Origin of the sequence: Paenibacillus sp. 1-18 (assembly GCF_000520755.1) — a bacterium.
GTDB lineage: Bacteria > Bacillota > Bacilli > Paenibacillales > Paenibacillaceae > Paenibacillus > Paenibacillus brasilensis.
In genome coordinates this window covers 1-47,370 of sequence record NZ_ASSB01000348.1, presented here as the reverse complement: position 1 = coordinate 47,370, position 47,370 = coordinate 1, and the positions used below count along the sequence as shown (strand labels likewise).

Here is a 47,370-nt window from a genome sequence, read left to right as displayed (position 1 = left end):
GGGGGGAGCCGATACCGAACATATGACGCACCGGCTGTGGCCACAGCAGTGTTGCAATATCGGATGCAGGCAGCAAGAAAATGCCGCTGTCATTCTTTTTAGCCCATATATCTGTTGCGGTTTTGGCTAGCATTTTATTGGAGCTGATGCCGATGCGAATCCATACCCCTGTTTGTGCTAATACTTTTTGCTGAATTTCATTTGCAATACTCATCGGATCTCCGAACAGGGAGAGACTTCCGCTCATATCCAGAAACTGTTCATCAATACTGAAAACCTCAACTAAATCCGTATATTCATTATAGATTTCTGTTATTTTTAATGAAACGTCGATATAATGCTGCATACGCGGGCGTACAATAATAAGGTCAGGACATTTTCTCACCGCTTCTCCCAGACGTTCTGCAGTAGATATACCGTATTTTTTGGCCAGCGGACACGCAGCTAAAATAATACCTGAGGGACGTGAGGGATCACCTGCAACAACGAGCGGTTTGTTTTGATATTTAGGATCATCCGCCTTTTCAATACTCGTATAAAAACTTTGACAGTCCGCTAAAAATATAGTTCTTTTGCTACGCTCTTTCAATAATTACAACCTCCCTCCAGATGTGGACCCTTTATTTTTCCAAAATATTCTTGAATGTAAACTCATATAGTAGTATTATATACAGAACAGGTGTTCCTAATACAAATGTATTTTTTGGAACGTTATAGTTTACGTGAAACCTAACATGGCGTATCATATTATGTTGAACGAAAATAAGTGGAAATGAATATTGAGGGGAGAAAACCATTTTTATGAACCCAAAACGTCGACCATCATCTCAAAAACGCAGTAGGTGGCGTATTTTCGGCAAAGTTTTGCTGATTAATATCAAGTGGTTCTCGCTTGCTGGCTTGTTGGGAGTGCTGTTTGCCGGAGGACTTATATCGGGCTATGTGGCAGCGCTGGTTCATGATGAACCTGTACGATCACGTCAGTTGATATATGAGAAGGTGAATGAGAACGCTCTGACCAGTTTTGTATATTTTAATGATCAGGTCACTCCGGTTGGACGAATGCGCATGGAGGAGGATCGGCAGCTCGTTGATCTGAAGGATGTTCCTCAGTCTATTATAGATGCCCTCATTTCAACGGAAGACAGTCAGTTTTATGAGCATCACGGCGTTGATTTAAAGGGAACGGCTCGGGCTGTTAAACAGAAGCTTCTACACGAGAACCGCCAAACAGGCGGTAGCACACTCACACAGCAGGTAGCACGGCGTGTTTTCCTCAGCCTTGATAAGACGGACAGCCGTAAAGTGAAGGAAATGCTGCTTGCACTGCGTATGGAGCGTTTCATGAGTAAGGATAAAATATTAACGGCCTACTTAAACAAAATGCCTTTTGGCAACGGCTCAGCAGGCTATAATTTGTATGGAATCAAGTCCGCTTCATTAGGAATTTTTAATGTAAGTGATCTACATAAGCTTCATATTGCTCAAGCAGCTTATTTGGCCGGCCTGCCGCAATTGCCGTCTGTTTATTCTGCTTTTGATGGAAAAGGGAAGTTCGATGAAAAAGGCTTCGACAAAGCAATGGAGCGCCAACGTGTTGTGCTGGCAAGAATGCTGGCAACAGGTAAACTCACGCTGTCCGAATATAATGAAGCGCTCCAATTTGATGTGAAAGCGACTCTTGCACCACATCGTGAAAAAAGCTATAATACATTCCCTTATTTGATGCTGGAAACAGAGCGGGAGGCGGCTCAGTTGTTAGCACTCCAGCAAAATCCGAATCTCACGGCAGCCGAGATTTCCAAGCCTGAGCATGCTGAACTTCTTCAAAATACGCGAGAAGAGCTGCAACGGTCCGGGTATCGAATTTATACAACGATAAATAAGAAAATTTATAGCAATATGCGGCAGATTGCAGCCAATCCACAGAACTTTTCTCCATACAGTAAGAAGAAGGGACTAGAGCAGATTGCAGCAATTATGATTGATCATAGGACAGGTGCTATACTCGGGATGATCGAGGGTAGGGATTTTAATATAGAGCAAATGAACTATGCAACTCAAATGACACGTCAGCCCGGTTCTGCCATGAAGCCTATTGCTGCCTATTTGCCTGCTTTGGAAAAGGGCTATACTCAGCCTGCTGGTCTTATTGATGATTCGCAAATTATATTGAAAGACGGACGTAAAGGCTATCATATTCCTAAAAATTATAATAGAAGATACGAAGGGCTTATGACAGCCCGTGAAGCGCTCAATCGGTCCATCAACATTCCTGCCCTGAGACTGTTCTTATATGAAGTTAAAATTCATAACGCTTGGAACTTTGTTCGTTCTCTTGGTATTACGACAATACAGCCGCAGGATGAATATGCTCAGACAGGTGTACTGGGTGGACTTAGTAAAGGCGTATCCGTTGAGGAACTGACTGCAGCCTATGGAACGATTCCCAATATGGGTGTATACAATGCACCTCATCTGATCAGCAAAATTACGGATGCCAATGGCAAGATCGTATATGAATATAAACCGCAGTCGAAGCGGGTATATTCGCAGCAAACCGCATTTTTGATGACGGATATGCTCAGAACCGTTATATCAGACCCGAGAGGAACTGGAAAACGTCTGCAAAAAGCTTTTAAAAGCTACGGCACCATAGATATTGCCGGTAAAACCGGTACCACACAAAACTTTGGTGATGTGTGGTTCATGGGCTACACCCCTGACGTTACTCTTGGCGTCTGGGCTGGTTACCGCCAACAGGTGAATACACTCTCACAAGAGGGTCATTCCAGGGCACAGTCGGTGTGGGCACTAATCATGAATGAGGCGATCAAGGACCAACCCAAGCTTTTCAAGAATAAGCATTTTATACAGCCGGAAGGTGTTGTGAGAGTTACGGTCTCCAGCATTACAGGTAAACTTCCGGGGCGTTATTCCCGTCAATCTGGTCAGCTTGTGACCGACTGGTTTAATCAAAAATATGTGCCGACCGAGATCGGGAGAGAACAGCTTCAGCGTTCTTCTAAACCATCGGTGTCGACCAAACCAGATATAAAGGAAACAGAGATCCCAGAGAAAGAAGCACCTGCAACAGACGAAGGGAAAACTCCATCAGAGGAGATAACTCCTTCTGTTCCTGACACAGACACAGAGATAGGTATACCTGATGAGAATAATGATTTGCCATCCGTAGATATTTCGCAGCCTGCTGTTGAAAATGAGCAGGAGACTCATTCTGAAACAGAGATCCAGGATGAAGCTCCAAAAACTGAAACTCCAAAAACAAAGCCTGACGAGGTTGTTTATCCTGAAGCGACGTCTGATCAATCCCATAACTAACCATGTGGATGAATTAGTTTAAAATGCCGTTCCCGACAATGTCGACAGTGACTTGCGTATGAAAACGGACATCAGGGTACTCTTTATTCCAATTTACACTTTTCCATATGGCTGGATAGCGGGCAATCAACTGTCTGCCTATGCCAAAGGCATCACATCCGCTTTCTTGAAGTGTACGAATAATTTCTTCTGCATCCTGGGTCATGATCTCGGAAAGCTGATCATTCAGACGCTGTACATTAGCTTTATCTTGGAGATTGTCTCGTGCATATTCAACAATATTGACAGGCAGTTTCAAGTTGAGATTCACATCAATTTGACCATCTCGCTGAATCTTCACTGCAAGGTGCCGTTTGATGTTCTGAGTAATGGCCTGATACGTGATAAAGTTTTGCATATCATCGGCAGGCCCTGGATGTACCCTTTTTACAAAGCTAGCTGTATTTTTCCACTTTCCAGTCATCAGGACGAATAAAGGTCCTTGCTCGGCTCTTAGGTTTCCAGTGAACTTTTGTCCGTGAAATAAGGCAATTCCACGCGCTATAATATCTTCTCCTTCTTTGGAAAGATAGGGAAGTGCGAAATCCTGACCCGGATCAAGCATCGGGGGGAGCAGTGTCTCCAACGTCATTTCAGGGAAAACACACATGTTCTCAAGGCTTCTGATTTTTTTAGTTATAAATTCACCAATCAAAAGGCTACCTATGCTTTTTTGGTTTATGATATCTCCAGCTAGCCCATCTACAATAGCTATCTTGACATGGGAAGTTGGATGGTCAGGCTCCCGGTATAGCACATCAAGATAGGGGTATAAATCCTTTCGAGCCACGCTTTCACCATATAAAACAATTCCATATTTGAAAAATCGGATATCCCCGGTTACTTTGGCCCTCATTTTGTCTGTGCTCTGCCGAACGGAATTTCCGGTGCCTGAATGAATTTCATTGGTGCTTTTACCTTGATTGCTTTGAGAGTCATCTACAATTTCTAGCGTTTGCTGCAGTACGCCTTCAGGAGTGAGATCATAGGCCGATGCATTTGCCAATCTGGCATCATGCAAGCTGTCCTGATTCCCAGCAGCCCGTTGTAATAATGAGTAGAGCCAGCATTCCAAGCGCTCTGCTCTTTTTTTTCATGTTTTGGGTTCCTCCTTTTTTTTGAAAATATAAGATAGGATCAACAGTAGAAAAGGGAACACAATCAGGAAAAAATAAGCGGAATTATTCGCTATGGAACCAATGAGCTCGAAATCTTCTCTTCGCTGAGGCCAATAGGCAATAATACATGAGGCGAGCACAACAAAGGGAACCGCTTTTTTGTGACTTTTTTGCTTGAGCAGGTAGCTTATTCCGTAAGACGCCGCATAATAATAGCCGCTTATAGTGCCAAAGATCGAAATGAGCCAAATCGGGAGGAAAATAAAATCGACCCGATCCATCGTTCCCAGCGGAATTGACCTGAGTAAATAAATGACCGGCTCCGGCATTAAATCAAGCTGCTGCGGGCTAAATGCGGTTGCACAGGTGAACACGGTAAAACAATATAACAAGACGACGACTGCATTGGCTGCCAAAATTAACTTGAGCTTGCCTATACTTTTACCCTCTACCATAGGGAAGACGACGAGAATAAACTCAAAACCAAACATCGCCATCAGTGTTTCTTTTGAACCGACAATAATACGGGGCCATCCCGCCTCAGTTAGTGGCAACAGATAAAGTGGGTTGGACTGCTTTATGCCATAGCTGATCAATAGCATCATTGGCAAGATCAGAAATGAGATTAAAACAAGCACCCGTGTAATTGTCCTCAAATTTTCCCGAACCAGGTAGATGCTGCTGAACAAAAATAGTGCCAGTATAGCCCAACGGGGAGTTAACTGTAGCATCCAGCGGTTAATAACGTCATAAGCGTTCACGAGCACAGAGGTGCCCATAAGCAGATAGTAGGCAATGTAAGCCGCCGCTAGTATTTTTCCAATCCAAGAGCCAGTAAGCTGAGTTAATATTTGATATATAGAGGAGGAGGGAAAACGCCTTAGCAGGAGCCAGCATATCAAGATGATGAGTTGGATCAGAAAACCGCCAATAAGGACAGATATCAAGCCCCCTCCTTTGGATGAAAGGTGCATTTGATAGGGAAGCGATAAAATGTCTACGCCAATCTCAAACTTGATGATCAAAAAAAACAGTTGATCCCGTGTAATCGTACTTTCTTTATTCACGTCGTTTCCAGCTCCTAGAGTCGTTCTGTTGCTTCAATTTTTGGGCTTGGGAGCCATATGGCCGCTGATGGAGTGTCCATATGGGAAAGCGGATAATGACATCCTTCATATCGCCAAGCCGGAAAGGTGCCAAAGGAGCGAAGTAGGGTGTACCAAACGTCTCCAGCTTGCAAAGGTGAATAGTAAGAATAAGCAGGCCAAAAGCAATGCCGATATATCCGAACAAGGCCGCACCAATCATCATCGGAAAACGGAGAATACGGACAGCTGAGCTCATTTCATGAGAGGGTACCAAAAAAGAAGAAATGGCTGTTAATGAGACGACGATAATCATCGTATATGACACGAGACCTGCGCGAACGATAGCATCCCCGATGACCAAGCCACCAACGATACCAATAGTTTGACCGACCCGACTGGGTAGACGAATCCCCGCTTCTCGCAGCACCTCAAAGATCAATTCAAGCAACATGGCCTCGATAATAGCCGGAAAAGGAACGTTTTCCAATGATTTTTTGATGGTGTGCGCCAGTTCTAACGGCAAAATAGCTGAATGAAAAGTTATCGTTGCTATGTAAACGGCAGGCAACGTAAAAGCGATCAGAAAACTCACCATTCGAATCATTCTTAGAAATGAACTAATAATCCAACGGCCATGATAATCATCAGGGCTTTGGTAAAATGCAAAAAAGGAAACAGGAACAATTAAAGCGGTAGGGCTACCTTCAGCCAAAATCGCTATCCGACCTTCCATTAAATTAGCAGTTACCCGATCCGGCCGTTCCGTGCTGAGCTGCTGAGGAAACAGGGAAAAAGGATTGTCCTCCGTAAACTCTTGAATAAAACCGGGTGGGAGCACCATATCCGATGACTTATCCACGTCTCGTATCTATTGCACGAGGAACTGAGACGAGATTACAAGAGGACATCATCTTGTGTCAGATCAATTCCCAGATAATGTCCCAGTTCCCGTCTGACCTCACTGCGGGCAAAGGACGAGAGCATGAAAAACCGCTTTTGATAACCGCGGCACATATACAGAACCTCTACTCCTTCATAATTTCGGATTTCACTATATATTTTGATCCCCTGTCTTTTCATTTGGGCCTTTGTTTCTGCTAATTGAACAGCAACGCGCTGCTGTACTTCAGTCAGGCTACGAACGTACAGATCGGGCATTTTTAAAGGAGAGGTACTCAGAATACGAATGTCTCGCTCCAATACATCCAACACCAAGGTCAAAAGTACACAAATCTTGATCAACGCCGCATCTTTTTCGGAAGGCTGAGGGGCTTTACTCTTGTTGTTCAGCAGCTTTTTGTTTGTCATAAAAATCTCCTTTACTCGGAGTAAGAATACAATATATAATAAGTATAGGGAACAAATGTTCTCTTTATACCTCATCATAGGAATTTTCCCGTTGCCTAAGCAATCATCAATTATTGGAAAAGCAGCAGGAAAGCAGATCGACGATGACAGTGAAACAGGGTTTATGTTAAGCTAATGGTTAAAAATACCTTACACAGAAAGAGAGAGCGCTACTGATTGTGGTGAGTCACTCTTATTTAACATAAGAAGGTAGAGAAAGAAGGTATACATATTGTCACGTTCGTTGTATGCGGCGTTATTACTACTGAGTCTTATTTGGGGTGGTTCGTTTCTGTTTATTAAGGTGTTGCTGCTGCATCAAGTAGGACCATGGACCATTGTATTTCTCCGTTCCAGCTTTGGACTTATTTTTATTGTCTTGTTGATGCTGTTTATGCGCTTGCCATTTAAAATTAAACGCATTCCGTGGAAATCCGTTATTCTGGTAGCCTTGGTCAATATGGTTTTACCATGGACTTTGATCGGCTTTAGTGAGACCAGAATAGCAAGCAGCATGGCTTCGGTATTGAATGCTACAACGCCTATTTGGACGATGCTGGTGGGGCTTGTCTTTTTCGGAGCTATATTTCGTCGGCTGCAGTGGTTAGGAATGTGTCTCGCCTTTGTGGGGATTATTATTTTGCTGGGTATTAATCCTGCATCCATTATTTCTGTTGATCCTGTAGGTTTTGGTTGTATGCTGCTTGCGACTCTCTGCTATGGATTTGGAACGCAGCTTTCCAAGCGTTTTCTCTCCAATCTGTCTATGTATCAGGCTACCTTTGCGACACTGTTCGGTGCGGCAGTTGGGGGTGGCATCATGATGACAATTGTAGAGAGACCTGATCTGTCGATTGTTTTTGTTCCCAGTGTGTTTGGTTCCCTCGTAGGACTAGGAGTCCTGGGATCAGGAGTAGCATATATTTTGTTCAACTATATGATTTTGCGAGGAAGTGCGGAATTTGCTTCTTCGGTCACTTATTTTGTACCAGTGAGCGCTATTGTATGGGGATTTTTGCTGCTGAATGAGCATATCGGGTGGAATGTTCTGACCGGGCTAGTCCTTATCCTGGGAGGTGTATTTATGGCCAACCAGCGTAGAACAGTCAAATTAGCTGGATAATACCGCTGTAAACGGCTAAAAACACCCGGAAGTATATATTATATATGCATTCGCCAAACTTTCGGTATAATGCGGTAATTCGCACATACAATAAATCATGCTCGCACATACAATGAAAAATATGGTGCAGCCATAAAAAGCAAGCTGTTTAGCAGGTGGTAAGGTGTGGTATAATGATTAATAGAATTACATGTACCACAGAAATGTCGGAGTTTATTCCACAAAAGAAAGGATCAGGATACCATGTGTCCCCGAAGGATACTTCCCCAAAGGACGATTTGGAAACGATTTGATCTGTCTTATACTTAGCTTTTCCGCGGAGTAGCGTCAAGTTGCGAAAGCCAACTCTGCGGAAGAGGGGATTGTACATGCGAAGGACCAAGTCCTCAAGGCACATTTTACCCGGTTGCTTCCGTAAGAGTGGGCTCATCCACATTAAACTTACGAGAAACCGAGGGAGCCTGTATGAGGAAAACTTACGAATCTATCGTGAACAATGGAGCACTAAGGCAGATTGTTGTCATGCTGCTCGGAACATGCATTTTAGCTTTTACGTACTATCACATTAATGCTCAAAATCATTTGTCAGAAGGCGGGTTTGCAGGCTTGGCCCTGCTGGGACATTACGCCTTTGGCATATCCCCGGCGTGGAGTATGCTATTGCTGGATATCCCCGTCATTATGCTGGCATGGGTGTTGAAGGGCAGAAGATTCATGCTGCTGGCACTGATTGGAGCGGTCGGCTTTTCCCTGTTTTATGCAGGATTCGAGAAATATTCGACGCTGGTTATAGATCTGCACGGCAACTTGCTAATAGCAGCTTTGCTTTGTGGAGTCCTTACTGGCTTGGGAGCCGGAATCGTACTGCGCTTCGGTGGAGCAACTGGGGGCGATGACATTTTGTCCCTGCTGATCAGTGAGTGGCGCGGATGGAAAATTGGCAATGTGTTTATCGTCAGCGACATCATCGTATTGGGATTATCACTATTGTATCTACCTGTGAAGGAAACAATGTTTACAATACTGGCTGTGTGGCTCGCTGGAAAAATAATTACATGGACGACAACGTTCCAACTGCACCGACCTGTAAAAAGGGTACTGCCTGCGGCTGTTCCAGCCAAAAAGGTAGTTGCAAAAACAGTGCCGGTCGTCCACAGCCTTCGTCAATAAGGAAAGGGTGTTACGTCAGGAGAGGAATCTTCTTACGTACCACCCTTTCGCTGTATCTAAGCACTGTCAGGAAGGCTTCTGAGCAGATGGATACGTCTGTTCCGGGCGTGAATAATTGCTGAAATAGCTCCCTTAGAATCGTAAGAAGCGGCTGGCTTCAATAAACAAAATCAAAGAAATGAAGACATTGTAAAATGTATTTTGAGAAAAAGCGTATAATGGTGTGTAGAATACCAGAAAAGGAGTGGAGCTGTTGCTTGCCTGGGGTTTTGTTTTTCTACTTACCATCATCATACATACTACGGATAGCTTGTCTTATGCCTTACGGCTTGGAGGCTTGCGAGCACGCCGAATCGGACTGGCGTTAACCGTAGCGGGGATGCTGCTCTTGATTTCACGTACCTCCAATATGGCGCAGGGACCTTTGCTGGGAGGAATGGTCGATCAGGCTAAAGCCGCGGCACGAATGGGCGGAGCAGGTATCAGACTGGAGCTGCATATGCACGGGGTGTTATTGGCAGCAACGGTTGGAACAGTGCTCGCTATATTGTTGTATCCAACGGTTGTACGTATGTCAGCCAGATGGATTGTACATTTGGAGCATACTGGATCTATTCCGGCTTTGTTGCGTCATTTCATGCTGCGAAATCGCTGGAAGCATGCGGGCTACTATATAAAACGTCCTACCTGGTCTATGCTTACCTCACTGTTGAGCGGAGTAATACCCAAGCGTCTTATTGTTCTGAATATGACGGTTACCGCAATTTATACGACCGGGGTGGTATCAGCCTTATACGCATCATTCCTCTGGCCGGCTCAAGGTACGGCAATGTCCATGTCGTCAGGTCTAATCAACGGCGTGGCAACAGTACTATTGACCCTGTTAATTGATCCTCGATTGGCCGTTTTGTCTGAAAAAACGTTGCGTGGCGAACTGTCTTTAAATCGGATGAACAGCATGTACGGCTGGATGATCATCTCGCGTTTGGCAGGTACCTTGCTTGCACAATTGTTACTGGTACCATTAGCCATTTGGCTTGGATGGGTTATGGGCTAAGGTGTCATGATGTCTGTATATCAAAAAAAGCTGACCCGAGGTCATCTGTTAAAGATGCCTTGGGCCAGCCTAAGATGCTAAAGTAGCTTATGTGGATCACTTACTTTTCAAACAATGACTTATAGGCTCCATACCCTTCACTCTCCAAGTCCTCTAGAGAAACAAAGCGGAGTGCGGCAGAATTGATGCAATAGCGGAGACCCTCAGGACCAGGCCCATCATCGAATACATGTCCTAAATGGGAATCTGCTTCACGACTACGAACCTCCGTACGGATCATAAAATGGCTAAGATCGCTTTTTTCTTTAATGCTGTAGCTGCGCAAGGGGCGGGTAAAGCTGGGCCAACCGCAGCCTGCATCATATTTGTCCAGCGAACTGAATAAGGGTTCTCCTGATACGATATCCACGTAAATACCTTCACCCTCATGATCCCAAAACTCATTTTGAAAAGGACGTTCGGTCGCATTTTTTTGTGTTACTTCGTATTGAATAGGGGTCAGCCGATCTTTAAGAGCAGATTTATCAATCTTGTTGGACCAATTCTGCTCGATAAAATCTTCGCGGCCTGAGCCCTTGCGGTAGCGCTTGTAATGAGCGGGATTTTTCTTATGGTAGTCCTGATGATATTCTTCTGCTTCATAAAAAGCTGCCGCAGGCAGGATGGGTGTAGCAATAGGCTTGTTAAAGCGGCCACTTTGAGCCAGGGCTTCTTTGGAGGCTTCTGCTTTGATTCGTTGCTCTTCATTATGATAGAAAATAGCCGTTTGGTAGGACGAGCTTCTATCGTGGAATTGTCCTCCTTCATCTGTCGGGTCAATTTGCTGCCAAAAGAGCTCCAACAGTTTTTCATACGCGAAAACTTGTGGATCAAATGTAATCTGTACTGCTTCCACATGTCCCGTGGTTTCAGAGCATACCTCTTCATAGGTGGGATTTTCTGTATGTCCTCCTGTATAGCCAGATCTAACCTTTAAAATGCCGGGCAGCTCCTCGAAAGGGGAAACCATGCACCAGAAGCAGCCGCCTGCAAAAGTTGCCTTTTCCATTGTATTTGGATTGTTGGTGCTCATATTTGTCACTCCAATCTGAGTATGTTTAAATAGTTGTTATTTAAATAGCTTACAATTAAATTATATATGACATTTTCGCAAAATCCAACGAACTATCAAAGAACGGATCGGTTTGGCAACGATCCTTGTCTTCGAATGCCATACTTTACAATCTGACGGATTTGGAGGCCAACCCGCAAGGCTATGTTTTGCTGGCACGTTGAAGTCTTTTTCGGTACAGTACAAAACAGCCGCCCAGCAGCACAGTATACAACAGCAAAATGACCAAGCCGGTGATCGGATGTTCCGCAATGGCGCTGCCTGCATAAGCGTATACGGCAATTGCGGGCAACTTGCCAATAGCTGTCCCTAACAGAAAGCTCCAAAACGGAAATCCCGCTACTCCGGCGTATACATTTACAGCCGCCTGCGGGATGACCGGAATCAGGCGAGCCAGCAGGACAGCGGTAAAAGGCTTCCGTTCCATGGCCTGGTTCAAGCGTTCCAACGCGGGAACCCGCTCCAGATACTCCCGCCCTTTGTCACGGAACAGGGTACGTACCGCACCGTAAACGACCAGTGCAGCCAAGGTAGTGCCAAGCCAGCAGATCAGAGCGCCTTGCCAGGCACCAACTGCGTAAGCAATGGAAGCGATAATTAGCTTGTAAGGCACGAAAGGAATTAACGCGAATAAAAATGAAATTAGCAGCAAAGCCGGGAAGGAGGTTTGCTTGTCTGCCCAAGCAAGCCAATCATATCTGTAGATAAACGCGATGCAGAGCAGCGAAACATAGGCCGCAGCGAATAGCCATTTTTTCATTTACATACCTCTTTCATTATCTCTGTTTGGCTTATCGCTCATACCAAAAAATAGGGTTCACATTCCCAACAATGTGTGCTATACTGCCACTAACAGAATAGTTCCCAAAGGGGAGTAGCTCAACGAGTAAAGTCGTCATTACGGGATTGTAAATCCCCGGCTTTATTGGCAACGTTATGTTGTAAGCGAGACCTTTGCCAGGATTTTCGGAATCCGGGTAAATGGTCTTTTTTTGATGCTAAATTTGGGTCAAGCGCCATTTCCGGTTTTCCGTGAAGCGGCGCTTTTTTAGTATAAAGCGCTGAACTATTTAAAGTATAACAAATAAATAAAGAAGGTGGGAGAAACGTATGGATTTTTTGTCAATCGAGTTTTTAACCGCATTATTGTCCATTATTATTATTGATCTAGTGCTTGCTGGTGATAATGCGATCGTAATTGGCTTGGCAGCTCGCAATGTTGACAAGGCCAACCAAAAGAAGGTCATTATTTGGGGGACGATCGGCGCAGTCATCATTCGTGTGATTGCTACAGTATTGGTCACGTATTTACTGCAAATTTATGGCTTGCGATTAATCGGGGGACTTGCGCTCATCTATATCGCCTACAAACTGCTGGTTGAAGAAAAGAAGCACGAAATTTCAGCAACCAATCAAATGTGGGCAGCGATCCGCACTATTATTATTGCGGATACGATGATGGGACTGGACAATGTACTTGCTGTAGCGGGAGCGGCTCATGGAGATATGCTGCTCGTTATTCTCGGTCTGGCGATCTCCGTCCCAATCATGGTATGGGGAAGTACGATTATCTTGAAACTGACAGAACGTTACCCGGTCGTCATTACAATTGGTGCTGCTGTTTTGGCTTACACCGCTGCCAAAATGGTGGTGGCCGAGCCGTTAATTGCACATTGGTTCGCAAATGGGGTCGTTAAATACGGCTTTGAAGCTCTGATTGTTGTGCTGGTTGTTGCCATTGGGATGCGTGTTAAAAAGATAAAATCGGAGAAAACAAAACAACAAGCGCTTCACGCTTAAGCATTCTTGCATCGAGGCTGTTCCGTTAAGTCCAACTGGACTGGAGCAGTCTCTTTTTCTTTGCTTGTCAGCAGACTTCCATGTAAACTAGACAACAGATGAAATGAGTAATAAGAGGTGACAACGGTATGAACAAGCAGACGAAAACAAGAGTGGCCATTGCAGGGCTGGGAGGTATTGCACGCAAGGTATATTTGCCCTTGCTGACTGCGCACGAAGGTGTAGACATTATAGGTGTCATGAACCGTTCGCAAGAGCCGGTTAATTCTATTATGGAGCAATACAGGCTGCCGAGAGGGACAACAGATGTAAAGGAGCTGCTGGCGTGGGAGCCGGAAGCTGTATTTGTACATGCTGCGACGGAAGCTCATTTTGATCTGGTTATGGCGTGTATTGAAAAAGGAATTGCGGTGTATGTAGATAAACCGTTGTCCTATGATGTTCGTCAAAGTGTGGAGATGACCGCGTTTGCAGAGGCACAAGCCGTGCTGTTGGCAGTAGGCTTTAACCGACGCTTTGCTCCGCAATATGTAGCTGCTAAAGCGTGGCTGGAGGAAGTGGGTGGTTTCAGTCAATGTGCGGCTATTAAACACCGAACGGGATATGATCGAAGACCTGCGGAACAGACGGTTTATGATAATTTGATTCATATGCTTGATTTGCTATTATGGCTGGGCGGCGATGATTATGAGCTGCTGCACAGTAAACTGGATACGACGAACGAAGGATACATGGACACTTCGTTCGGTTCCGTACGTTTGGGAAATGCCTTCGGCAGCTATAGTATGAACAGACAGGCAGGGGCTGACATAGAGAGACTGGAGCTGCATGGGGCAGGTCGATCTGTTGAAGTAACCAATATGGAACAGGCTGTTTTTATGGAAAAAAGCAAGCTGCCACTAACGCAAGTCTTCGGAAGCTGGGACACAATTTTGGAAAGACGGGGATTCACCGGAGTTGTGAACCATTTTCTGGAGCATATTCATCGTCCGGAGGAGTGCGCTATCAGTGCTGGAAAGGTGCTGGAAAGCCATATGCTGGCAGACGAACTGATTAGTCATCTGAATGACTAATGCCAAACTGACTGAACGAAAAGCAACGATCATAACGATCCAGACATCAAGAAACAGGCTGAAGGAGAAATGAATGGAAATGGTAGAGGATAACCGTGGTAAGCAGCTAGAGGAAGCCATCATCGAAAATTATAAGCAGGAAGAGGACATGATGATTCTGGTGTTTGCGCAATGGTGCATCAATCATGGGCTGGAGCCGAAGGAATTATATCGTGTAGCGTATCCGCAGCAGGATAGCAACGAGCGTCTGCTACGAGTACGCAAGCTGACTGTATCGCGTGAAGAAGCGGGCGATATTCCGCTCGATACGGTATTGGGGGTACTATCTATGTTCGGAAACGAGGACTTGGCCATGGTTGTATCTGAGGCGGCTGCCAAGCTTCCTCAGGAACGAAAATAAGGGCAGCTGGAATAAGGGAAGTACTATAATAACAGTAATACGGAATCAACTGCTTGATTTAGGACCTTGTTGATAGGAGGGTAAACTGACGATGGAAGATGTAACGGTGCCAAGCACCTGTAAGGGCTGTGAAAGAGACATCACGATATCGGAGGAACAAATTACCAGGATTCTAAATAACATGAGACCCAAAGTGGAATGTGTGAACGATGAGGTGTATGAGGCCAGACTGTTGGCCTGCTCACAATGTAAAGATTTAATGGCTGGGCATACATGCGGCATTAGCGGAAGCATTGTCCGTGTACGTGCCCTAGCAGCCACGCAAAGCTGTCCCAGTTACAGTGGTTCACGCTGGCAAGGAACAGCCTAATCGAATAAAAGCAATCACATCCCAGTCTGCCTTAATGGCAGGCTTTTTGGTTTGATTGAACCTTTTGCTTAAGATTGACAAATAGTAGACAATAAAATATATTAAACGTGTAAAATAACTTTGTTTAATTATTAATATTTATATTAATCAAATGTTTGTTGGACTTGATGAAAATTCAAAGGTTAAGTTGGTAAAGAGATCAGCAGAAGGAGTTACTTTTTTTTGAAAGCGTAATCATTCATGCGAATGATGCGGGAATTTTTAATATTTTGGGGGAGGGCTTGTTGTGAAGGGTTCTATTATTGTCAATACCGATGGGGAACAAGGCGTTATTAACAAGAATATCTACGGGCAATTTGCCGAGCATCTTGGAAGGTGTATTTATGAAGGCTTATGGGTTGGGCAGGAATCTCCGATCCCGAATACGAACGGAATTCGTAATGATGTGGTAGAAGCGCTTAAAAAGCTAAATATCCCTGTGTTGCGTTGGCCAGGGGGCTGCTTTGCTGATGAATATCATTGGAAAGACGGTATCGGACCGAAAGAAAACCGCAAGAGAATGGTAAATACACACTGGGGCGGTGTGGTTGAAAATAATCATTTTGGTACACATGAGTTTTTTCAGTTGTGCGAGCTGTTAAATGCAGAGCCATATATATGCGGAAATGTAGGCAGTGGTACCGTGCAGGAAATGTTGGAGTGGGCAACGAAAACTGGGGCTGTGGCGGTAACATGCGTCCAGAATATTATGCCGATCTGTATCGGTGCTATCAGACATATGTTCGTAACTATGGCGAGAACCGCATTTATCGGATTGCAGGCGGGGCAAATGTGGATGATTATCGCTGGACCGAGGTACTGATGAGAGAAGCTGGTCATCTTATGGATGGCTTGAGTTTGCATAACTACACGGTCCCGGGTACTTGAAGCGAAACGGCAAGCACTCGGTTTTGATGAAGCGGAATGGTTTGAGACGATGAAAAAATCATTGCGTATGGAGGAATTGATTACCCGCCATTCTGCTATTATGGACCAATATGATCCTGACAAACGGGTCGGGCTGATCGTCGATGAATGGGGAACCTGGTTCCTGACCGAGCCGGGTACCAATCCGGGCTTCCTTTATCAGCAAAATACGATGCGGGACGCGCTTGTAGCTGGATTGCATCTTCATATTTTCCAAAATCACCATGACCGTGTACAGATGACGAATGTTGCTCAAATGGTCAATGTTTTGCAAGCGATGGTTCTCACCGAAGGTCCTGCTATGCTGTTGACGCCGACGTATCATGTATTTGAAATGTTCAAGGTGCATCAGGATGCACAAGCACTTGCTACTCATACTAGGCTAGGCAATTATGAATACGACGGGGATTCCATCCCACAAGTAAGCGTGTCCGCTTCCAAGGCACAGAATAGCTATATTCATGTAAGCTTATGCAATGTCCATCCGGGCGAGTCGGCAAATTTAAATCTGGAGCTGAGAGGACTGGAAGAGGTCAAGGGAATCAGTGGTGTTGTCCTTGCCAGTGATGAAATGCAGGCACATAATACGTTTGACCAGCCAGAGCGTGTAAAAAAGGAAACTTTTACGTCCTTTCAGCAGCAAGATCAGCATTTGGATGTTACACTACCACCGATGTCAGTAGTGATGCTGACGATTGCTCCGTAACAATAGCTTTGGTATATAAGCAGGTCCTGCTTTATAGTTGAGTTTTTGACAAAAGAGAGCGTTCAAGCGAACGCTCTCTTTTACCTATAATTGCTCGCGATGGATTACTCTGAATTCCTTGGGCGACATACCAAAACGTGAACGGAATACACGATGAAAATAGGTGTAGTTTGCAAATCCGGACGATTCTGCGGCTTGTTCCAGTGACATAGGGCTGAAAATGATTCGCTCTCTCGCCATGTTGAGTCTAATGTCCAGCGTGTACTGCATAATACTTGTATCGAATGTTTCCTTGAACAGATGTACGGCTCGGGATACACTGATGCCGACGTGTGAGGACACGTCATCCAGTTTGAAGTTGGATGATGCATTTTCCTCAATATAATTTTTAATCTGATAGGCGAGATAGTTATGATGTGTAGCAATAGGATGCTCAGACAGCATGCGGTCGAACTCCAAACATAAAATGCGTATGTAATAGCTTGATATTTCCGGGTAAGGATTGGACATACGTCGCTGCTCTATTACAAGTTGGCGAAATAGGCCAAGTAAGGCTTCTGAGAGCTGGACCTTAATTCGGTTCGGCCGTTTGTGATGATTCCACCACTCATCTACCCAGGAGCCACCGAAAAAAATGTGATAATCTCCGCTTTCGACGATCTGTTCACCCATGGAATTCAACTCACTGTGAATATCCAGTTCATAAGGCTCGGTAGGACTGAACAACAACAGGTCCCCTGCCTCAATTCGTGTCATTTTCCCATTAATGCGGGCCTGGCAGCGCCCGTCTGTCTGCAGACGAAACAAATAATTTTTAATCCCATCAGGCTGGTTTGAATAAAAGGGTTTACGATGGAAGGAATAGCCTGCGGTAAGAACCTGACAAGACTCAACGATAGACATGAAGACGACTCCTTTAGGCATTTGGCTGCTTCAAATATTGACCAGATTGTTCATGTTTTAATCATATTATTCATTTTAAACGAAACCCAAATAGAATACTATGTGAACTGTAAAGCTTACATGCTGGATCAAAAAGCATATGCTGGAGGCCAAGGAGTGTGAAGAATTCGAACGAATGAAGGCCGGGATTAACGGTTGTGATAATATTAGCTCCGTATATCTTGAAAATCTCCAAAACAGCCCGCTTATTGAAGTGGTAGTTGTCGCTGACTTGCTGGAAGAAAGGGCCGAAGAATTCAACGTTGAAAACGTATACAAAGTTGTGCCCATGCCCAGCTGGCCTACTGTTGTGTTGGGAAGCCATGCATGCTTTTCAACGTTCCTCATTTGGAAGGAAAGCTTTTTACGCTGGAGAGCATGTTCGAGCCAGACCGAGGATTTATATTTTGGAGCAGATATAACGGTAAATCCATCTTAATAAAGAGGTGAAGGGCAATGGCTAAAGTAGGATTGCAATTGTACACAGTAAGGGAAGATCTTGAACAGGATTTTGAAGGTACGTTGCGTAAGGCAGCTGAGCTTGGCTATAAAGGGGTAGAATTTCATACCTTTTTCGGACGCAGTGCCAAGGATGTCAGAGCGCTTTTGGATGAACTGAATATGGAAGTTATCGGAACTCATATCCAATATAACCGGTTGCTGGAGCATTTGGATGAGGAGATTGCTTATCACAAGGAATTGGGCAATAAGTACCTGATCGTTCCTTATTTAACTGACGAGCAGCGCCAGTGGGATGAACTTTTTGCTAATCTGAATCGTATTGGTGAAAAAGTAAAGGAACAGGGTCTGATTCTGGCTTATCATAATCATGATTTTGAATTGACGGAGAAAATCAGTGATCGTCCGGTATTTGATGCTTTATATGATGCAGTACCCGCTGATATGTTACAGGTCGAAATGGATACTTGTTGGGTATACTATGGAGGCTATGATCCTGTGGAATACATCGGACGTTATCGTGGGCGCTTGCCTATCATTCACTTAAAGGATATGGCACGTGACGAACAGCAAAAAGCAGTTACCGTAGAGCTTGGCAGAGGAGAAGTACAGCTTCAGGCTATTACAGACGCCGCTATTCAGGCAGGTGTGGATTGGATCGTCGTGGAACAGGATTTCAGTTCAAATCCTCCAATCGAAAGCATTGAAACTAGCTTTAACTGGCTCCAACAATACGCAGCTCAGGGAGGAAATATTCATGTCTAAAACACTCAAAATCGGGATTATTGGTTGTGGGGGCATTGCGAACGGCAAGCATTTGCCGAGTCTTGCCAAGCAAAAGCGTGCAGAGATCATCGCTTTCTGTGATATCATTCCGGAACGTGCTGAGGAGGCCGCAGAGAAGTTTGGTGCTGAAGGCTCTCAGATTTATAGTGATTACCGTAAGCTGCTTGAAAATAAGGACATTGAAGTCGTTCATGTATGTACGCCCAACGATTCGCACTCGGAAATTACGGTCGCCGCACTTGAGGCAGGTAAGCATGTGCTGTGTGAAAAGCCGATGGCCAAAACTGCCGAGCAGGCACGGGAAATGCTTGCTGCGGCCAACCGTACAGGTAAAAAGCTGTCCATTGCGTATCAAAACCGTTATCGCGATGACAGTTTGTATCTGAAGCAATTGGTTGAGCAGGGAGAGCTTGGTGAAATTTATCTGGGCAAAGCTATCGCTCTGCGTCGACGCGCGGTTCCGACATGGGGAGTATTCTTGGATGAAGAGAAGCAAGGCGGTGGCCCGCTCATTGATATTGGTACGCATGCACTCGATCTGACACTCTGGCTGATGGATAATTACAAGCCTAAAAGTGTAATGGGCTCAACCTTCCACAAGCTGGGGGATCGTAAAAATGCGGCAAATGCCTTTGGACCTTGGAATCCTGAGGAATTTAAGGTGGAGGACTCTGCTTTTGGTTTTATAACCATGCAAAATGGAGCTACGATCGTACTGGAATCCAGTTGGGCATTAAACGTTGTGGAATTTGGCGAAGCCAAGACATTGCTATGCGGTACGGAAGGCGGAGCCGATATGCAGGATGGGCTGCGCATTAACGGAGAAAAGAATAGCCGCTTGTTTGACACTAAAATAGATCTGGACGCAGGAGGTGTGGCTTTTTACTCCGGGGAAACCGAAAATGAAGCAGACCGCGAAGCTCGTCTGTGGATCGAATCCATTCTGGACGACAAAGAGCCGCTTGTGAAGCCGGAACAGGCACTGGTTGTTACTGAAATTTTGGAAGCCATTTATGAATCGGCACGTACGGGAAAAGCAGTTTATTTTGATTAAACCCGCTTTACTCACATATGATACAGGGAGGGAATTCTTTTGAAACTTGGAGTATTTATGGTGTTGTTTGGCGGACGCTCGCTGGAGGAAGCGCTGGATTATGTAGCTTCCCAAGAACTAGATGCTGTAGAAATAGGTACAGGCGGCAATCCGGGAGATAAACACTGCAAGCCAGATGAGCTGCTGGATAATGAAACGGCGCTCAAAAACTTTAAAAAAGCAGTAGAGTCCCGCGGACTTACAATTAGTGCGCTTAGCTGTCATGGTAACCCTCTTCATCCGCAAAAACATTTGGCCCAGGCAGATCATGAAGCGTTTCTTAAAACCGTTCGTTTGGCAGAGAAGCTGGAAGTTCCTGTTGTAAATACTTTTTCCGGCTGTCCAGGTGATCATGAAGATGCGAAGTATCCGAACTGGCCGGTGGCTCCGTGGCCCAATGATTTTCAGGAAATACTAAAATGGCAATGGGAGAACAAAATTATTCCTTATTGGAGTGAAGCGGGGAAATTTGCCGCAGATCATCATGTAAAAATTGGACTGGAACTACACGGGGGCTTTTCTGTTCATACGCCAGCAACCTTGCTTCGTCTGCGTGAAGCGGTCGGGGAGGTCATTGGTGCCAATCTGGATCCGAGTCACATGTGGTGGCAGGGCATTGATCCGGTGCAAGCGGTTCAAATTTTAGGTAGAGCAGGAGCCATTCACCATTTTCATGCCAAGGATACAACGATTGATCCGATCAATGTGAATAAATATGGTCTTACCGATATGCAGGAATATACAAATATGCTGGATCGCGCATGGCAGTTCCGTACTGTGGGCTATGGGCATGATATTAAAACTTGGGCGGATATTATCAGTGCTCTCCGTCTAGTGGGTTACGATTATGTAGTAAGTATTGAGCATGAAGATGGTCTGATGTCTGTAGAGGAAGGCTTTACTAAGGCCGTTCACAACCTTCGTCAGGTTCTAATTGAAGAACCGCTGAGCGAGATGTGGTGGGTCTAACCTAATAGGGGGAAATGTTGATGATTAACGTCACCATTTGGAATGAATTTCTGAACGAGAAGCTGAATGATGAAGCAAAACAGGTGTATCCGGACGGGATACACAAGGCATTGGCAGACGGCCTGGCTGGTAACAGATTTGTTATCCGAACGGCTACTTTACATGATGACGCTGAGCACGGCTTGGGAGAGGAAGTCCTGAATTCCACAGATGTGCTGCTGTGGTGGGGGCATAAAGCTCACGAACAGGTGAGTGATGAAGTTACAGCTCGTATTGTAAAACGAGTACATGAAGGTATGGGCTTGATCGTGCTGCACTCGGGCCACTTCTCCAAGCCCTTCAAAGCTCTAATGGGAACCAGTTGTAATCTGAAATGGAGAGTTGCAGGCGAACAGGAGATTATCTGGTCCGTAAATCCGTCACACCCTATTGCAGAAGGAGTAAATACCAAAATTTTGTTGGAGCATGAAGAGATGTATGGGGAGTTCTTTGATATTCCTACGCCGGATGAACTGGTATTTATTAGTAACTTTGAAGGCGGTGAGGTATTCAGAACAGGCTGTACTTTCCGTCGAGGTAGCGGTAAAATATTTTATTTCCGCCCTGGTCATGAAACATATCCAACCTATTACCAGCCAGATATTTTGAAGGTCATTGCCAATAGCATACGTTGGGCCTGCTCGACAGGTATTATCAATCCAATATATGGTAGAAGCGAAGCGGTGAGATCTCTCGGTGGAGTATTGGTATAATGACATTCATCATGTCACGATAAGCTCTATAATGAAATAGACCGACAGGCGGAATACCAAGAGATTCCGCCTGTTTTTTTATTTAACGATTTAGACATATACCTGTCGCTTTTGTTGTTGTATAATCAGCTTTGGTCACGGCAACTTTATCGGAGCAGGTATTTAATTTAAGAAGAAAGTGTTTTCTTTCGGGATAAAGTATGCTAAAATGATATATACTAACAAAAGGAAAGTTTTATCAAACCGAAATGCAAAAGAAGGTGAAAAATTTGGAGGGTCAACCGCAATTTACAAAAATGTGTCCGCGTTTTGAAACCGCCTTTTCATGTTTGGGAAAGCGCTGGAACGGATTGATTATACAATCCATGATGAGCGGCCCCAAGCGGTTTAAGGATATTTCCAATCTGATTCCCACAATGAGTGATAAAATGTTATCAGAGCGGATGAAAGATCTGGAAAATGAAGGGATTCTTACTCGTCATGTATACCCGGAAACTCCTGTCCGTATTGAATACGAGCTTACTACCAAAGGTCGTGCACTGCAACCGGTAATGGAGCAGATTCAATTTTGGGCTGAGGAATGGATTAGATGAGCACCAAACTAAATAAGCGTTTTTCATAGCAAAACAGCCTTTTTCTAGAAAAAGGCTGTTTTTATTGTGTGCAAGCTATAGTACACTTAATAGCTTTTGGCGCGTCCCGCAATTGAAAATAATCCGGCTACCGTGCGGCGTGGAATACGAGTTTGAATATCAAGTGCGGCTGTACGGAATGTACCTAGGCAGGAATGGCACAGCCTTCCTGCATAAATGGAGGATTGGCAGGACTCGCAAGGATAATCAAGCTGGTTGTATGTGGAGGGAAACTTGCCTGCTCTTACCCAGTCTGTAAGCAATTTCATAGGTGTCCCGGTTGCATTACTAAGTTGACGGGTGTGCGTAGCAGGGTGCTTCCACAAATAGTTGGAGCAGCGGTCAAAGAAAACATTTTCTTCTTGGATACAAGCATTGCACAGGTTTCTAAGATTCTGACGGAAAACCGAACCGCATTTTGGGCAATTAGAAGTATGTATCTCCATAGAAACCAGTCCTTTGTATCAAAATGTAGTAAATTTTTTAAAAAATATTAGTTACATATTACTATGACTTTATACCTATATCAATCTTTATTTATCAGTGGCTGACCCTTAAGTGTATGCAAAACTCTTTATTGACATGACCTTATTACTTATGTATTATTACTTACATAAAGTTACTTATTGAAAAAAATAAACCGATGAATGATAAGGGAATTTTATATGACACCAGCTTTATTTTTGGCCCACGGGTCACCGATGCTTGCTATTGAACAGACCGACTATACTGCTTTTTTAGAGAGATTAGGGAAGAATATTCGACCCAAGGCTATTGTTATTTTCACTGCCCATTGGGAGACGCAGGCACTGACAATCAGCTCGACGGATGACGTATATGATACAATTTATGACTTTGGCGGATTCCCGCCGGAGCTGTATGCGGTGAAGTATCCTGCACATGGTTCGGTGGAACTGGCAAATAAGCTGAAAGAATTATACGAACAAAAGGGCATTGAAGTACAAACAGACCAAGTAAGAGGCCTGGATCATGGGGCCTGGACACTATTGCATCGTATGTATCCTGAGGCGGACGTCCCGGTCGTTCAAATTTCTGTAAATCCGTATCTCTCGCCCAAGGCACAATATGCCATTGGTGAAGTACTGCGCAGGCTCGGAGAACAGGATATTCTGGTCATTGGCAGTGGTGTAACTGTCCATAACCTGCGTATCGTCAAATGGGGAGAAACGAAAACAGAGCCTTGGGCCATTGATTTTGATGACTGGGTTATAGACAAGGTACAAAATGGGGATATAGAAGCTTTGGATCGTTATGAAAGTGAAGCACCGTATGCCCATCAAGCGGTACCAAGAGCAGAGCATTTTGTGCCTTTGTTTATTGCAATGGGGAGTGGAAATCCAGCGAACAAGGCCAAGGTCATCCACAGAAGCTATGAGATGGGTAATCTAAGTTACCTGTGCTTTCAGTTCTAAAGGTAGGATGGATCATGGAGGCACATCGCTAGTTGCTTTTTGGGGAGAATAGGAAATAAAATAAGGGAGTGTTTTATAGCCAAAATGGCATAGAACACTCCCGTTTGCATTAGAAAAGATTAATTAAATCCGGCAAATCTCACGTGGACACAATTCACAGTGACACACGCCTTGCAGCATTTCCAAATCCTTGACAACAATCATACCGTTATCATATTCAACTGCATTTTTCTTACGCAGGTCGCTTAGCATCCGGTTTACACTTTCCCGGGTAGCACCGATCATATTGGAAAGGTCAGTATGCGTAATTTTTTTATGAATCAGGATATAATCACCGTGAGGCTCACCATAGGTGTTGCATAATCGAATAAGTGTTGAGCAAAGAGCTCCAGGCTTACCGTACATCATCAGATCGCGGAACTTGGTCTGAGTAATGCGGTGATGCGACCCCATCCATTTCATAAAGTCAATAGCAAAATCACAATGCTGACAAATGAGCAGCTCCAGGTCTGTATGATCAATTACACCAATATCGCTGTCTTCCAGAACCTCAGCAGAAAAGGAATGCTTAGTGCCGAAAAATGGATCAGCTTGACCCACTAGATCGCCACTTTGGTACATATATAGAATAAGTTCCTTACCCTCATCCGTTGTTTTCGTTACTTTCACGCGTCCGCGTTTGATATAAAACAGCTTATCCGCTGCATCTCCTTCCCAGAACAGATGCGAACTTTCTGGCATAACTCGATCTTTCATCATCACTTGCAGCCGGTTGAAGCTGGCCTCCGAGAAGCAACAGGTGTTACCGCGAGCTTCCATTACGTTAGTAGGGTTTCTCATCGTCCATTTCCCCTTTGGTTCCTATGTTTTTTATCTGCAACTTGATCAATTCAAATTCATTATATACCTGCGCTATGAGTTTTTGGGGCAAGAAGAGGGGGTAAAAGTGGCAGAATTTCAAACTTTGTGATTTAATTCACTTCATCAAATAAAATTTTAAATAGATTGTGAAAAAAATCACAAAATATCTTGGAAAGCTGTGTTACGATCAGTGCGTGAACAAGAGATATACACGAGATAACAGGAGGATGAGGGAAATGGCTGTTAAAAACGAGGTTATCCAAAAAGAGCAAAGCGCAGAGCAGTATATTCAAACGTTGATTGACCGGGCGAACCGGGCACAGCAAGCTTTTATGAGTATGAATCAGGAACAGATTGATGAAATCGTACAAGCAATGGCACTCGCAGGGATGGATAAACATATGCATCTGGCGAAGCTGGCTGTTGAAGAAACAGGACGCGGTGTGTATGAGGACAAAATTACCAAAAACATGTTTGCAACAGAATATGTCTATCACAGCATTAAAAATGAAAAAACCGTCGGTGTCATTGAAGATAATGATTTTGACAGTTTTCAAAAGATAGCTGAGCCAGTCGGCATCATTATGGGGATCACTCCAGTGACAAACCCGACTTCGACTACCATGTTCAAAGCGTTGATTGCCATTAAAACACGTAACCCAATCATTTTCGGTTTCCACCCATCCGCTCAATCGTGTAGTGCGGAAGCAGCTCGTGTCTTGCTTGAAGCAGCCGTTAAACATGGGGCTCCGGCTGATTGCATTCAATGGATTGAAGCTCCTTCGATGGATAAGACAAATTCACTTATGAATCACCCTGATGTGGCGCTGATTCTGGCAACTGGTGGATCGGGCATGGTTAAGGCGGCATATAGCTGCGGTAAACCTGCTCTGGGCGTAGGTCCTGGTAACGTGCCTTGCTTCATTGAAAAGACAGCGGACATCAAGCAGGCTGTGAACGATCTGATCCTCTCCAAATCTTTTGATAACGGTATGATCTGTGCTTCCGAGCAAGCGGTTATTATCGAAGAGCCAATCTTCGAGCAAGTGAAAAAATTGATGATCGCTAACGGTTGCTATTTTGTAAATAAAGAAGAAGCAGCTAAGCTCACCCAAGGAGCTATGAATGTAGAAAAATGTGCAGTGAACCCGGCTATCGTCGGACAGTCCGCTGTAAAAATTGCTGAAATGAGCGGTATCACCGTACCTGCAGGAACCAAAATTTTGGTCGCTGAAATTGAAGGGGTGGGAACAAAATTCCCATTGTCCGCGGAAAAACTGAGTCCCGTATTGGCTTGTTATAAAGTTAAAAATGCTGAACAAGGTATTCAACGCGCTGCTGAAGTCGTGGAATTCGGGGGTATGGGCCACTCGTCCGCTATTCACTCGAACGATGAGGACGTTATCGCCCGCTTCGCAAACCGTTTGCAAACAGGCCGTATCATTGTAAATGCACCTTCCACGCATGGTGCGATTGGTGACCTCTACAACACCAACCTTCCATCGTTGACGCTCGGTTGCGGTTCCTACGGACGTAACTCAACTTCGTCGAACGTATCGGCAGTCAATTTGATTAACGTGAAAAGGGTGGCGAAGCGGACGGTGAGTATGCAATGGTTCAAAGTACCTTCCAAAATTTATTTTGAAAAAAATTCGACTCAATATCTTGCTAAAATGCCTGATATCACACGTGTAGCCATTGTCACGGACCCTATGATGGTGAAACTCGGCTATGTGGATCGTGTCATTCATTATTTGCACCAACGCCAAACACCAGTAGCTATTGAAGTTTTCTCTGAAGTAGAGCCAGATCCATCGACAGTTACGGTAGAACGTGGTACTGAAATGATGAGACGTTTCCAACCGGATTGTATTATCGCACTGGGCGGCGGCTCCCCAATGGATGCAGCTAAGGGCATGTGGCTGTTCTATGAATATCCAGATACAGATTTCAATAACCTGAAACAAAAATTCATGGATATTCGCAAACGGATTTACAAATACCCACGTCTGGGCCAAAAAGCACAATTTGTAGCTATTCCTACAACTTCGGGTACAGGTTCGGAAGTTACTTCTTTCGCGGTAATTACAGACAAAAACCTGGGCAACACCAAGTACCCGCTGGCTGACTATGAGCTGACTCCTGATGTGGCAATTATTGACCCTGTGTTTGTATATTCGTTACCTAAAACAGCTGTAGCGGATACAGGTATGGATGTTTTGACACACGCCATTGAGGCCTATGTGTCCGTAATGGCAAATGACTACACAGACGGTCTGGCCATTAAAGCCATTCAACTGGTGTTCCAGTATCTGGAGCAGTCGGCTCTGACCGGCGATAAGCTGGCTCGCGAAAAAATGCATAATGCTTCCACTCTCGCAGGGATGGCGTTTGCTAATGCATTCTTAGGCATTAACCACAGTCTTGCGCACAAATGGGGCGGACAGTACCATACAGCGCATGGTCGTACAAATGCCATCTTGATGCCGCACGTCATTCGCTACAATGCAAAAAAACCGACAAAATTCGCTTCGTTCCCTAAATATTCGCATTTTGTTGCGGATGAGCGTTATGCAGAGATTGCTCGTATATTGGGATTGCCTGCTCGCACCACTGAAGAAGGGGTTAACAGTCTGATCGAAGCAATTCGCAAGATGAACAAAACACTCGGCATTGAGGAATCGTTCCAGCAACTCGGTTTCGATCCGAAGGATTTTGAAGCACGTGTAGACTATTTGGCAGACCGCGCCTTTGAGGATCAATGTACAACTGCGAATCCGAAATTGCCGCTGGTTAGTGAATTGGCTGATGTATACCGCAATGCCTTCTACGGACGTTTTGACCAATAATATATAGGTACGAAGAGGCTTGTAACAAAGCATTTTCCCGTTCAATACTAATGCAGGCTCTCTATAATAGAGGGCCTGTTGGTTTCGGAAGGGAGGTGAGCGGCAAGGCTAAAGATATAGGCGTGAAGCTAGGGAAAATAAAGTGACAAAAATCACTGGTATTGTGATTTTTGTCACATACTACACCCTGTCATTATTCTACAATAAGGGTGTAAGAAAGGTCCCGACACTGAGCGTAAGGCATCGGTGAAAAGGCCGGGCTCAAGAGATTGATTTATAGTGAAAAAAATCACAAGTCCGGAAGACCAAACAATTGGAGGGATTTACATGTCGGTGATTGAGAGAGATTTACAAGAGCAACAATCTGGCTGGAGAGGTTTTAAAAAAGGAAAATGGACTAAGGAAGTCAACGTCAACGATTTTATTCAAACTAATATTTCACCTTATGTTGGCAATGAAGAATTTCTGGTTGGTCCTACCGCTAATACTACTGCACTGTGGGATATCGTATCCGATCTTACTAAAAAAGAGTTGGCAAACGGCGGCGTACTCGATGTAGATGTAAATACGCCATCTACTATTACTTCACATAAACCGGGTTATTTGGACCGGGATAAAGAACAAATTGTTGGTGTGCAAACTGATGCACCATTCAAGCGTTCCTTGCAACCTTTCGGTGGAATTCGGATGATGATTGATGCATGTAAAGCCTATGGCTTTGAAGTGCCTGAAAGTATTATTGATATCTTTACGCATATCCGTAAAACACACAACCAAGGTGTGTTTGATGCTTACACAGATGAGATGAGAACAGCTCGTAAAGCTGGTATTATTACTGGCTTGCCAGATGCATACGGCCGCGGTCGTATTATTGGTGACTACCGTCGTGTAGCTCTGTATGGAGCAGACTTCTTGATCCAAGATAAAAAGCTTCAATTAAAGAGCCTCGAAGTTGACTCTATGGAAGAGGACGTAATTCGTCTTCGTGAAGAAATTTCCGAACAAATTCGTGCTTTGAATGAATTGAAACAAATGGCTGCTGAACATGGATTTGATATTTCAAAACCAGCCAACAATGCGAAAGAAGCTTTCCAATGGGTATATTTTGGCTATCTCGCAGCGATTAAAGAACAAAATGGTGCAGCAATGTCCCTGGGACGTGTATCTTCATTCCTTGATATTTATACTCAACGTGATCTTGAAGAAAACGCGCTGACAGAAGAACAAGCTCAAGAACTGGTCGATCATTTTGTTATGAAACTGCGTATTGTTAAATTCCTGCGCACACCTGACTACAATGAACTGTTCAGTGGAGACCCAACATGGGTAACAGAATCTATTGGTGGTATGTCTGTCACTGGAGAAACTCGTGTTACCAAAAACAGCTTCCGCTTCTTGCACACTTTGTACAATTTGGGACCTGCTCCAGAGCCTAACTTGACTGTACTGTGGTCAGAACAACTGCCTGAAGGCTTCAAAAAATATTGTGCAAAAGTTTCTATTGAAACCAGCTCCATTCAATATGAAAATGACGATCTGATGCGTCCAATCTATGGCGATGATTATGGTATTGCTTGTTGTGTATCCGCTATGAAAATCGGTAAACAAATGCAATTCTTTGGTGCTCGTGCCAACTTGGCTAAAGCCCTGTTGTACGCAATTAACGGTGGTAAGGATGAAAAATCCGGCGTTCAAGTAGGGCCTGAATTCCCAGCCATTACAAGTGAAGTACTGGAATATGAAGAAGTGTTGAGCCGCTTCAAACCTATGATGGAATGGCTGGCAAAACTGTATATGAACACACTGAATGTGATTCATTACATGCATGATAAATACAGCTACGAACGCATTGAAATGGCGCTGCATGACCGTGATATTCTTCGTACCATGGCTTGTGGTATTGCGGGTCTCTCAGTTGCTACTGACTCCCTCAGCGCTATTAAATTTGCAAAAGTAAAACCAATCCGTAACGAAAAAGGGATTGCTGTTGATTTTGAAATCGAAGGCGAATACCCTTGCTACGGTAACAATGATGATCGTGTAGATACTATCGCAGTTGAACTGGTAGAGACCTTCATGGGTATGATTCGCAAGCACAAAGCTTACCGGAACGCGGTGCCTACTCAATCTGTCCTGACCATTACTTCTAACGTGGTGTACGGTAAGAAAACAGGTACAACACCGGATGGACGTAAGGCAGGCGAACCGTTTGCGCCAGGCGCGAACCCAATGCATGGCCGTGACAAAAAAGGTGCTTTGGCATCTCTGAGTTCTGTAGCCAAGCTGCCTTATGAACACAGTTTGGACGGTATTTCGAATACCTTCTCCATTGTGCCTAAAGCACTGGGTAAAGAAGAAGAAACACGCAAAACGAACCTCGTTTCGATGATGGACGGCTACTTCGGAAGCCATGCGCATCATTTGAACGTCAATGTATTTGCTCGTGAGCAACTGCTGGATGCAATGGAACACCCAGAAAATTATCCACAGCTTACGATTCGTGTATCGGGCTATGCTGTTAACTTCATCAAGCTGACTCGTGAACAACAGCTGGATGTTATTAACCGTACATTCCACGGTACAATGTAATTAGGCTTCACCTATCATATATTACAACGTCGCACGCATAGCGGATGCGGGAAGGATGATGCAACATGTTGAAAGGTCACATACACTCATTGGAAACCTTCGGGACCGTCGATGGTCCCGGCATCCGCTTCGTGCTTTTTATGCAAGGATGCTTGTTAAAATGTCAGTATTGCCATAACCCGGACACTTGGGCTCTAAATGAAGGTAATCCGATGACACTGGAGGAGGTATTGGCTGAAATAGAACCGTATTTAGCTTACTACCGGTCTTCAGGGGGCGGATTGACCGTATCCGGTGGAGAACCGACATTGCAAGCTCATTTTGTAGCAGAGCTGTTCAAGGAAGTGAAGCGTCGCTGGAATTTGCATACGACGCTGGACAGTAACGGCTTTAATGACGCAGGCCGTATCCAAGATCTGCTGAATGTAACAGACTTGGTGCTACTGGATATTAAGCATATTGACAATGACAAACATATTAAGCTAACAGGCAAGTCCAATGATCGTATGCTGAGTACAGCGCGCTGGTTGTCTGAGCAAGGGCGCAAAATGTGGATTAGACACGTATTTGTACCGGGTATTCATGATGACGAGCAAGATCTATTAAATTTGGGTCGGTTTATTGGAACGCTGAACGGAGTCGAAAAGTTCGAGATTCTGCCTTATCACCAGATGGGTGTATACAAATGGGAAATGCTCGGCAAGGCGTACCCGCTGGAAGGGGTTCCGTCTCCTACTGAAGAAGAGGTTCAACGTGCTTATCGACTCATTGAAGAGGGCCGTCTGGAGACCGCAGAGAAAAATACGGTTTGTCGTCCGTCATAATAAAGATGGCTTAAAAGCCACTTTCTATTTATGAAGCCGCCGCCACATCAGATTAGATGGGTGGCGGTTTTTTGCTATTAAATTTTTAGAATTCGTAGGAGGAAGTTCCCTTTTTTTCATGTTCAGCAAAATTCCCAGCAACTTTTTGGTAACCATCGCGTCTAATAGTATGACTTTTTACGGGAATGATAATAATTTGGGATAGAAGGAGACAGACAATGAATTTCAAGAAGTGGACCATGCTCACCGCACTGGCGGTAGCTCAGGTGGCCGCAGTAGCCCCTGTAGGAGCAGAAGCAGCAACAACAACCGTTCAATCTACCGATTCGGTAAGCGGACAGCAGGCTCTGGCCAATGTCGCAAAATCCGGCGTTCAGAATAGCATCGGAGGTCAAGATAGCACGCAAACATCAAGCGACACGACAACATCTGGTAACACAGGCGTGACCAATGATCCATTGTCTGGTTTGCCTACGGATGCAACCAACGGGTCGAACGTATCCAGTGATGTATACGGTGGGGACGGAACGATCACCAATCCAGGTGGCTCTCCTACATCCATGGGTGCAAATCAATTGATTCTGTATTTGAACAGCGCAAAAATGGAACAAAACGGACAGGTATACATGGCGACTCAGCCCATGACTGTAAAGGACGGCGTTTCCTATGTAGCTATCCGTTCACTTGTCAGCCGCGTCGGATTACAGTTTAGTTATGACACTGTTACCAAAGAAACTGTAATCACCCAGGGGACAAACGTGCTGCGTTTCAAGACTGACAGCAAGGTTTACACCGTTAACGGCGAAGCTAGACAAATGAAAGGTCCGGCTTTCCAACAAAAGAACGTGTTTATGGTTCCATTGACCTCTATTACACAGGCCTTAAATATTCCTTATACTGTGAATAATACGACTAAACAGGTTATTATGGATTTGAATCAAAAACCTAAAGCTTCCTTCACGGTTCAGCAAAAAGATATCTACGCGGGTGAAACCCAAGTTACGTATTTGACGAAGGAATCTTCTCCTACAGGTCTTCCGATTGTGAATCAACGTTGGGAAGGCAAGCAGGACGTATTTCAGGAGCCAGGTACATATGTAGTTACCTATTCCGTTCTTGACTCCGCAGGGAACTGGAGTGATCCATATTCGGTTACGATTACGGTAAGACCACCGAATCAGCCGCCAGTGGCTCTGTTTACAACAGACAAAAAAGAATACAAGATGGGTGAAAAAATCACGATTACGGATCTGAGTACAGATGATGAAAATGCGATCACCAAGCGTGATTGGGTGAACAAGAAACTGGCGTTTTTCGAGCCAGGTGACGTGACTATCACGCTGACCGTAACTGACAAGCATGGTGCAACAGGTACGGTAAGCCAAACGATTAAAATTACAAATGAATTGCTATACAAGGAAGATGATTTCAACAAAATCTTCACTCCTTATGGCGATAAATATAGTGTAGATGGCAGTCAGGTGCCTACAATGGCTACTATTCCAGTGGCCAGTACGTCAGCCCCGCGTCTTCTGATCCGTGCTAACAGTCCGGAACGAGTATTCCAGGATGGCATCGTGTATCAGGAAACAGGATCAGGCAGTACGCGTATACTTGTCCATCATGTGAATGAAACGGGCAGAGATGTAAAGATGTACGTTATTGCAACCAACAATAATATTACGGCTGCCAATCTGAACGTCGAAAATTCCGGTTTTGCTGGACCTTCTGAGTTTGCAACGGCTGCAGGTAAAACTTCGATTCAGCGTTACTTTCAATCCATGCAGGATGGAAGCAAACGTTCCAGCACAGTTCTGAATCCGGGCGAAAGCCGCGTTATTTTACAGGATTTGAATGCGCAAAAAATTAAGCAAAAACAGGTCATTTCTCTCTTATCTGACTTGTATACGGATCAACCTATTCAATACACGGTTGTTGTGTTAGATGCAAATGTAGATCCGTTGACTGCGCTGCCTACTTTGGCAAAACTGCCTAAGGACGGCATTCATAACCGTGGAACGTATGCGAATTCGGATGTTACGCTTCAATATACGGAAGAGGTTGGTAAAACAGCTCAGCGTATTGTTCTTGGCGATAATAAAGTAGACCCGAACCTGCTTGGCACAGACGGTCTGGACGGCTCTTCTGCTTCCAATGCCGGTAACTTTGGTGTTGTATACAAAGTTAAACTGGATCATGTAGCGCCGTATTCCCTGATTGCTTTCAATCCACGCGGTGGCGAATATGCCGGCTATGCGATGGTAAACAATCAGGTTGTGGGGATCCCAACGAATGGCTCCATACAGGCTCCGAATGAAATGAGTGTGCTGTATCGTACGGGTCATATTGAGGAAAGTGTAGAGATGTATTTCACTGCAGCGGCAGGAAGTAACCTGCCAGTTTCCGTAGTCGTTATGCCATTGCCAGCTATTAAAAACTAATATGAAATAACCGGTGCTGTTCACCGGCTAAGACCACTTGAGTCTCATCATTCACCGTTTAAAAGTCAGATATCACTTGCAGAATATAGACGTTCTCCTGCTGCGGATCGTTTGCAGTCATGGAGGGCGTCTTTTTCTTGTTTGCAGGTGTGAATACCTCTTATAATATTGACTTTAATCGTGGTATAATAAATAGATGCAAGCCTAAGCCTGCATCAGAAAGCCTGAAACTACAGACAGGGGAGGGTGAAACGCATGCTGACAAAGGATGAAATCATCTCAACAATGTCCGCTCAGGGGCTGCGTATTACAGATCAGCGCAAGACGCTGGCCACGTTATTTTCCGAGAATGAAGGGTATTTGTCTCCCAAAGACGTTTATGAATATATGGGTAAAAAATATAGTGGACTCAGCTTTGATACGGTTTATCGTAATCTGCGTGTAATGCAGGAGTTGGGTGTACTTGAGCAGGTATCTTTTGAGGATGGAATGAAGTTCAAGGTAAGCTGTAATGAGCACCATCATCACCATCATATGATTTGCTTGAGCTGTCAAAAAACTTTACCGATTTCTTTTTGCCCAATGCAGATGACGGATACAACGGATCAGTTCCAAATCGTTGAGCACAAATTTGAAATTTTTGGTTATTGCAAAGATTGCCAACAAAAAAACGGGCATAATAAGAGTAATTCTGATGGAGGATTCAGCCAGACGAGCAGTCACACTCACAGCCACGGGGGCTATTAAAGTGAAAATCACCATACGCAGAGTGGTTCAGGCTCCGATTAAGTTTTATCGTTCCTATATTTCACCATTAAAGCCGGCTACCTGCCGGTTTTATCCAACATGCTCGGCGTACGCGTTGGAGGCGGTAGAGGTGCATGGTGCGCTTAAAGGTTCATGGCTAGCCGCCAAGCGTATAGCCAAGTGCCATCCCTTTCATCCGGGCGGGGTAGATTTGGTTCCACCTGTCCAAAAACGGTTGGATAAATCCGGTGAAGACCGGTTGGTTGACCGTGATGATAAGGTGTTGGGAAGGGGCTGACTTGACATCGCTGCGTGGATTTGGTTATATTTTGGTTAATATTGTTTTCCTGTGAAGGGATGAGTAAGGTAAGAATCCAGTACAGAGAGCCGGAGTTAGCTGCAAACCGGTCTGGAGTGAAGCCTGAATATGGTCCTAGAGGAACCTTTTTCAAGCGCATTTGCCACCGTTTTTAGTACAGCGAGGGGCAATCGTAAGGGAAAGGCGTGATCCAGCGTTAATGGGCGGTCAGATGTGACCGGTGAAGCCTGTAGTCTGCGAGGATACAGGGAATTTGGGTGGTAACGCGTGAGGTGACTCTCGTCCCATAGGGGCGGGGGTCTTTTTTGTGCCAATTTGTGTCGAAATCATGAATTGGAGTACCCATCATGGCAACAGGCCTGAAATGGATGCCATGAATAAAACAGGAGGAATACACATGTCCAATGAGAACACGTTTTATATTACAACACCAATCTATTATCCCAGTGACAAGCTCCATATAGGTCATGCCTACACGACAGTAGCGGGTGATGCGATGGCTCGCTACAAGCGGCTGCGGGGCTATGAGGTTCGTTATTTGACAGGAACGGATGAGCATGGTCAGAAGATTGAGCAAAAGGCGAGCGCGGCCGGTAAAACACCGCAAGGTTTCGTTGATGATATCGTGGCAGGTATTCAAGATCTGTGGCGTAAGCTCGACATTTCCAATGACGATTTTATCCGCACCACAGAAGAACGTCACAAAACAGTTGTACAGGACATTTTTGACCGTTTGCTGAAGCAAGGCGATATTTACAAGGGAGAATACGAGGGCTGGTACAGCATTCCTGACGAGACTTACTACACTGAAACTCAACTGGTTGACGTAGTGAAGGACGCTGATGGAAATGTGGCTGGAGGAAAAAGTCCGGATAGTGGACACCCAGTAGAGTTGGTCAAGGAAGAATGCTATTTTTTCCGTATGAGCAAGTATGCTGATCGGTTGCTGAAATTTTATGAGGAGAACCCGCAGTTTATCCAGCCGGAATCCCGTAAAAAAGAGATGATTAATAACTTTATCAAGCCAGGTCTGGAGGATCTGGCAGTGTCCCGCACAACCTTTGACTGGGGCATTAAGGTGAAGGGTGATCCGAAGCATGTCGTATACGTGTGGATTGACGCGCTTTCGAATTATATTACAGCCTTGGGGTATGGCTCTGCTAATACTGAGCTGTACGATAAATTTTGGCCTGCAAATGTACACATCGTAGGAAAAGAGATTGTACGCTTCCACACGATATATTGGCCGATCATGCTGATGGCACTGGATCTTCCGTTGCCCAAAAAGGTATTTGCACATGGCTGGCTGCTCATGAAAGACGGTAAAATGTCGAAATCCAAAGGCAATGTCGTAGACCCGGTAACGTTGATTGATCGTTATGGTCTGGATCAGCTCCGGTATTACCTGCTGCGCGAGGTGCCTTTCGGAGCAGACGGAACCTTCACACCTGAAAGCTTTGTTGATCGGGTGAATTCAGATCTGGCAAATGATCTGGGCAATTTGTTGAATCGTACCGTAGCAATGGTTGACAAATATTTTCATGGGAAGGTTCCAGCCTATGAAGCGAATGTAACAGCATTCGACGGAGCTTTGGAAGAGATGGCAACATCGACTTACAGTAAAGTAGAAGAAGCGATGGAAAACATGGAGTTTTCCGTGGCATTGACAGCGATTAGCCAATTTATTAGCCGCAGCAACAAATATATTGACGAGACGCAACCATGGAATTTGGCTAAGGATGAGAACAAACGCCGCGAATTGGCATCCGTCATGGTGCATTTGGTAGAAAGCTTGCGTATCGCTTCCATCTTGCTGCAACCGTTCTTGACGCAAGCTCCCTATAAAATTTGGGAACAGCTCGGTATTAGCGAGGGTGAGCTGACTACATGGGATAGTGGCAAGCAGTATGGGCGTATCCCAGAAGGAACCCAGCTGGTCAAAGGCAATCCGATTTTCCCGCGTCTGGACTCGGAGCAGGAGGTTGCTTTCATTGTGGAAGCCATGACGGGAGGCAAGAAGCCGGAGGAAGCTACAACTCAAGTTCAGCCACAAAATACGACTGAGGCAGGCCAGGAGGCTCCAGAGGCGAAGGAAGAGATTGGCATTGAGGATTTTGCCAAGGTAGAACTGCGAGTCGCACAGGTCATTGCCTGTGAGCCTGTGAAGAAGGCTGACAAGCTATTGAGGCTCCAGCTTGATCTCGGTTATGAGCAGCGTCAGGTTGTATCGGGAATTGCCAAGTTTTACACACCGGAGGATATCATTGGACGCAAGGTAATCTGTGTGACCAACCTTAAGCCTGTAAAACTTCGGGGAGAGCTGTCGCAAGGTATGATTTTGGCAGCATCGTATGGTGATCAGCTTACGTTGGCCACTGTACCGGAAGGTATGCCGAATGGTGCAATTGTGAAGTAAAATTAACAGCGCAGGCCGGGCGGCTTTATGCCGAGGCCTGCGCTTTTTGGCTAGCATCATATTTTACTCCCTCCTCACGTATGTTGTAGTAAATAGGGCTTGTTTGACCGTGTTTACTTAAGACAGGTAGGAGGACATGAATATGACGGATGTTAACGCCGGATTGGCGATCATAGCCGGACTGGTTTCTTTTTTTTCACCGTGCTGTTTGCCACTGTATCCCTCTTATATATCGTATATGACGGGGATGTCGGCCCGTGAACTGGCTGAAGGACGGCATAAGGCAGAGGTGCGTTACCGTACAATGGGACACACGCTTGCTTTTGTAATGGGCTTTTCGGTTGTTTTCTATTCACTCGGTGCAAGCGTCGGACTGCTCGGAGAATGGTTTGGTAATTATGGGGATACGCTTAGAGTGTTGGCAGGGCTGCTAATTTTAATCATGGGTCTGATATCTCTTGGTGTGGTGCGTCCTTTGATCTTAATGAGGGAGCATAAACTTCGTTGGACATGGAAGCCTGCCGGTTATGCCGGTTCCTTTATGATCGGAATTGGGTTTGCGGCAGGCTGGTCTCCCTGTATCGGTCCCATGCTGACGGCTATTATCGCTTTGGCAGCAGTTGAGCATCATACCTGGTTCAAGCTGATTACAGGCTATGCGCTTGGATTTGCGATTCCTTTTTTTGCCTTGGCTTTACTGGCAGGCTCTGTTCGGCTATCCTCTCGTTATACCTCAATCATTATCAAAACAGGGGGCATACTGCTTGTTATCACGGGTATTTTGCTCGTGACCGATCATATGACGGATATAACGCTGTTTTTACAGCGTATTACCCCGGATTGGATGCTGATTATGTGAAATACTCAATACGGCTTAATGGGAAATGTTCAAAAATGCGCTCTGTGATAAACTCACGCAGTGCATTTTGCTGTTCATCCGGATAAACATATTTGTTTTGTCCCCAACGACCCCATTTTTTCTTACGCTTCTCCATGTCCATTTCGAGCTTGGTTTTCGGGTAACGTTTTTCAATAACAGCTTTGGATGTTTTGGTAAAGCGATGCTGAATTAATTCAAATGTCAAATCTGTAGTGGCATGCTGGGATAAAGTTTCTCCCAGTCTGCGCAGCAACTCACCATAGCCTTCTTCCCAGCCGTCATACCAGATGATAGGAGCAATAATGAAACCCAGTGGATAGCCTGCTTGAGCTACTTTACCCGCCGCTTCAATCCGTTCCTCAAAACGTGAAGTGGCAGGCTCAAACTGTTTAATAACATAATCGGAATTAATGCTAAAACGGATGCGGGTATGACCATTATGCTTTATATCCAGCAAAGGATCGACATGATGATATTTAGTAACAAAACGCAGTCGGCCGTATTCCTCATCTGCCATAAAACGAATCAAGTCCCCGAGTGATCCGGTGATATGCTCCAGACCAAGAGGATCAGAGGTACAAGCTGCTTCAAAACGGGTGATTTCAGGGACACGTTCTTCAATATAGGCTTTAGCTGCGTTCAGAATATCATCGGTGTTGACATACACGCGAATATACGGTTTTGCACCCAAAGTTGTTTGTAAATAACAGTAGTGACAGTGTCCCATGCAACCCGTCGAAATGGGGATAGCGTACTCGGCCGAAGGCTTGGACTGATCAAAGGTTAACGTTTTTCGAATACCGACGACCAGTGTTTTTTTGGCCATTCGGTACTTTTCAACTTCAGTTTCACCCGGTAAATTGGTAATCCGGTTGTGAGAGGTAGTCATCCGATACGGGATATCCTTGGCTTTTACCCAATCCATAATACGCTGGCCCTTGGGATAATTCAGTGCGTCTGGCTCAAAAAACACCAGATCAGGCAGGAACGGCCTGGTTTCTCTGCTTTGGACAGGAGTACGTTCAAGTGTAGACATGGATAACGCTCCTTTCCGAATAAAACTAAAGAATCATGCTCCATCTCAAGCTCATGTCGCAGGATAGACGATACAGGACAACATCACTAGTGTGCCCGGCTTAAATTGAACAAATCATGGCAATAGCTGTGAGCCAGGGTAGTAGGAGACTTGCCAATAGACAATGATAACATGTATCATTACATATGTAGGTTTAACGCAGGAAATGAAGGCGGTAGCGCCCGTTCAATTACAGAAAAGAGGGAAATAAGTGCCAACGCCAAGCATGGAAGACTATTTGGAGCGCATTTACCAGCTGATTGATGAGAAAGGGTACGCTCGTGTCTCGGATATCGCAGAGGGGCTGGAGGTTCATCCTTCGTCCGTTACCAAGATGATTCAGAAGCTGGATAAGGACGATTATCTTGTATATGAGAAATATCGGGGACTGATTTTAACGCCCAAAGGGAAAAAGGTTGGAAAAAGGTTAGTAGACCGTCACCAGCTATTGGAGCAGTTTCTGGATATGATTGGGGTTGACAAGGACCTGATTTATAAAGACGTGGAAGGTATTGAGCACCATTTGAGCTGGGATTCCATCACCCGCATTGAAACATTGGTCGAATATTTCCGTCGGGATGAGGATCGCTTGCGCCAGCTTCATGATATACACAAGGAATTGAGTGGGGATTCCTAAAAAGCATCTGTCCTTACGGACAATGCTTTTTTTTATTTGCAAAGGCCGCAACAAACGTCCGGTTATTAGCGTCTATCCATTATATAGCAGGACAAGATAGGGGTTAAAATTAACTGGGTTAGCGGAGGATTGTGGCAAAATGAATTGGAAGAAAATAGGGGTATCGGCTGCCGGCTTACTTTTGGCAGTACAGACGGCCATTATGCCCGGAATTCAAGCGGCTCCAAACGGAGATATTGAGATCATGTTGGACGGACAGTCTCTGCAAAGTGATGCGGCACCGTATATTGTACAGGGAGCCAATGTAACGATGGTTCCTTTGCGGGTGATTAGTGAGGGATTGGGTGCTCAGGTGAATTGGTTGGAATCATCCGGTACGGTAACGATTACAGCGAAGGACAAAAATATATCTATGGAGAACGGTGGACAGAGCGCAACCGTGAATGGTAAGTCTGTTCGATTGGACGCATCTGCCCGTATGACGAGTGGAAGAGTCATGGTTCCGCTGCGTTTTGTAGGGGAAGAATTGGGCTTAAAAGTAGACTGGCAGGCAACTAAGCGTATTATCACGTTGAGCAGTGGCAAAGAAGGTGTATCTACAAGTGGAGAGACTTCTGCGGGAAACAGCATTACTCCAGATACGTCTGCATCTGTCAATCAGGAAAGTGAAAGTAATAGCCAGGGTGCCAGCGATGATGGGCAGGTGATTCCTGCATCGCCGTCTACATCTACGACCGAGAACAGTTCAAGCTCTGCAAACGGAAATGTCGTTCAAGTGAAGGCTTCGACTTCCATGCGCGGAGCCTGGATTTCTACGATTAATGGAGATTGGCCTTCTTCAGCGGCCCGAGGTAGTGCTGATAAGCAAAAGCAGGAGTTTACTAAAATGCTTGATGATTTGCAGGGCATGGGCATTAATGCGGTGTTTGTTCAGGTTCGTGCCAGTGGGGATGCGCTCTATCCATCCAGTCTTGTTCCGTGGAGTAAATATTTGACGAACACGCAAGGTAAAAATCCGGGCTATGACCCTTTAAAATTTATGATCAGCGAATCGCATAAGCGGGGGATGGAATTTCATGCCTGGTTTAACCCGTTCCGCGCTAACTCTACGGGAACAACCAGCGGATTGGCTGAAAACCATGTAGCTAACCAGCATCCAGAGTGGATTGTTAAGAATGGCAGCCAGTTGTACATCAATCCGGGGATTCCTGCCGCACGTGAGCACGTCATTTCTGCGATTATGGAAGTAGTGAACGGATACGACATTGACGGCGTTCATTTAGACGATTATTTCTACCCTTACAGCGGAACTTTTGATGACGATGCGACCTTCAAAGCATATAACGCCAACAAAATTTCGAACAAGGGCGACTGGCGAAGAGATAATGTGAACAGTTTCGTGCAAGAGTTGGGCAAAACCATTCATGCAAGCAAATCGAAGGTTCAATTCGGAATTAGTCCTTTCGGGGTGTGGCGCAACAAGTCTCAGGACTTAACCGGTTCAGACACAAAGGCAGGCGTTACAGCATATGATACGACTTTTGCAGATGTACGGACCTGGATCAACAAAGGCTGGATTGATTATGTAGCTCCACAAATTTACTGGAGTATCGGGTTCCCGGCGGCGGGGTATGACAAGCTTGTCGCATGGTGGTCCAATGAGGTCAAAAATTCGGATGTTAAGTTGTATATTGGTCACTCCCCATATAAAATCGGCACCCCGGAAAAGGGCTGGCAAACTGCTCAAGAGCTCATTAAGCAGCTTGAACTGAACGAAAATTATAAGCAGGTCAAAGGGGATATTTACTTTAGTGCACAGCATTTGCGCAAAAATCCTTACGGACTCATTCAACTTCTTCAAAATTATTATCAAATGTGATAAAAATTGGTTCAAATAGGTTCTATATAGGCCTCTGTTCTCATACATAAGCAGTAGAACTGCTTACTCCCAAGAGAACGGAGGTTTTTTGATCTATGTTGATCAATGCTGTGTTCCAGGGTGGAGGGGTTAAGGGTATATCGCTGGCAGGTGCAGTTAAGGCTGCGGAGGAGCATGGAATAGTATTCAATCATGTAGCCGGTACATCATCAGGGGCTATTGTCGCTGCTTTATTGGCAGCTGGATACTCAGCAGATGAAATGAAAGCCGTGATAGAGAAAACCCCCTTGGTCAAGTTGTTGCGGCGTTCTCCGGTGTTTAACATTAAGTGGATTGGACCGGCTACTCGTATCTTTCTGAAAAAAGGGCTCTACTCTGGGGAAGCACTGGAGAACTGGGTGCGTGAGCTATTGCGGGCCAAGGGAGTGCGTACGTTCGCAGATTTGCCCCCTGGCAAGCTGCGTATTATTGCATCAGACATCACGAATGGTCGCATTTTGGTGCTGCCTGAGGATATCAAACGCTTTGGGATCAACCCCTCTTCGCTGGAGGTCTCCAAGGCCATTCGAATGAGCACAAGTATCCCTTATTTTTTTGATCCGGTGATGTTAAGACTTGATTCTGCACTTGCCAAGGGGAAAACCTTTTCCCAACAATTTGTTTTTGTTGTTGATGGAGCTTTGCTAAGCAATCTGCCTTTGTGGCTGTTTGATGAGCCTGTAAACGAACGTGAAGCAAAAACAATTCCAACGGTAGGATTTCAGATGGTGGGCAAAACGGGGACGGAAACCAAGGTTTCTTATATCCGGGGGCCATTGACAATGCTGCAGGCTATTTTTGACACGATGCTATCGGCACACGATGAACGATATATTGAGCAGGAGAACCGGTACCGGACAATCAAAATCCCAACGTTGGGTATCCGCACCGCGCAATTCAACATTTCTCCTGAACAGAGTGATTTGTTGTATGCTTCCGGTGTGCAGGCAGGGGAAGCCTTTTTCCACAAATGGAGCATCACATCCTATCAACAGCAGTACAGCAAGTATCAATTGATGAAAAATACAATGTATGCCATGAAATAGTCACTACCTAACAACTGAATTAGATTTAGAAGGAAAAAAAAGGAGCCTCTCCCCGGACATACTTTCATGCACACGGGGGTGGCTCCTTTAACTGCATCATAAATGATTTTTGCCTGACTAATGATACTTAGGCTGCTCCTCTTCATTTTTTCCCTTAGAACCTTCAATGACATGAAAAGGGTACGCCTTGCGCTTGCTCGGAGTCTGCTGCTTGCGTGAATTGGCTGTCTTGGCCATCGTACGCGCAGAGGGCTTAATTTTGGGAGCACTGCTTCGTCGTCCTGGCAAGTATTTGTATAGCAGAAAAATAACTGTAAAAACAAGCACGGGAATCAGTAAGCTCATGAGAAAGCCCAAGTTTCCTTTCCATACCATATCCACAATTCCATATGCACCTAAAGCAAGGGTAAGCCAGAAAATAACCGCATGTCTGTTCATCATTTACTCATCCTTTCACAGGATCAAGAACCGGGCTGTTGAAGGTTTCCTTTGCAGGTTCATTTTCCAACTCAGCATCCAATTCAAGCATACGCTTGAAAGAAGCAATGGATACCTCTACTTGATCATCGGTCGGTTCTTTGGTAGTCAGCAGTTGCAGCCACAGGCCGGGGTAGCCCAAATAGCGAAGTACCGGAATTTCCCGCATGGCATTGGTCAGCTTGAGAAATTCAAAAGAAAGGCCCAATACAATCGGAAGCAGCAGAAGCCGTTGTCCCATACGCTCCCACAGATTATCATACGTAAACAGGGAATAGACGAGTATCCCGATAATCACAGTAAGCATAATAAAGCTGCTTCCGCAACGGTAATGCAGTCGGCTATATTTTTGCACGTTGGCCGGGGTTAATTCTTCTCCTGCTTCAAATGCAGTAATTACTTTATGCTCTGCACCATGATATTGAAACAGACGTTTGATCAATGGAGTTTGGGAAATACCCCATAAATAGGCCAGCAGCAAAATCAGCTTAATCGCTCCTTCAGCGAGGTTATGCAATATTTGCTCGTGAAATAAATTTTTAAACAGGAAGTCTTCTACAACAACCGGAACGAGGGTTAATACAATTTTACCGAACAAAAAGGATAAAATGCCGACTGCCGCCACACCAATGATCATACTAAGACTCCAGCGGGATTCTTCTTTTTTCTTTTGTTCCGCACGTTCTTCTGGGTCGAGCTCATCATCTGCATAGGCATCGGCTGAATAATTCAAATGCTTGGTACCCTTGGCGCTGGAATCAATGATACTTACGATTCCCCGCAGCAAGGGTATTTTACGAAATTTGGATACCCAGGATAGTTCCTTGCGCGGTACTTCCAGATATGTGATTTCGCCGGTTTTGCGGCGAACTGCCGTGACATTGACACGCTTGCCGCCGAACATGACACCTTCAATAACTGCCTGACCACCATAACTTACAGGCTTGGATGCTTGTGACAACCGTCTCACCTCTCTTTACACGTGCTTTTTTGTATATTGTATCGAATTTGGGAGGGAATATCTAGTTGCGGCAAATGGATAGGTGGAATATAGAGCGCTCCAAGCTCGGATCATCCTTCCGATAGCTGTTATTCCCAGATTTTTTTGGATTGAATAAAAGATGTAGAGGTTAAAATCCGTGAATAAAGGCGAACGCTAGCGCTTCTTCAGGACGATTCCGAGCTTTCCGCTGCTACCCGCCTCTCGATTTGTTTTGAGTGGGGGAGTAAAATCGTGTTTTAAACCTTTATGAGAAGCATGTTCGAGGCAACAGCGATCGGAAGAATGATCCGTTCGCGTAGCGGCCACAACGAGCGCAGTACAAGTCATCACCAATTCTCCACCACACCAGCCCACCATGTAACAAGAACTCACCACGTTTTAGTGTTAAACCCACTCCTTTGGAGCATACTACCTAGCAAATTAGGAATACATGAATTCAACGGAAATGAAGCCTTTTCCATTTCACAACAAGTATTTTTTAGTGGAAATAAGCATTGCATCATGAAAGGGGAACAAAAGATATGAGTGAAACTTACTCCGTACCTAAGGTGGGGCATGGTCAGGAGCAGTCCCGTGAATCACACGACCAACGCGATCATAACAATAACAGCAATAGGGACAGACAACAGTCAGGTAAAATACATACACCACTCATTCCCTTTGCACTTGAGCTCGCCTTTTTTGCAGGTTTGCTCTGGGGATTGATACGATGGCTGTTTTATGCGTTGCACTTTACGGTGGTAGCGCCCGGTTTTCTGGCAGAGCCGTTTTTCAAGCATTCGTTCATGAAAACAACAGCGGGGCATCTGGTAGGCTTGCTGTTTTTTATCGCATTATCCGTTATAGCGTCATTAATATACACACTGATGTTTCGCCGATTTAAGGGACCTATGCCTGGCATTGTCTACGGTCTGGTCTGGTGGGTTATTTTATTTGTATTAACGGGTCCCAAGCTTGGGATGATGAATCCTCCTAATCGGCTAACATGGAATTCTATATATACGGAAGTTTGCGTGTTTTTGCTGTGGGGGTTGTTTATTGGCTACACGGTTGCTGTGGAGTATACGGATGAAAGAATGCGCGAGCCTGAGAAAGCCGGGGACTGAACGTAACAAAAACTTCTCAAGCACCTATCCCCTGTGTTAAAATAGCATTTGGTTATTTGACAGAGGGGAGCGGAATGAAAGATGAAGAATGACCGGGTGTTAAAGCTGCGGCAGGCGCTGAGTGAGCATGATCTGCGTGCTATGCTGATTACTAGCCCTGTCAACCGCCGATATTTGACAGGCTTCACAGGTTCGGCCGGATATGTGCTGATTACGGAATCCCATAGCTACCTGCTAACCGACTTTCGTTATATGACGCAGGCGACCGAACAAGCTAAAGGGTTTACGGTGGTGCAGCACGCTGCGCAGGTCATGGAAACAGTGAAAGAGCTGCTGTCCTCCCATCAGATCAGTGAAACAGGCTTCGAGCAAGACGATGTATCTGTTGCTACGCATAAAGCTTACAGCGAAAACTTGTCGCCTCTTACTCTGGTTCCGGTGTCAGGTATTGTGGAGAAGTTGCGAGTGTACAAGGATGCAGAAGAGCTGGAAGTGATGCAGCGGGCAGCGGATTTGGCAGACGCCACATTTGCACATATTTTACCTTACATCAAACCGGGTGTCAGCGAGCGTGAGCTGGATCTGGAAATGGAATTTTTTATGCGCAAGCAAGGAGCTACGTCTTCTTCATTTGACACGATTGTGGCATCCGGGGTTCGTTCCGCATTGCCTCATGGGGTAGCCAGTGCCAAGTTGGTACAAGCAGGCGAGCTGATTACGTTTGACTTTGGCGCATTACTGGATGGCTACTGTTCCGATCTGACTCGTACAGTAGCTACACAAGGGGATTTGGCGCCGCAGCTGCGTGAAATCTATGATATTGTGCTCAAAGCGCAGCTTCACGCACTAGAACATATTAAGCCTGGCATGACGGGCCGTGAAGCGGATGCGCTGACCCGCGATATCATTGCAAGTCATGGCTATGGAGACAATTTCGGACATAGTACAGGCCATGGTCTGGGTATGGAAGTTCATGAATCCACACGTCTGTCGAAGGCCAGTGATGATATTCTGGAGCCGGGCATGGTTGTAACGGTCGAGCCAGGTATTTATGTACCAGGATTGGGCGGCGTGCGAATTGAGGATGATATCGTTATTACAGATAACGGCATCAAAGTATTAACACATTCAAGCAAAGAATTTACAGTCGTTTAATAACGATAACAGTCCTGTAGGAGGGGTATTTTAGTGATTAATGTTAATGATTTCAAAACAGGTTTGACCGTCGAGGTAGACGGAGATATCTTTACGGTGCTGGACTTCCAACACGTAAAACCGGGTAAAGGTGCAGCGTTCGTACGCTCCAAGCTGAAAAACTTGCGTAACGGCAACACCGTTGAACGTACATTCCGTGCGGGTGAGACGATTGGTCGTGCCCAAATCGAAAATCGTGGCGTATCTTACCTCTATGCAAGTGCAGATGATCATACATTCATGGACAACGAAACTTACGATCAGTTCACATTGTCTAGCGATCAGCTGAAATGGGAACTTAATTTCCTAAAAGAAAATATGAATGTAAATATTGTCAGCTATAACGGAGAAATTCTGGGGATTAACCTGCCTACAAGCGTTGAGCTTAAGGTAGTTGAAACCGAACCAGGTATTAAAGGTAATACGGCTACAGGTGCTACTAAAAATGCCAAACTGGAAACAGGTCTGAATGTTCAGGTTCCTTTGTTCATTAACCAAGATGACATATTGTTAATTGATACTCGTGACGGCAAATACATGTCTCGCGCATAATTTTCCCAGTTTTTAGAATCCTCTGTCCTAGTTAAGGGCAGGGGATATTTTTATAAGGACTTATGATTAAAAAACATTGGCTCCACATAGCACTTTCGTATTATACTGTACTAAAGTTTATGCCGCAGGATGTCACGTTCGAGTCGGTTGTGCCATCTCAAGGTTACATACTGTTGAGTCTGAGGGAGTGAATATCGTTGTCTTTGTATGTCATGAAATTCGGAGGCAGTTCCGTCGGTGATACGGAACGCATGAAACGCGTGGCAAAACGCGTTGTTGAGAAACAGAGTGAAGGGCATCAATGTGTAGTGGTCGTTTCCGCAATGGGAGACACGACAGACGAACTAATTGACCAGGCCAAATTGCTGAATGAGCAGTTGCCCGCACGTGAGTTGGATATGCTGATGACGACAGGCGAGCAAATTTCGATTGCTTTGTTGTCAATGGCCATTCAGCAGTTGGGTCACGAAGCGGTATCATTTACGGGATGGCAAGCTGGCTTCCGTACTGAATCTGACTTTGGTCGGGCAAGGATTACGGACATTCAGCCCCAGCGTGTGCTGGATGCACTGAGCAGCAACAAGATTGTCGTTGTAGCCGGTTTCCAGGGGATGTCTGCCGAGGGAGATATAACGACACTGGGACGTGGAGGTTCTGATA

42 protein-coding genes, 2 pseudogenes and 1 other annotated feature are annotated in these 47,370 nt (G+C 45.1%); of the genes and pseudogenes, 31 read left to right on the top strand and 13 right to left on the bottom strand.

Annotated features, from left to right (window positions below; all coding sequences use genetic code 11):
• Positions 1 to 589: Y-family DNA polymerase (locus L693_RS0123260; protein ID WP_025720384.1), on the bottom strand; the 589-nt coding region annotated here is incomplete at its 3' end.
• Between the two features lie 212 nt (positions 590 to 801).
• Here L693_RS0123260 and L693_RS0123255 point away from each other — a divergent pair.
• Complete coding sequence (locus tag L693_RS0123255; protein ID WP_025720382.1) at positions 802 to 3,342, top strand: transglycosylase domain-containing protein; 2,541 nt, start codon at positions 802 to 804, stop codon at positions 3,340 to 3,342.
• 13 nt (positions 3,343 to 3,355) lie between these two features.
• Here L693_RS0123255 and L693_RS0123250 read toward each other — a convergent pair whose 3' ends face one another.
• The 4 genes and pseudogenes from L693_RS0123250 to L693_RS0123235 form a co-directional block, all read right to left on the bottom strand.
• A complete protein-coding gene (locus L693_RS0123250) occupies positions 3,356 to 4,456 on the bottom strand; it encodes a Ger(x)C family spore germination protein (protein ID WP_231503738.1) in 1,101 nt (366 codons plus the stop codon).
• An 18-nt stretch (positions 4,457 to 4,474) separates the two neighbouring features.
• Positions 4,475 to 5,566, bottom strand: a complete 1,092-nt coding sequence (locus L693_RS0123245; protein WP_025720381.1) for a GerAB/ArcD/ProY family transporter — start codon at positions 5,564 to 5,566, stop codon at positions 4,475 to 4,477.
• Positions 5,559 to 6,434 (bottom strand): annotated as a pseudogene (locus L693_RS0123240) (spore germination protein); the annotation flags it as partial. The gene L693_RS0123245 and the pseudogene L693_RS0123240, both read right to left, overlap by 8 nt.
• Before the next feature lie 47 nt (positions 6,435 to 6,481).
• Positions 6,482 to 6,895: a hypothetical protein gene (locus tag L693_RS0123235; protein ID WP_025720379.1), complete on the bottom strand. Its 414-nt coding sequence runs from the start codon at positions 6,893 to 6,895 to the stop codon at positions 6,482 to 6,484.
• A gap of 271 nt (positions 6,896 to 7,166) precedes the next feature.
• On the opposite strand from L693_RS0123235, the gene L693_RS0123230 reads away from it, so the two are divergent.
• From L693_RS0123230 to L693_RS0123220, 3 genes are all read left to right on the top strand, one after another.
• A complete protein-coding gene (locus L693_RS0123230) occupies positions 7,167 to 8,057 on the top strand; it encodes a DMT family transporter (protein ID WP_025720377.1) in 891 nt (296 codons plus the stop codon).
• A 465-nt stretch (positions 8,058 to 8,522) separates the two neighbouring features.
• A complete protein-coding gene (locus L693_RS0123225; RefSeq protein WP_025720376.1) occupies positions 8,523 to 9,227 on the top strand; it encodes a YitT family protein in 705 nt (234 codons plus the stop codon).
• A gap of 253 nt (positions 9,228 to 9,480) precedes the next feature.
• Positions 9,481 to 10,284: a lipid II flippase Amj family protein gene (locus L693_RS0123220; protein WP_025720375.1), complete on the top strand. Its 804-nt coding sequence runs from the start codon at positions 9,481 to 9,483 to the stop codon at positions 10,282 to 10,284.
• A gap of 100 nt (positions 10,285 to 10,384) precedes the next feature.
• Here the strand turns inward: L693_RS0123220 and msrA are convergent, their stop codons facing one another.
• The gene (msrA, locus tag L693_RS0123215; protein WP_025720373.1) at positions 10,385 to 11,356 is read right to left on the bottom strand and encodes a peptide-methionine (S)-S-oxide reductase MsrA; all 972 of its coding nucleotides are present in this window, start codon (positions 11,354 to 11,356) and stop codon (positions 10,385 to 10,387) included.
• Between the two features lie 181 nt (positions 11,357 to 11,537).
• Complete coding sequence (locus tag L693_RS0123210) at positions 11,538 to 12,155, bottom strand: TVP38/TMEM64 family protein (protein ID WP_025720372.1); 618 nt, start codon at positions 12,153 to 12,155, stop codon at positions 11,538 to 11,540.
• A 350-nt stretch (positions 12,156 to 12,505) separates the two neighbouring features.
• On the opposite strand from L693_RS0123210, the gene L693_RS0123205 reads away from it, so the two are divergent.
• The 5 genes and pseudogenes from L693_RS0123205 (at position 12,506) to L693_RS0123185 (ending at position 16,710) form a co-directional block, all read left to right on the top strand.
• Entirely contained in the window at positions 12,506 to 13,195 is a 690-nt protein-coding gene (locus L693_RS0123205) for a TerC family protein (protein WP_025720370.1), read from the top strand.
• 128 nt (positions 13,196 to 13,323) lie between these two features.
• Positions 13,324 to 14,268 (top strand): Gfo/Idh/MocA family protein, encoded by a 945-nt coding sequence (locus tag L693_RS0123200; protein WP_025720369.1) that lies wholly within the window; start codon positions 13,324 to 13,326, stop codon positions 14,266 to 14,268.
• 79 nt (positions 14,269 to 14,347) lie between these two features.
• Positions 14,348 to 14,668: a hypothetical protein gene (locus L693_RS0123195; protein WP_025720368.1), complete on the top strand. Its 321-nt coding sequence runs from the start codon at positions 14,348 to 14,350 to the stop codon at positions 14,666 to 14,668.
• Positions 14,669 to 14,759: 91 nt separating this feature from the next.
• Positions 14,760 to 15,038 (top strand): DUF6171 family protein, encoded by a 279-nt coding sequence (locus L693_RS0123190; protein ID WP_025720366.1) that lies wholly within the window; start codon positions 14,760 to 14,762, stop codon positions 15,036 to 15,038.
• A 286-nt stretch (positions 15,039 to 15,324) separates the two neighbouring features.
• Positions 15,325 to 16,710 (top strand): annotated as a pseudogene (locus L693_RS0123185) (alpha-N-arabinofuranosidase).
• A gap of 84 nt (positions 16,711 to 16,794) precedes the next feature.
• Here the strand turns inward: L693_RS0123185 and L693_RS0123180 are convergent.
• Complete coding sequence (locus L693_RS0123180) at positions 16,795 to 17,613, bottom strand: AraC family transcriptional regulator (RefSeq protein ID WP_025720364.1); 819 nt, start codon at positions 17,611 to 17,613, stop codon at positions 16,795 to 16,797.
• A 175-nt stretch (positions 17,614 to 17,788) separates the two neighbouring features.
• Here L693_RS0123180 and L693_RS31690 point away from each other — a divergent pair, with 175 nt between their 5' ends.
• From L693_RS31690 to L693_RS0123150, 6 genes are all read left to right on the top strand, one after another.
• Positions 17,789 to 18,091 (top strand): hypothetical protein, encoded by a 303-nt coding sequence (locus L693_RS31690; RefSeq protein WP_231503737.1) that lies wholly within the window; start codon positions 17,789 to 17,791, stop codon positions 18,089 to 18,091.
• 17 nt (positions 18,092 to 18,108) lie between these two features.
• A complete protein-coding gene (locus tag L693_RS0123170) occupies positions 18,109 to 18,876 on the top strand; it encodes a sugar phosphate isomerase/epimerase family protein (RefSeq protein ID WP_025720360.1) in 768 nt (255 codons plus the stop codon).
• Positions 18,869 to 19,951 (top strand): Gfo/Idh/MocA family protein, encoded by a 1,083-nt coding sequence (locus L693_RS0123165; protein WP_025720359.1) that lies wholly within the window; start codon positions 18,869 to 18,871, stop codon positions 19,949 to 19,951. Before L693_RS0123170 ends, L693_RS0123165 begins: the two co-directional genes overlap by 8 nt.
• Before the next feature lie 39 nt (positions 19,952 to 19,990).
• A complete protein-coding gene (locus tag L693_RS0123160) occupies positions 19,991 to 20,959 on the top strand; it encodes a sugar phosphate isomerase/epimerase family protein (protein WP_025720358.1) in 969 nt (322 codons plus the stop codon).
• A 20-nt stretch (positions 20,960 to 20,979) separates the two neighbouring features.
• On the top strand, positions 20,980 to 21,711 hold the full coding sequence (locus L693_RS0123155; RefSeq protein ID WP_025720356.1) for a ThuA domain-containing protein: 732 nt from the start codon (positions 20,980 to 20,982) through the stop codon (positions 21,709 to 21,711).
• Between the two features lie 248 nt (positions 21,712 to 21,959).
• The gene (locus tag L693_RS0123150) at positions 21,960 to 22,304 is read left to right on the top strand and encodes a winged helix-turn-helix transcriptional regulator (protein ID WP_043891085.1); all 345 of its coding nucleotides are present in this window, start codon (positions 21,960 to 21,962) and stop codon (positions 22,302 to 22,304) included.
• Between the two features lie 86 nt (positions 22,305 to 22,390).
• On the opposite strand, the gene L693_RS29580 is transcribed toward L693_RS0123150, so the two are convergent.
• Positions 22,391 to 22,789, bottom strand: coding sequence for a hypothetical protein (locus L693_RS29580; protein WP_081752198.1), 399 nt, complete (start codon positions 22,787 to 22,789; stop codon positions 22,391 to 22,393).
• A gap of 219 nt (positions 22,790 to 23,008) precedes the next feature.
• Here L693_RS29580 and L693_RS0123145 point away from each other — a divergent pair, with 219 nt between their 5' ends.
• On the top strand, positions 23,009 to 23,776 hold the full coding sequence (locus L693_RS0123145; RefSeq protein WP_025720354.1) for a DODA-type extradiol aromatic ring-opening family dioxygenase: 768 nt from the start codon (positions 23,009 to 23,011) through the stop codon (positions 23,774 to 23,776).
• Between the two features lie 123 nt (positions 23,777 to 23,899).
• Here the strand turns inward: L693_RS0123145 and L693_RS0123140 are convergent, their stop codons facing one another.
• Positions 23,900 to 24,616, bottom strand: coding sequence for a Crp/Fnr family transcriptional regulator (locus L693_RS0123140; protein WP_025720353.1), 717 nt, complete (start codon positions 24,614 to 24,616; stop codon positions 23,900 to 23,902).
• 257 nt (positions 24,617 to 24,873) lie between these two features.
• Here L693_RS0123140 and adhE point away from each other — a divergent pair, with 257 nt between their 5' ends.
• The 8 genes from adhE to L693_RS0123095 all read left to right on the top strand — a co-directional run bounded on the left by adhE (position 24,874) and on the right by L693_RS0123095 (position 37,681).
• On the top strand, positions 24,874 to 27,486 hold the full coding sequence (gene adhE, locus L693_RS0123135) for a bifunctional acetaldehyde-CoA/alcohol dehydrogenase (protein ID WP_025720352.1): 2,613 nt from the start codon (positions 24,874 to 24,876) through the stop codon (positions 27,484 to 27,486).
• A 327-nt stretch (positions 27,487 to 27,813) separates the two neighbouring features.
• The gene (gene pflB / locus L693_RS0123125; RefSeq protein WP_025720350.1) at positions 27,814 to 30,075 is read left to right on the top strand and encodes a formate C-acetyltransferase; all 2,262 of its coding nucleotides are present in this window, start codon (positions 27,814 to 27,816) and stop codon (positions 30,073 to 30,075) included.
• A gap of 65 nt (positions 30,076 to 30,140) precedes the next feature.
• Positions 30,141 to 30,899, top strand: a complete 759-nt coding sequence (pflA, locus tag L693_RS0123120) for a pyruvate formate-lyase-activating protein (RefSeq protein ID WP_025720348.1) — start codon at positions 30,141 to 30,143, stop codon at positions 30,897 to 30,899.
• A 218-nt stretch (positions 30,900 to 31,117) separates the two neighbouring features.
• Positions 31,118 to 33,340 carry a copper amine oxidase N-terminal domain-containing protein gene (locus L693_RS0123115; protein WP_025720346.1) on the top strand — a complete coding sequence of 741 codons (2,223 nt, stop codon included), beginning with the start codon at positions 31,118 to 31,120 and terminating at the stop codon, positions 33,338 to 33,340.
• Between the two features lie 255 nt (positions 33,341 to 33,595).
• Complete coding sequence (locus L693_RS0123110; RefSeq protein WP_025720345.1) at positions 33,596 to 34,087, top strand: Fur family transcriptional regulator; 492 nt, start codon at positions 33,596 to 33,598, stop codon at positions 34,085 to 34,087.
• A 1-nt stretch (position 34,088) separates the two neighbouring features.
• On the top strand, positions 34,089 to 34,385 hold the full coding sequence (yidD, locus tag L693_RS0123105) for a membrane protein insertion efficiency factor YidD (protein WP_025720343.1): 297 nt from the start codon (positions 34,089 to 34,091) through the stop codon (positions 34,383 to 34,385).
• A 42-nt stretch (positions 34,386 to 34,427) separates the two neighbouring features.
• Positions 34,428 to 34,696, top strand: a binding site (T-box leader).
• Between the two features lie 107 nt (positions 34,697 to 34,803).
• The gene (metG, locus tag L693_RS0123100; RefSeq protein ID WP_025720341.1) at positions 34,804 to 36,822 is read left to right on the top strand and encodes a methionine--tRNA ligase; all 2,019 of its coding nucleotides are present in this window, start codon (positions 34,804 to 34,806) and stop codon (positions 36,820 to 36,822) included.
• Positions 36,823 to 36,964: 142 nt separating this feature from the next.
• Positions 36,965 to 37,681 (top strand): cytochrome c biogenesis CcdA family protein, encoded by a 717-nt coding sequence (locus L693_RS0123095; RefSeq protein ID WP_025720339.1) that lies wholly within the window; start codon positions 36,965 to 36,967, stop codon positions 37,679 to 37,681.
• On the opposite strand, the gene splB is transcribed toward L693_RS0123095, so the two are convergent.
• Positions 37,674 to 38,738, bottom strand: coding sequence for a spore photoproduct lyase (splB, locus tag L693_RS0123090; RefSeq protein ID WP_025720337.1), 1,065 nt, complete (start codon positions 38,736 to 38,738; stop codon positions 37,674 to 37,676). The two genes, L693_RS0123095 and splB, sit on opposite strands and share 8 nt — an antisense overlap.
• Positions 38,739 to 38,988: 250 nt before the next feature.
• Here splB and mntR point away from each other — a divergent pair, with 250 nt between their 5' ends.
• From mntR to L693_RS0123075, 3 genes are all read left to right on the top strand, one after another.
• Positions 38,989 to 39,414, top strand: coding sequence for a transcriptional regulator MntR (mntR, locus tag L693_RS0123085; protein WP_007430946.1), 426 nt, complete (start codon positions 38,989 to 38,991; stop codon positions 39,412 to 39,414).
• A 139-nt stretch (positions 39,415 to 39,553) separates the two neighbouring features.
• Complete coding sequence (locus L693_RS0123080) at positions 39,554 to 41,293, top strand: family 10 glycosylhydrolase (RefSeq protein ID WP_025720335.1); 1,740 nt, start codon at positions 39,554 to 39,556, stop codon at positions 41,291 to 41,293.
• Between the two features lie 95 nt (positions 41,294 to 41,388).
• Positions 41,389 to 42,378, top strand: a complete 990-nt coding sequence (locus tag L693_RS0123075; protein ID WP_025720333.1) for a patatin-like phospholipase family protein — start codon at positions 41,389 to 41,391, stop codon at positions 42,376 to 42,378.
• Between the two features lie 117 nt (positions 42,379 to 42,495).
• On the opposite strand, the gene L693_RS0123070 is transcribed toward L693_RS0123075, so the two are convergent.
• Both L693_RS0123070 and L693_RS0123065 read right to left on the bottom strand, forming a co-directional pair.
• The gene (locus L693_RS0123070; RefSeq protein ID WP_025720331.1) at positions 42,496 to 42,816 is read right to left on the bottom strand and encodes a hypothetical protein; all 321 of its coding nucleotides are present in this window, start codon (positions 42,814 to 42,816) and stop codon (positions 42,496 to 42,498) included.
• A 7-nt stretch (positions 42,817 to 42,823) separates the two neighbouring features.
• On the bottom strand, positions 42,824 to 43,816 hold the full coding sequence (locus L693_RS0123065; RefSeq protein ID WP_025720330.1) for a DUF1385 domain-containing protein: 993 nt from the start codon (positions 43,814 to 43,816) through the stop codon (positions 42,824 to 42,826).
• A gap of 563 nt (positions 43,817 to 44,379) precedes the next feature.
• Between L693_RS0123065 and L693_RS0123060 the strand changes: the two genes are divergently transcribed.
• From L693_RS0123060 to L693_RS0123045, 4 genes are all read left to right on the top strand, one after another.
• Positions 44,380 to 44,964, top strand: a complete 585-nt coding sequence (locus L693_RS0123060; RefSeq protein WP_025720328.1) for a YqhR family membrane protein — start codon at positions 44,380 to 44,382, stop codon at positions 44,962 to 44,964.
• Positions 44,965 to 45,045: 81 nt separating this feature from the next.
• Entirely contained in the window at positions 45,046 to 46,119 is a 1,074-nt protein-coding gene (locus tag L693_RS0123055; protein WP_025720326.1) for a M24 family metallopeptidase, read from the top strand.
• Positions 46,120 to 46,152: 33 nt separating this feature from the next.
• Complete coding sequence (gene efp / locus L693_RS0123050) at positions 46,153 to 46,710, top strand: elongation factor P (protein WP_007430939.1); 558 nt, start codon at positions 46,153 to 46,155, stop codon at positions 46,708 to 46,710.
• A gap of 197 nt (positions 46,711 to 46,907) precedes the next feature.
• Positions 46,908 to 47,370 (top strand): amino acid kinase family protein (locus L693_RS0123045; RefSeq protein WP_025720323.1); only part of this gene is annotated, 463 nt, incomplete at its 3' end.

Coding starts and splice junctions, on each gene's coding strand:
- L693_RS0123070 (WP_025720331.1), bottom strand. CDS start 42,816: ATGAACAGACATGCGGTTATTTTCTGGCTTACCCTTGCTTTAGGTGCA.
- L693_RS0123140 (WP_025720353.1), bottom strand. CDS start 24,616: ATGAGAAACCCTACTAACGTAATGGAAGCTCGCGGTAACACCTGTTGC.
- L693_RS0123195 (WP_025720368.1), top strand. CDS start 14,348: ATGGTAGAGGATAACCGTGGTAAGCAGCTAGAGGAAGCCATCATCGAA.
- pflB (WP_025720350.1), top strand. CDS start 27,814: ATGTCGGTGATTGAGAGAGATTTACAAGAGCAACAATCTGGCTGGAGA.
- L693_RS0123075 (WP_025720333.1), top strand. CDS start 41,389: ATGTTGATCAATGCTGTGTTCCAGGGTGGAGGGGTTAAGGGTATATCG.
- L693_RS0123145 (WP_025720354.1), top strand. CDS start 23,009: ATGACACCAGCTTTATTTTTGGCCCACGGGTCACCGATGCTTGCTATT.
- L693_RS0123180 (WP_025720364.1), bottom strand. CDS start 17,613: ATGTCTATCGTTGAGTCTTGTCAGGTTCTTACCGCAGGCTATTCCTTC.
- msrA (WP_025720373.1), bottom strand. CDS start 11,356: ATGAGCACCAACAATCCAAATACAATGGAAAAGGCAACTTTTGCAGGC.
- metG (WP_025720341.1), top strand. CDS start 34,804: ATGTCCAATGAGAACACGTTTTATATTACAACACCAATCTATTATCCC.
- L693_RS0123060 (WP_025720328.1), top strand. CDS start 44,380: ATGAGTGAAACTTACTCCGTACCTAAGGTGGGGCATGGTCAGGAGCAG.
- L693_RS31690 (WP_231503737.1), top strand. CDS start 17,789: ATGAAGGCCGGGATTAACGGTTGTGATAATATTAGCTCCGTATATCTT.
- L693_RS0123080 (WP_025720335.1), top strand. CDS start 39,554: ATGAATTGGAAGAAAATAGGGGTATCGGCTGCCGGCTTACTTTTGGCA.
- L693_RS0123235 (WP_025720379.1), bottom strand. CDS start 6,895: ATGACAAACAAAAAGCTGCTGAACAACAAGAGTAAAGCCCCTCAGCCT.
- L693_RS0123055 (WP_025720326.1), top strand. CDS start 45,046: ATGAAGAATGACCGGGTGTTAAAGCTGCGGCAGGCGCTGAGTGAGCAT.
- L693_RS0123225 (WP_025720376.1), top strand. CDS start 8,523: ATGAGGAAAACTTACGAATCTATCGTGAACAATGGAGCACTAAGGCAG.
- L693_RS0123095 (WP_025720339.1), top strand. CDS start 36,965: ATGACGGATGTTAACGCCGGATTGGCGATCATAGCCGGACTGGTTTCT.
- L693_RS0123210 (WP_025720372.1), bottom strand. CDS start 12,155: ATGAAAAAATGGCTATTCGCTGCGGCCTATGTTTCGCTGCTCTGCATC.
- L693_RS0123190 (WP_025720366.1), top strand. CDS start 14,760: ATGGAAGATGTAACGGTGCCAAGCACCTGTAAGGGCTGTGAAAGAGAC.
- L693_RS0123255 (WP_025720382.1), top strand. CDS start 802: ATGAACCCAAAACGTCGACCATCATCTCAAAAACGCAGTAGGTGGCGT.
- L693_RS0123155 (WP_025720356.1), top strand. CDS start 20,980: ATGATTAACGTCACCATTTGGAATGAATTTCTGAACGAGAAGCTGAAT.
- pflA (WP_025720348.1), top strand. CDS start 30,141: ATGTTGAAAGGTCACATACACTCATTGGAAACCTTCGGGACCGTCGAT.
- L693_RS0123200 (WP_025720369.1), top strand. CDS start 13,324: ATGAACAAGCAGACGAAAACAAGAGTGGCCATTGCAGGGCTGGGAGGT.
- L693_RS0123170 (WP_025720360.1), top strand. CDS start 18,109: ATGGCTAAAGTAGGATTGCAATTGTACACAGTAAGGGAAGATCTTGAA.
- L693_RS0123165 (WP_025720359.1), top strand. CDS start 18,869: ATGTCTAAAACACTCAAAATCGGGATTATTGGTTGTGGGGGCATTGCG.
- splB (WP_025720337.1), bottom strand. CDS start 38,738: ATGTCTACACTTGAACGTACTCCTGTCCAAAGCAGAGAAACCAGGCCG.
- L693_RS29580 (WP_081752198.1), bottom strand. CDS start 22,789: ATGGAGATACATACTTCTAATTGCCCAAAATGCGGTTCGGTTTTCCGT.
- L693_RS0123205 (WP_025720370.1), top strand. CDS start 12,506: ATGGATTTTTTGTCAATCGAGTTTTTAACCGCATTATTGTCCATTATT.
- adhE (WP_025720352.1), top strand. CDS start 24,874: ATGGCTGTTAAAAACGAGGTTATCCAAAAAGAGCAAAGCGCAGAGCAG.
- L693_RS0123115 (WP_025720346.1), top strand. CDS start 31,118: ATGAATTTCAAGAAGTGGACCATGCTCACCGCACTGGCGGTAGCTCAG.
- L693_RS0123150 (WP_043891085.1), top strand. CDS start 21,960: ATGCAAAAGAAGGTGAAAAATTTGGAGGGTCAACCGCAATTTACAAAA.
- L693_RS0123110 (WP_025720345.1), top strand. CDS start 33,596: ATGCTGACAAAGGATGAAATCATCTCAACAATGTCCGCTCAGGGGCTG.